The 57,671-nt window shown below is 62.3% G+C and carries 46 protein-coding genes and 3 pseudogenes (1 of these 49 running past the window's edge); 25 read left to right on the top strand and 24 right to left on the bottom strand.

Going from position 1 to position 57,671, the window contains the following annotated elements; all coding sequences use genetic code 11:
- Positions 1–100: 100 nt before the first annotated feature.
- Entirely contained in the window at positions 101–493 is a 393-nt protein-coding gene (locus BLU88_RS09390) for a YciI family protein (RefSeq protein ID WP_092012863.1), read from the top strand.
- Positions 490–1,269, top strand: coding sequence for an RNA polymerase sigma factor (locus BLU88_RS09385; RefSeq protein ID WP_092012860.1), 780 nt, complete (start codon positions 490–492; stop codon positions 1,267–1,269). The genes BLU88_RS09390 and BLU88_RS09385 overlap by 4 nt, the downstream gene beginning before the upstream one ends.
- Positions 1,270–1,274: 5 nt before the next feature.
- Here the strand turns inward: BLU88_RS09385 and BLU88_RS09380 are convergent, their stop codons facing one another.
- Both BLU88_RS09380 and BLU88_RS09375 read right to left on the bottom strand, forming a co-directional pair.
- The gene (locus BLU88_RS09380) at positions 1,275–2,651 is read right to left on the bottom strand and encodes an MFS transporter (protein WP_092012857.1); all 1,377 of its coding nucleotides are present in this window, start codon (positions 2,649–2,651) and stop codon (positions 1,275–1,277) included.
- Positions 2,652–2,658: 7 nt separating this feature from the next.
- Entirely contained in the window at positions 2,659–3,693 is a 1,035-nt protein-coding gene (locus tag BLU88_RS09375; protein ID WP_092012854.1) for an MBL fold metallo-hydrolase, read from the bottom strand.
- Between the two features lie 103 nt (positions 3,694–3,796).
- Between BLU88_RS09375 and BLU88_RS09370 the strand changes: the two genes are divergently transcribed.
- Complete coding sequence (locus BLU88_RS09370; RefSeq protein WP_092012851.1) at positions 3,797–4,756, top strand: LysR family transcriptional regulator; 960 nt, start codon at positions 3,797–3,799, stop codon at positions 4,754–4,756.
- A 69-nt stretch (positions 4,757–4,825) separates the two neighbouring features.
- Here the strand turns inward: BLU88_RS09370 and argH are convergent, their stop codons facing one another.
- From argH to argC, 7 genes and pseudogenes are all read right to left on the bottom strand, one after another.
- A complete protein-coding gene (argH, locus tag BLU88_RS09365) occupies positions 4,826–6,247 on the bottom strand; it encodes an argininosuccinate lyase (protein ID WP_092012848.1) in 1,422 nt (473 codons plus the stop codon).
- 160 nt (positions 6,248–6,407) lie between these two features.
- The gene (locus tag BLU88_RS09360) at positions 6,408–6,938 is read right to left on the bottom strand and encodes an arginine repressor (protein ID WP_092012844.1); all 531 of its coding nucleotides are present in this window, start codon (positions 6,936–6,938) and stop codon (positions 6,408–6,410) included.
- Positions 6,938–7,858, bottom strand: coding sequence for an ornithine carbamoyltransferase (gene argF / locus BLU88_RS09355; RefSeq protein ID WP_092012841.1), 921 nt, complete (start codon positions 7,856–7,858; stop codon positions 6,938–6,940). Before argF ends, BLU88_RS09360 begins: the two co-directional genes overlap by 1 nt.
- Before the next feature lie 30 nt (positions 7,859–7,888).
- Complete coding sequence (locus BLU88_RS09350) at positions 7,889–9,130, bottom strand: acetylornithine transaminase (RefSeq protein ID WP_092012838.1); 1,242 nt, start codon at positions 9,128–9,130, stop codon at positions 7,889–7,891.
- Positions 9,123–10,106, bottom strand: coding sequence for an acetylglutamate kinase (argB, locus tag BLU88_RS09345; RefSeq protein ID WP_092012835.1), 984 nt, complete (start codon positions 10,104–10,106; stop codon positions 9,123–9,125). The genes BLU88_RS09350 and argB overlap by 8 nt, the downstream gene beginning before the upstream one ends.
- Positions 10,103–11,280 (bottom strand): annotated as a pseudogene (gene argJ, locus BLU88_RS09340) (bifunctional glutamate N-acetyltransferase/amino-acid acetyltransferase ArgJ). Before argJ ends, argB begins: the two are co-directional and overlap by 4 nt.
- The gene (gene argC / locus BLU88_RS09335) at positions 11,277–12,386 is read right to left on the bottom strand and encodes an N-acetyl-gamma-glutamyl-phosphate reductase (RefSeq protein WP_092012832.1); all 1,110 of its coding nucleotides are present in this window, start codon (positions 12,384–12,386) and stop codon (positions 11,277–11,279) included. The pseudogene argJ and the gene argC overlap by 4 nt, the downstream one beginning before the upstream one ends.
- A 44-nt stretch (positions 12,387–12,430) precedes the next feature.
- On the opposite strand from argC, the gene BLU88_RS09330 reads away from it, so the two are divergent.
- The 4 genes and pseudogenes from BLU88_RS09330 to BLU88_RS19180 form a co-directional block, all read left to right on the top strand.
- Positions 12,431–13,408, top strand: coding sequence for a quinone oxidoreductase family protein (locus BLU88_RS09330; protein ID WP_092012829.1), 978 nt, complete (start codon positions 12,431–12,433; stop codon positions 13,406–13,408).
- A 177-nt stretch (positions 13,409–13,585) separates the two neighbouring features.
- The gene (locus tag BLU88_RS09325) at positions 13,586–13,903 is read left to right on the top strand and encodes a nucleotide pyrophosphohydrolase (RefSeq protein WP_092012826.1); all 318 of its coding nucleotides are present in this window, start codon (positions 13,586–13,588) and stop codon (positions 13,901–13,903) included.
- Positions 13,890–15,683: a DUF2075 domain-containing protein gene (locus BLU88_RS09320; protein ID WP_092012823.1), complete on the top strand. Its 1,794-nt coding sequence runs from the start codon at positions 13,890–13,892 to the stop codon at positions 15,681–15,683. The genes BLU88_RS09325 and BLU88_RS09320 overlap by 14 nt, the downstream gene beginning before the upstream one ends.
- Before the next feature lie 151 nt (positions 15,684–15,834).
- Positions 15,835–16,506 (top strand): annotated as a pseudogene (locus BLU88_RS19180) (IS1634 family transposase); the annotation flags it as partial.
- Positions 16,507–16,875: 369 nt separating this feature from the next.
- On the opposite strand, the gene BLU88_RS09310 reads toward BLU88_RS19180, so the two are convergent.
- From BLU88_RS09310 to BLU88_RS09295, 5 genes and pseudogenes are all read right to left on the bottom strand, one after another.
- Positions 16,876–18,525 carry a response regulator receiver domain gene (locus tag BLU88_RS09310; RefSeq protein WP_092012820.1) on the bottom strand — a complete coding sequence of 550 codons (1,650 nt, stop codon included), beginning with the start codon at positions 18,523–18,525 and terminating at the stop codon, positions 16,876–16,878.
- 1 nt (position 18,526) lies between these two features.
- Positions 18,527–20,983 (bottom strand): ATP-binding protein, encoded by a 2,457-nt coding sequence (locus BLU88_RS09305; protein WP_231939336.1) that lies wholly within the window; start codon positions 20,981–20,983, stop codon positions 18,527–18,529.
- A 114-nt stretch (positions 20,984–21,097) separates the two neighbouring features.
- Positions 21,098–21,430, bottom strand: a pseudogene (locus BLU88_RS19140) (ATP-binding protein); the annotation flags it as partial.
- 28 nt (positions 21,431–21,458) lie between these two features.
- Entirely contained in the window at positions 21,459–22,562 is a 1,104-nt protein-coding gene (locus tag BLU88_RS09300) for a DNA cytosine methyltransferase (protein WP_197678122.1), read from the bottom strand.
- A gap of 1,042 nt (positions 22,563–23,604) precedes the next feature.
- Entirely contained in the window at positions 23,605–23,982 is a 378-nt protein-coding gene (locus BLU88_RS09295) for a hypothetical protein (protein WP_167356881.1), read from the bottom strand.
- Between the two features lie 121 nt (positions 23,983–24,103).
- On the opposite strand from BLU88_RS09295, the gene BLU88_RS09290 reads away from it, so the two are divergent.
- The gene (locus tag BLU88_RS09290; RefSeq protein ID WP_197678121.1) at positions 24,104–24,883 is read left to right on the top strand and encodes an amidohydrolase family protein; all 780 of its coding nucleotides are present in this window, start codon (positions 24,104–24,106) and stop codon (positions 24,881–24,883) included.
- 108 nt (positions 24,884–24,991) lie between these two features.
- Entirely contained in the window at positions 24,992–25,696 is a 705-nt protein-coding gene (locus BLU88_RS09285; RefSeq protein WP_092012811.1) for a GntR family transcriptional regulator, read from the top strand.
- Between the two features lie 38 nt (positions 25,697–25,734).
- On the opposite strand, the gene BLU88_RS18680 is transcribed toward BLU88_RS09285, so the two are convergent.
- The 6 genes from BLU88_RS18680 to BLU88_RS09255 all read right to left on the bottom strand — a co-directional run bounded on the left by BLU88_RS18680 (position 25,735) and on the right by BLU88_RS09255 (position 31,767).
- Complete coding sequence (locus BLU88_RS18680) at positions 25,735–26,043, bottom strand: hypothetical protein (protein WP_231939335.1); 309 nt, start codon at positions 26,041–26,043, stop codon at positions 25,735–25,737.
- A 386-nt stretch (positions 26,044–26,429) separates the two neighbouring features.
- Entirely contained in the window at positions 26,430–27,323 is an 894-nt protein-coding gene (locus BLU88_RS09275; RefSeq protein WP_157689064.1) for a shikimate dehydrogenase, read from the bottom strand.
- Entirely contained in the window at positions 27,316–28,164 is an 849-nt protein-coding gene (locus BLU88_RS09270) for a sugar phosphate isomerase/epimerase family protein (protein WP_092012805.1), read from the bottom strand. The genes BLU88_RS09275 and BLU88_RS09270 overlap by 8 nt, the downstream gene beginning before the upstream one ends.
- Positions 28,161–29,267 carry a Gfo/Idh/MocA family protein gene (locus BLU88_RS09265; RefSeq protein ID WP_092012802.1) on the bottom strand — a complete coding sequence of 369 codons (1,107 nt, stop codon included), beginning with the start codon at positions 29,265–29,267 and terminating at the stop codon, positions 28,161–28,163. The genes BLU88_RS09270 and BLU88_RS09265 overlap by 4 nt, the downstream gene beginning before the upstream one ends.
- Before the next feature lie 3 nt (positions 29,268–29,270).
- A complete protein-coding gene (locus tag BLU88_RS09260) occupies positions 29,271–30,647 on the bottom strand; it encodes an MFS transporter (protein WP_231939334.1) in 1,377 nt (458 codons plus the stop codon).
- Between the two features lie 205 nt (positions 30,648–30,852).
- On the bottom strand, positions 30,853–31,767 hold the full coding sequence (locus BLU88_RS09255; protein ID WP_092012799.1) for a LysR family transcriptional regulator: 915 nt from the start codon (positions 31,765–31,767) through the stop codon (positions 30,853–30,855).
- 154 nt (positions 31,768–31,921) lie between these two features.
- Here BLU88_RS09255 and BLU88_RS09250 point away from each other — a divergent pair, with 154 nt between their 5' ends.
- From BLU88_RS09250 to BLU88_RS09230, 5 genes are read left to right on the top strand one after another with little or no spacing between them, the layout of a single operon-like run.
- Positions 31,922–32,224 carry a YciI family protein gene (locus BLU88_RS09250; RefSeq protein ID WP_092012796.1) on the top strand — a complete coding sequence of 101 codons (303 nt, stop codon included), beginning with the start codon at positions 31,922–31,924 and terminating at the stop codon, positions 32,222–32,224.
- A 21-nt stretch (positions 32,225–32,245) separates the two neighbouring features.
- Positions 32,246–33,277, top strand: a complete 1,032-nt coding sequence (locus BLU88_RS09245; protein ID WP_231939333.1) for a zinc-dependent alcohol dehydrogenase — start codon at positions 32,246–32,248, stop codon at positions 33,275–33,277.
- Positions 33,274–34,956: an FAD-dependent oxidoreductase gene (locus tag BLU88_RS09240; protein ID WP_092012790.1), complete on the top strand. Its 1,683-nt coding sequence runs from the start codon at positions 33,274–33,276 to the stop codon at positions 34,954–34,956. Before BLU88_RS09245 ends, BLU88_RS09240 begins: the two co-directional genes overlap by 4 nt.
- Before the next feature lie 45 nt (positions 34,957–35,001).
- Positions 35,002–36,768, top strand: coding sequence for an FAD-dependent oxidoreductase (locus tag BLU88_RS09235; RefSeq protein WP_092012787.1), 1,767 nt, complete (start codon positions 35,002–35,004; stop codon positions 36,766–36,768).
- A gap of 55 nt (positions 36,769–36,823) precedes the next feature.
- Complete coding sequence (locus BLU88_RS09230) at positions 36,824–38,626, top strand: FAD-dependent oxidoreductase (protein ID WP_092012784.1); 1,803 nt, start codon at positions 36,824–36,826, stop codon at positions 38,624–38,626.
- A 22-nt stretch (positions 38,627–38,648) separates the two neighbouring features.
- On the opposite strand, the gene BLU88_RS09225 is transcribed toward BLU88_RS09230, so the two are convergent.
- Positions 38,649–39,551, bottom strand: coding sequence for a patatin-like phospholipase family protein (locus tag BLU88_RS09225; RefSeq protein ID WP_092017369.1), 903 nt, complete (start codon positions 39,549–39,551; stop codon positions 38,649–38,651).
- A gap of 270 nt (positions 39,552–39,821) precedes the next feature.
- Between BLU88_RS09225 and BLU88_RS09220 the strand changes: the two genes are divergently transcribed.
- The 8 genes from BLU88_RS09220 to BLU88_RS09185 all read left to right on the top strand — a co-directional run bounded on the left by BLU88_RS09220 (position 39,822) and on the right by BLU88_RS09185 (position 50,042).
- Entirely contained in the window at positions 39,822–41,093 is a 1,272-nt protein-coding gene (locus tag BLU88_RS09220; RefSeq protein WP_092012781.1) for a hydroxyacid-oxoacid transhydrogenase, read from the top strand.
- Entirely contained in the window at positions 41,090–42,460 is a 1,371-nt protein-coding gene (locus BLU88_RS09215; protein ID WP_092012778.1) for an MFS transporter, read from the top strand. The genes BLU88_RS09220 and BLU88_RS09215 overlap by 4 nt, the downstream gene beginning before the upstream one ends.
- A 13-nt stretch (positions 42,461–42,473) precedes the next feature.
- A complete protein-coding gene (locus BLU88_RS09210) occupies positions 42,474–43,256 on the top strand; it encodes an IclR family transcriptional regulator (protein WP_092017367.1) in 783 nt (260 codons plus the stop codon).
- A 121-nt stretch (positions 43,257–43,377) separates the two neighbouring features.
- Complete coding sequence (locus BLU88_RS09205) at positions 43,378–44,271, top strand: universal stress protein (protein WP_092012775.1); 894 nt, start codon at positions 43,378–43,380, stop codon at positions 44,269–44,271.
- 12 nt (positions 44,272–44,283) lie between these two features.
- Positions 44,284–45,792 (top strand): MocR-like pyridoxine biosynthesis transcription factor PdxR, encoded by a 1,509-nt coding sequence (pdxR, locus tag BLU88_RS09200; RefSeq protein ID WP_092012772.1) that lies wholly within the window; start codon positions 44,284–44,286, stop codon positions 45,790–45,792.
- A gap of 157 nt (positions 45,793–45,949) precedes the next feature.
- Positions 45,950–47,341 carry an aspartate aminotransferase family protein gene (locus BLU88_RS09195; RefSeq protein WP_231939332.1) on the top strand — a complete coding sequence of 464 codons (1,392 nt, stop codon included), beginning with the start codon at positions 45,950–45,952 and terminating at the stop codon, positions 47,339–47,341.
- 10 nt (positions 47,342–47,351) lie between these two features.
- On the top strand, positions 47,352–48,455 hold the full coding sequence (locus BLU88_RS09190; RefSeq protein WP_231939331.1) for a phosphotransacetylase: 1,104 nt from the start codon (positions 47,352–47,354) through the stop codon (positions 48,453–48,455).
- Positions 48,456–48,470: 15 nt separating this feature from the next.
- Positions 48,471–50,042 (top strand): APC family permease, encoded by a 1,572-nt coding sequence (locus BLU88_RS09185; RefSeq protein ID WP_092012766.1) that lies wholly within the window; start codon positions 48,471–48,473, stop codon positions 50,040–50,042.
- A gap of 135 nt (positions 50,043–50,177) precedes the next feature.
- On the opposite strand, the gene BLU88_RS09180 is transcribed toward BLU88_RS09185, so the two are convergent.
- The 3 genes from BLU88_RS09180 to BLU88_RS09170 form a co-directional block, all read right to left on the bottom strand.
- Positions 50,178–51,893, bottom strand: coding sequence for a cobaltochelatase CobT-related protein (locus tag BLU88_RS09180; RefSeq protein ID WP_092012763.1), 1,716 nt, complete (start codon positions 51,891–51,893; stop codon positions 50,178–50,180).
- Positions 51,893–52,843, bottom strand: coding sequence for an AAA family ATPase (locus BLU88_RS09175; protein WP_092012760.1), 951 nt, complete (start codon positions 52,841–52,843; stop codon positions 51,893–51,895). Before BLU88_RS09175 ends, BLU88_RS09180 begins: the two co-directional genes overlap by 1 nt.
- A 64-nt stretch (positions 52,844–52,907) precedes the next feature.
- Positions 52,908–53,726: an IclR family transcriptional regulator gene (locus tag BLU88_RS09170; RefSeq protein WP_092012757.1), complete on the bottom strand. Its 819-nt coding sequence runs from the start codon at positions 53,724–53,726 to the stop codon at positions 52,908–52,910.
- Between the two features lie 237 nt (positions 53,727–53,963).
- On the opposite strand from BLU88_RS09170, the gene xsc reads away from it, so the two are divergent.
- The 3 genes from xsc to BLU88_RS09155 all read left to right on the top strand — a co-directional run.
- Positions 53,964–55,784 (top strand): sulfoacetaldehyde acetyltransferase, encoded by a 1,821-nt coding sequence (gene xsc, locus BLU88_RS09165; RefSeq protein WP_092012754.1) that lies wholly within the window; start codon positions 53,964–53,966, stop codon positions 55,782–55,784.
- 155 nt (positions 55,785–55,939) lie between these two features.
- The gene (locus tag BLU88_RS09160) at positions 55,940–57,589 is read left to right on the top strand and encodes an amidohydrolase (protein ID WP_092012751.1); all 1,650 of its coding nucleotides are present in this window, start codon (positions 55,940–55,942) and stop codon (positions 57,587–57,589) included.
- 3 nt (positions 57,590–57,592) lie between these two features.
- Positions 57,593–57,671 carry the 5' end (the start) of a CobW family GTP-binding protein gene (locus tag BLU88_RS09155; protein ID WP_092012748.1) on the top strand. Its footprint extends 938 nt past the window's final position, so only the first 79 of its 1,017 coding nucleotides appear in the window; the start codon lies at positions 57,593–57,595; its stop codon lies beyond the right edge, outside the window.

The following is a 57,671-nucleotide window of genomic DNA, read 5'->3' as shown; positions in this document are numbered from 1 at the left end:
CCTCTTCCAAAAAATCTTTCCTCAGTTGTCGAAATCTTCGCTTCAGCCTCGATGTCACACTGGAAGGGCCGATTGGCGGCCCTCGACGAAAGGCAGAACCATGAAGTACGTCACTCTCATCCACTCGAATCCGCATCCCTGGGGGCACCCCACCGGCGACTACGTTGCCGAGGTTCAGGCCTTGCCGAAGGAAGAACGGGAGAAGCTGGATGCCGACTTCGAGAAACTGCTGGGCGAACTCCAGGAGCGCGGCGAGCTGCTCGGAGGCGAAGCCCTGGGCGACCCTGCAACATCCACGCTCTACCGGTGGAAGGCGGGTGGGCCGACATCGAGCGACGGCCCGTACGCAGAGACGAAGGAACACCTCGCCGGATTCTTCAAGATCGACGTCGAATCGCAGGAACGCGCCGAGGAGATCGCCGCCCGATTCGCCGGCCCCGGAGAGACGGTGGAGCTGCGACCGATCATGGTCTTCGGTGACGACGGCGAATGACGATGACCACCGGTGAGGATGTGTGGCGTCGCGAGACGCCGCACGTCCTCGCTGCCTTGATGAGGCGGTTCGGTGATTTCGCCGCGTGCGAGGACGCCGTTCAGGAGGCGCTGTTCGACGCCTCCCGGCAGTGGCCGTCAACAGGAGTACCCGACAAACCCCGAGGTTGGCTGCTGCGGGTCGCGTCCCGTCGGCTCATCGACACCAAACGTCAGGACGGTGCCCGCCTCGAACGTGAGCGACGGGTATTCGCGCGCGAACGTCCCGATGAGTCATCCATCGCCGAGGCGGCAGTCGAGGACCGCGATGCCTCGTTGGAGGTGCTCGTACTGTGTTGTCATCCGTCGCTCAGTCCCGATGCTCAAGTGACCTTGGCCCTGCGAGCGGTGCACGGTTTGAGTACGGAACAGATCGCCGCCCTGTACTTCATTCCGACTGCCACCGCTGGGCAGCGGATCAGTCGGGCGAAGACCACGATCGACGGCGACGGGCGGCACTTCCCGCGGCCGAGCACGGCGAATGAGCGACTTCCCGCGATGCTCCACGCCCTCTATCTCATGTACACGGCCGGGCACAGCCGACCGAACGGTGATGACCTCTTTGACAGGAACGTCACGTTCGAGGCCATCAGGTTGGCTCGACTGCTTCATGCCGCGCTCCCCGATGAGACCGAGACTGCGGGATTGCTTGCGCTCATGCTGCTCAGCGAGGCGCGCCGACCTGGCCGAAGGACCCAATCCGGCGAGTTGGTGACTCTGCGCAATCAGGAACATTGACGGAGCTATTTGCCGTCCGCATGAGCTAGTGGCTCAGTGTCGGACTCCACGGAAGGTGCCTCGGGCTTCGGGTCACTTTCTGAAAAGGGACGGCTCGCCATTACGGCAATTGCCCCGACCACCGCGAAGAGTGCCCAGACACCTCCAATGAGGTAGGCGCCGACGCCAGGGACCATGATGAGGGCAGACGCGATCATCGGTGATAGTCCCGCTCCAAGCGCTGCCGCAAGCTGATAGCCAACGGATGCACCGGTGTATCGCACTGCTGGTGGGAAGAGTTCGGAGACATAAGCCGCAATAGGCCCATAGCATAGGCCCTGGACGATTCCATTGCCGAGAATGATTGCGGCGGCGTATTGGTTGAGCTCTCCGCTGACGATGAGGAGCACGATCGGAACCGCGAGGACTGCTGCCACCACATGGGCACCGATGAGAGAACGTTTGCGCCCGACCCTGTCGCTGAGACGGGCGACGATGAAGGTGACGATCAGAGTCGTCAACGCTCCGACGGCTTTCCAGTTGAGAACATCGGACTTGTCCTCACCCGCTGCGACTGCGACCGATACGCCCCAGACGGTCGTCAGGCCCTGAGTGACATAGATGGTCATCGTTGCGAAGAGCGCGATAAGCACTTGGCGCTTGTAGTTCTTGAACACGGTCAGCAGCGGGACTTTCCTCTCCTCGCTCTCTTCTTCGAGCTGCTGGAAGGCAGGTGTTTCGCTGACCTTGAGACGAATCACAAGGCCGACGACGATGAGTACGGCCGAGAGCAGGAACGGCAGACGCCAGCCCCACGTCACAAAACTGTCCCCCGTCAGCGTCGCAGTCAGTGACAGAATGAGCGTGGCCAGGATCGCGCCCGCCGGACCACCGGCGTTGGCGAACGCCGCAGCCAGTCCGCGCCGGGCCTTCGGCGCGTGCTCGAGTGCCATGAGCGCAGCACCGCCCCATTCTCCGCCCACGGCGATGCCTTGGATGATCCGAAGGGTGAACAGGGATGCGGGTGCGATCATCCCAATTGACGCAGTCGGCGGCATGAGGCCGATGATCACGGTGACGGCTCCCATCATCACCATGGAAACGATCAGTGCTTTCTTGCGCCCGACCTTGTCGCCGAAGTGGCCGAAGATCACTCCGCCGAGTGGCCTAGCCAGATAGCCGGCCGCCAAAGTGCTGAATGAGGCGAACAGCGACAGTCCCGGCCCGAGTCCTGCAAAGAACAGATTTGCGAACACGATCGAGGACGCCGTTGCGTACAGGATGAAATCGTAGAACTCGATAGCCGAACCGACGAAGCTCGAAGTGAGGATTCGTCGCATCTCCGGCGTCTTCAAGGAGGTTTGGAGACCGTCCTTGTCAACAACGTCTTTGTTGTCATTCATCGTTGCTTCAGCTCCTCATCGCGGCTTGTGCGGCTGTGGTGATGTTGATGGTGTCGAGGTCTTCTGGAACCAGGAATGTTCCATCGAATCCGGTGTGCCCCTTGTGCCAGACGGTGTCATCGGCGGACCCGGGAACAAGGTGGTGCAGGGCCAGTGCACGAGCTTGTGCCGCCGAGGCAATGCGAATAGCCCCATTGACCGAGGTATGTGACTTGTAATGGTGGTCGCGCGAGGCGCTGCCCTCATCGTCGTCACGGTGCGCATACATCTGGTCGACCCAGTCGAAGTCGATCGCTTCGTGGAGAAGCAGATCCGTTCCCTGCGCAAGTCTGACGAGGTTGTCGGTTTCGCAGGTATCGCCCGAAATCGTCACCGAGCCGTGCTCGCTGTCGAACCTGAAGGCGAAGGCGGGTGCCACGGGCGGATGTTCGACGAGGATCGCAGTCACGGTGACAAGATCATCCTGGAAGATGACGAAAGGCTCCATATCCGGAGTCGGAGCCGTGTTCGGGTGATGTCCGATGCCCCCTGGGATCTCGATGTCGCGGGGGTCGAAGAGAGCTTCAGGTGACGGACGCAGCGAATCGAGCACGCGGTCGTTGAGGTCTGTGGCAAACGCTCCGACGATACTTGTGAACATGTCGGCGATGCCAGGGGTGGGGTTCGCAGGTGCCACAGGTCGAGGCGGGACGACTGCCCGCGGAGAGACGGGAGGGAGCGCGCCGCGATCCCCGGGGCCGAGGAGAGGAACCGGATTGTCGACTCTCTGCTGGAGCTCATGCATGCCGAACACCACAAGTGAGGGCAGGTCGATGGTGTGATCCGAATGCAGGTGAGTGATAAAGATTCCGCCGAGGTCGCCGAGCTCGAGGCCGGCCTGACGAATGCGACGCCCGACGCCGTGCCCGGCGTCCACGAGATAGAACCGATCCTCAACGACGATCGCGGTTGAGATACCCGCTCGATCCTTGGAATCGCCCTTCCACCATCGCGGGCCACCTGCGGTTCCCAGGGTGACTGCTTTCATCTTCGAATCGTTCATTACCCGGCACTTTCACGTTGTTGCGTCTTTGACCTCCTCAGTCTTTCCCGTTGACATCAAAAAGAAAAGCAAATTTTTACTGGCTTCAATATAGACTCTGACTATGACTGACTTCACCCTCCGCCAGCTCGAGTATTTTCTCGCCGTTCTCGACCGTGGTTCGGTGAGCGACGCGGCAAAAGATTGCCGAGTATCACAGGCGACGGTCTCTGCGGCTCTCGCCCAACTCGAAAAGCAGCTCAAAGTCACGCTTATTGCGCGTGGGCCGGCTCGGCGCGCCCGTCCGACGAGCGCTGGCAGGGAATTCGGAGTTCGGGCCAGAGAGATCCTCTCTCATGTCTCGGACGCTGTGGAATCTCTCAACGACGAGTCGGCTGCCTTACAGGGGCCTTTGCGCATCGGTTGCATACCGACGGCGGGGCCACGGATGCTTCCAGCTACGGCCGCCCAGTTCGTCAGACACCACCCACAGGTTGACGTCAGCTTTGTCGAAGCCCATCCGTTGACTGTTCAACAGATGGTTCTCAACGGTGAGGTCGATGTTGCTGTCATGTACCGCAAGCAGATCCAGATCGAGGGAATCACCAGGCACGACCTCGCCGAGGTGCAGCTGCACGCCATCGTCTCTGCGGATCATCCTGCAGCAGACCAGGACGGTGTCGATATCGCCGAGCTCATCGACGACCCGCTCATCCTGCTCGATTCTCCGCCGACCGCGGACCTCTTGATCAGTCAGATCCGCGGAATCGGTTTTGAGCCATCTGTACGCTGGTTGATCCCCAATGCTGAGACCATCAGGTCGATGGTGGGTCTAGGGCTCGGCTTCTCCCTGGCCAACGCTGTTCCTCACCCGAACACCCTGACCTTTCAGGGCATGCCAGTGCGATATCTGCCGGTGACCAACCCGGAATTCGCCAACACGATCGTGGGAGTGACGATGGCCGGAGCGCGGTTGTCGAAGAAGCTCACTGCAGCCCTCGACATCCTTCGGAAGACTGCGGCCGAGACAGATCCGCATCGGTGGAACCGCCAGAGCCGAACACCGACGTCGCCTCAGCATTAGGCCAGGAACGCCAGCTTCCGAAAACTTGCAGTCGGCCGACAGGATGCTTCGGTCGCAGGGACGTGAAGCTCACACACTCCGTGCCGACCCTGCGAACGCACGCAGGCGCGCCACTTCGGCCTTGGCGTTGGCGATCTGCGCCTCGACGGCCGAGCGAGCCGTGCCACCCTTGGCGTTGCGCGAATCGATCGATCCGAGCGTCGTGAGCACCTCGCGTACGGCAGGCGTCAGATGTTCGGAGATCCCGGCGAAGTCCTCATCGGAGAGATCCCACAGCTCGACGTCCCGCGACTCAGCCAGCTGCACGCACGCGCCCGAGAGCTCGTGAGCCACACGGAACGGCACACCCTCACGCACGAGCCATTCGGCGATGTCCGTGGCCAGCGCGAATCCGCGCGGAGCCAGGTACGCCATCCGCTCGGTATCGAACTTCAGCGTCGCCACCATCCCGGTGAACGCCGGCAGCAGCAGCTCGAGGGTATCCGTGGCGTCGAAGACCGGCTCCTTGTCCTCCTGCAGATCCCGGTTGTATGCCAACGGCAGCGCCTTGAGCGTCGACAGCAGACCGGTGAGATCACCGATGAGGCGACCCGACTTACCGCGGGTGAGCTCGGCGACGTCGGGGTTCTTCTTCTGCGGCATGATCGACGACCCCGTCGAATACGCATCATGCAGGGTGACGAACGAGAACTCCTTCGTCGCCCACGCGATGACCTCCTCGGACAGACGCGAGAGGTCGATGCCGATCATCGTCGTGATGAAGAGGTACTCGGCGAAGACATCGCGCGAGGCCGTGCCGTCGATGGAGTTCTCCACCGAATCGTTGAACCCGAGGTCCGCGGCCACAGCCTGCGGATCGAGCCCGAGCGACGACCCGGCCAGAGCACCTGAACCATAGGCAGACACTCCCGCCCGCGCATCGAAATCGACGAAACGGGCAACGTCGCGCAGCAGCGGCCACGCATGAGCAAGCAGATGGTGAGCCAACAGCACCGGCTGAGCGTGCTGCAGGTGAGTGCGTCCGGGCATCGGCGCCTCGGGATGCTCTTCTGCCTGAGCGATGAGCACCTCGACGGTGTCAAGCACGAGTCCGGCGATCTCACGAGTATGGTCACGCAGGTACATCCGACCCATCGTCGCGATCTGATCATTGCGGGACCGTCCGGCACGCAGCTTCCCTCCGAGCTCGGGCCCGGCGATCTCGATGAGCCCGCGCTCCAACGACGAATGCACATCCTCGTCGGACTCGGCGGCGACGTATTCGCCGGCGTCCACCCGACGCAGCAGCTCGTCGAGCGCCGAATGCATCCCCGACAGCTCGTCATCGGTGAGCAGTCCCGCGTGGTGGAGGACTTTCGCGTGGGCCTTGGATCCCGCGATGTCGTACTTCGCCAGTCGCCAATCGAAGTCCGTGGACTTGCTCAGCGCGGCCAGGGCATCGGCCGGACCGTCGGAGAATCGTCCGCCCCACAGGCTCAGTCGTTCGCTCACAGATCGTCCTTTCCCACCAGCACAGATGCGCCGGCCCGTTCATTGAAATGATGAAACTCAGTTGTCATTGTTCCAGTATTTTCCTCGCCGAGGCGGCCGCCCGTCCCGTGGAATCCCCACCGAGGAGGCGCGCCCATTTCCAGGTCGAACCGACAGAGGTTCAGCCCTCGGCCAGCCCGCCTGCCGCGTATTCGAGGAAGGTCTCCGCCACGGCCGCTCCCCCGACTGCGGCATCAGCGATGACGAGCACCGTATCATCGCCGGCCAGGGTTCCGAAGATCCCGACCATCGAGGACCGGTCGATCGCCGAAGCCAGGTACTGTGCGGCCCCCGGCGGGGTGCGCAGCACGACCGTGTTGTCCTGGGAGACCGCAGAGACGAGCAGCTCCTCGAGGATCCGCGGCAGCTTCGCATCGAGGCTCTCCCCCGTCGACTGCTGCAGTGACCGGTCCCCGCCCTCACCGGGAACGGCATACACGGACCCCGCTGTGGATCGGATCTTCACAGCCCCCACCTCGGCGAGGTCGCGCGACAGGGTCGCCTGGGTGACGGTGATGCCCTGCGTCGCGAGCGCCTCGGCGAGTTCGATCTGGGACCGCACAGATTGGCGGGTGATGAGATCGATGATCTTCTGCTGTCGGGCGGTCTTCGTCAGCGGTGCACTGTTCGACCCGGAATTCGTCTCGGCCATCATCGCTCCAGGAGGAAGGTCATGAGTGCCTTCTGCGCGTGGAGGCGGTTCTCGGCTTCGTCGAAGACCGCCGAGGCGGGGCCGTCGATGACCTCGGCCGTGACCTCTTTGCCGCGGTAGGCGGGCAGGCAGTGAAGGAAGATCGCGTCGTTGCTTAAGCTCATGAGTTCCTGGTTGACCTGGAACTTCGTGAACGGCGATGCCTCATCATCGCGTCCGGCGGAGTCCTGGCCCATGGATACCCACGTGTCGGTGACGAGGATGTCGGCGCCGTGGGCGGCGGCAACGGGGTCGTCGGTGACGGTCAGCGATCCGCCGGTCTGCGCGGCGAGGGCTTCTGCTTCGGCGATGATCGCGGCATCGGGCTGGTAGCCGGCGGGGGCGGCGATGCGCACGTGCATTCCGGCGTTGACCCCGCCCAGGGCGTAGGAGTTGGCCATATTGTTCGCCCCATCGCCGAAGTACGTCATCGTCTGCCCGGCAACGTCGCCGCGGTGTTCGCGGATGGTGAGCAGGTCGGCGAGGATCTGACAGGGGTGGAAGTCATCGGACAGGGAGTTGATGACGGGCACGGAGGAATGCTCGGCCATCTCTTCGAGACCAGCCTGGGCGTAGGTGCGCCAGATGATGGCCGAGACCATCCGCGATATCACTTTCGCGGTGTCGGCGATCGATTCCTTGTGTCCGAGCTGTGCCTCACCGGGGTTGATGATGAGCGGCTGCCCGCCGAGAGCGGCGATTCCCGCGGCGAACGAGACCCGGGTCCGCGTCGAGGTCTTGTCGAAGATGACCGCGGCGGTCTGCGGGCCGGCCAGCGGGGTCCGCGAGTAGGGGGCGGCCTTGAGTTCGACAGCGAGGTCGAGGACCTCCGCCTGTTCGGCCGGACTGAGGTCCGTGTCCTTGAGGAAATGGCGTGTCATGGTGAGTCCTTTGGAAAGCGTGAGTAGGGATCAGCCGGCGATGAGGCCGGGCAGGGCCGCGACGAACGGGGCCAGTTCCTCTTCCGTGATGGTCAGCGGCGGGGCCAGACGCAGGCGTCCCGGTGCGACGGGGTTGATGATGAACCCGGCCTCGAGTGCGCGAGCCGCGACGGCCTTCGAATCCGGGATCTCGCCTGCGGCATCGGGCAGGAGTTCGATGCCGATGAGCAGTCCCTGACCGGTGATCTCGCCGATGCCGTCAATGGCGGTGAGTTGCGGTGTCAGCCAATCGTTGATGTCGGCGGCATGATCGTGGAGACCCTCGGATTCGATCGTCTCGAGCACCGCCAATGCTGCCGCGCAGGCGATCGGGTTGCCGCCGAAGGTCGTGCCGTGCTGACCGGCTTCGAGCAACTTCGTGTTCGCATCCCCGACGGTGATGGTGGCACCGATGGGCATACCGCCGCCGAGTCCCTTCGCTGAGGTGATGATGTCGGGGGTGATGCCTTCGCCGATCGACCAGTCCTGGTGGGCGAACCAATATCCGGTGCGAGCGATGCCTGACTGCACTTCGTCGAGGACGAGCAGTGCGCCGGCTTTCGTCGTGAGTTCGCGGGCGGCTTTGAGGTAGCCCTGCGGATGGGTGCGCACACCGACCTCGCCCTGGATGGGTTCGATGAATACGGCGGCGGTGTTGTCGTTGATCGCTGCGGCCAGTGCCTCGACGTCACCGTAGGGGACGTGGACGACTCCGGGGACGCCCGGGGCGAAGGGTTCGCGGTAGGCTTCCTTTGCTGTCAGGGCCAGTGATCCCATGGTGCGGCCGTGGAAGGCACCCTCGACGGCGATGATGAAGGGGCGTCCCCCTCCCCCGGCGCGGCGGGCCATCTTGAAGGCCGCCTCGTTGGCTTCGGTGCCGGAGTTCGAGAAGAAAACGGCGGACCCGGACGGTAGGTCGAGGATCTCGTGGATCTTGTTCGCCAGGGCGATCTGGGGCGGCGAGGTGAAGAAGTTCGAGATGTGGCCGAGAGTCGACGCCTGCTCGGTGATGGCCTTGACCCAGGCCGGGTGGCAGTGGCCGAGTGCGTTGACGGCGATGCCGGCGAGCAGGTCGAGGTATTTCTTGCCCGAGGCGTCCCACACGTACGAGCCTTCGCCTTGGACGAGGTCGAGTTGGGGTGAGCCGAAGACCGGGGAGAGGACTCGGGAGAAGTCATCGCGCCAGGTCTGTGCCTGATCCGTTGGGGCTTGCTGGTGCGTGGCTTCACTCATTGTCGTCCTCCCGTGTTCCTTTGTGGCCGTCGCCCAGCGGTGCGGGTGCGACGACGGTGTCTTCGACCATGGTGCCGATGCCCTCGGAGGTGAAGACCTCGAGCAGCAGGGAGTGCGCCATCCGGCCGTCGATGATGTGGGCCTGCTGCACCCCGTGCTCGATGGCCTCGAGGGCGGCGGTCATCTTCGGGATCATCCCCGAGTCGAGGCTCGGCAGGAGTTCGCGCAGCTTGTCCGGGCCGATGCGGGAGATGAGCGAGGATGTGTCCGGCCAGTTCGCGTAGAGGCCGGGCACATCGGTGAGCATGATGAGTTTGTCCGCCTTCAGTGCTTTCGCCACCGCCGAGGCGGCCAGGTCCGCGTTGATGTTGAGCGGCTTTCCCGCTTCTCCCCCGATCTCCGAGGCGATCGAGCAGATGACGGGCACGCGGCCGGCGTCGAGGAGTTCGGTGAGCACGGTGGTGTTGACCTGGGCGATCTCGCCCACCCGGCCGAGGTCGATGACTTCGCCGTCCACCTCGGCGTGGGTCTTGTGCGCGAGCATGAGGTCCGCGTCTTCACCCGACAGACCGATCGCGGCATTGCCGTTCTGGTTAATCCGGGAGACGATGTCGCGGTTGACCTGTCCGGACAGGACCATGCGGATGACCTCGGCGGCTTCCTCGGTGGTCACGCGCTGCCCGGCCTTGAACTCGGATTCGATGCCCAAGCGCTTCAGCATGGCCGATATCTGGGGGCCGCCGCCGTGGACGACGACGGGGCGGATGCCGGCGAAGCGGAGAAACGCGATGTCATCGGCGAAGGACTGCTGCAGCTCCGGGGAGACCATGGCGTTGCCGCCGTATTTGATGACGATCGTGGCGCCGGCGAAGGTCTTGATCCAGGGCAGCGCCTCGGTGAGCGCTTCGGCCTTGACCTGGGCGGCGGCGAGCCGGGCGGCCGTGGATTTCGTGGACATGTCTACGGGGGTGTTCATGAGGAGTAGGCGCTGTTCTCTTCGACGTAGTCGTGGGTGAGGTCCGAGGTCCACACGGTGGCGGTGTCGTCTCCGGCGTGGAGGTCGATGATGACGTCGACGGTGCGGTCGAACGTGACGTTCGCTGGGTCTTCGTCGGGGCCCGAGGCCGTGCACACCTGGACGCCGTTGATGATCACGTCGATCTGTGTGGGATCGAAATCCGCCGAGGTGGTTCCCACCTGAGCGACGACGCGACCCCAGTTCGGGTCCTCCCGAAGATCGCGGCCTTGAACAGGGCCGACCGGGCGACGGAGCGGGAGACGTCGACGGCGTCTTTTTCGCTGGCGGCGCCGCGGGTGGTGATGGCGATGTCGTGGTGAGCACCTTCGGCATCGACGTGGAGTTGGTGCATGAGGTCGAGGCAGAGTTCACGCAGCAGAGTGGTGAACTCGTCGGCGTCGACGGCAGCGTCGTGGGCACCGGAGGACATGAGGATGACGGTGTCATTCGTCGACATACACCCGTCGGTATCGAGGCGGTCGAAGGACTGGTTCGTCGAGGCCCGCAGTGCCTGGTCGAGCACGGTCTGGTCGAGTTTTGCGTCGGTGGTGATGACGACGAGCATCGTCGCCAAACCGGGGGCGAGCATGCCCGCGCCCTTGGCCATCCCTCCGATGGTGAACCCGGTGGAACCGGTGCGGCTAGCGGTCTTCGCGACGGTGTCGGTGGTCATGATCGCTTCGGCAGCAGACTGTCCGGCTTCGACGCTGGTGTCGGCTGCCGCGACGAGCGGGGGGAGGTTGTTGACGATGGAGTCGCGGAAGTCCTGGCCGCCGACGCCGATGAGTCCGGTGGAGCAGACGAGCACGTCTTCGGCCGGGGTGTCGGTGCCGGCGTCGGTGAGGAGCTCGGCGGTGGTATGCGCGGTCAGCGTGGTGGTCTCGTATCCGAAGTCGCCGGTGTAGCAGTTCGCTCCCCCGGAGTTGAGGACGACGGCACGAGCTTGCCCGTTTGCCGAGACTTTCTGGGACCAGAGGACGGGGTTGGCCTTGCACCGGTTGGAGGTGTAGACGGCGGCGACGGCGGTGTCGGGGCCGTTGTTGACCACGAGTGAAAGGTCTTTGGTGCCAGACGGCTTGAGTCCGGCGGTGAGTCCGGCGGCGGTAAAGCCGAGTGGGGCGGTCACGCTCATGGGGCGACTCCTTCGAGGGGAAGTGCGGTGGTCTCGTCGAGGCCGAGGGCCAGGTGGATAGATTGGATGGCTTGTCCGGCCGTGCCGCGTACCAGGTTGTCGAGCGCCACGACGACGAGGACCTTCTCGGCGCGTTCGTCGACGGCGAACTGGATCTGCGCGACGTTCGATCCCGTGGTGGCAGCGGTCTGTGGCCACTGGCCGTCGGGCAGGACGCGGACGAAGGGTTCGTCGGCGTAGGCCTGAGCAAAGGAAGCGGCCAGCTGGTCCTTGAGTGCTGCGGTGTCGAGGAGTCCTTCAGCGGTCCGCGGTGCCGCTTCCCCGGCGTCGACGGTGATGGTCGCGAGGATTCCGCGGGCCATGGGCACGAGCGTGGGGGTGAAGGAGATGCGAGTGGGTCCGTCGGCGGCGTCGGCGCCGAGGACTCCGTTGAGGTTCTGTTCGATCTCGGGCACATGCCGGTGCGTGCCACCGGTGCCGTAGGGCGAAGCATTGCCGAGGATCTCTGAGGCGGTGAGATGCGGCTTGAGCGCCTTGCCAGCCCCGGAGACACCATTGGCGAGCACGGCGTTGAGCCCGGTCGGTGCGGCGAGCCCGGCCTGGATGAGTGGCGCGAGTCCGAGCGTCACCGCGGTGACGTTGCAGCCGGGCACGGCGATGCGTTTCGTGGTCTTCAGGGCCTCGCGTTGTTTCGTGCCGTCGGCGGTGAGGAGTTCGGGCAGACCGTAGGTCCAGGTGCCCTGGTGGTCGGAGCCGTAGAACTTCTTCCAGGCGGCGGCGCTGATGAGGCGGTGGTCGGCGGCGAGGTCGACGATGAGGGTGTCGGGGCTCGTGGATTCGAGTTCGGAGGCGATCTGTCCGGACTGACCGTGCGGGAGCGCAAGGACGACGACATCGTGGCCGGCGAGCACCTCGGCGGTGGACTCCTGGACCACGAGGTCAGAGAATCGGGGAAGATGGGGTTGATGTCGGCCGAGCTTCTCACCCGCGGTGGAATGTCCGCACACCGTCGTGACGTTCAAGTGGGGGTGAGTGCTCAGTAGCCGGAGGACCTCTCCCCCGGCGTATCCGGTGGCACCGGAGACGGCAACCGTAAGATCGTTCATATGTATAACCATACCAGGCAATTAATTTATATGCAGGAGGCGTCATGACCCAGGCAGTTCGTGCGATGCAGGCCGGTGGACCCGAGGTGCTTGAGTTCGGTGAGGTTCCGACCCCGAAGCCGGGTGCCGGAGAGGTGCTCGTCGATGTCGAGGCAGCGGGTGTGAACTTCATCGACACGTATCGTCGTTCGGGCGTGTATCCGATGGAGTACCCGCACATCGTCGGGTCGGAGGGCACGGGTCACATCGCCGAGGTGGGCGAGGGCGTCGAGAGCTGGCAGGTCGGCGACCGCGTCGCCTGGCACGAGGCGCCGGGATCGTATGCGACGCAGGTCGTCGTGAATACGGATAACCTCCTTCGCGTGCCGGAGGGTGTGTCCGCCGAGGTGGCTGCGGCGATGCCGCTGCAAGGCCTGACCGCTCAGTACCTGGCGACGAGCTCACATGAGATCAAGCCGGGCCAGACCGCACTCGTGCACGCCGGTGCCGGTGGTGTCGGGTTGCTGCTCACGCAGATCATCAAGCACTTGGGCGGCAATGTCATCTCGACGGTGAGCACCGACGAGAAGGCCGAGCTGTCTCGGAAGGCCGGCGCCGATGACGTGTTCCTCTACGGTGAGGGCGTCGACATCACGGCGAAGGTCAAGGAGCTCACCGACGGCGAAGGCGTCGATGTGGCGTATGACGGGGTCGGCAAGGACACGTTCGATGCGTCGCTGGCCTCGATCAAGCCGCTGGGTTCGATGGTGCTCTTCGGTGGAGCGTCGGGTCAGGTCCCTCCGTTCGACATCCAGCGTTTGAACTCGTCGGGAGGTATTTTCCTGTCGCGGCCGTCGCTGGCATGGTTCGTCCGGTCTTCGGAGGAGCTGGCGAAGCGTTCGGCGATGCTCTTCAACGGCATCGAGCACGGCTGGCTCAACTTCCGCGTCGGCGCCACGTTCGCACTGGCTGATGCCGCGGATGCGCATCGAGCACTGGAGGGACGCAAGACTACGGGCAAGGTTGTGCTGTTGACCGCCTGATTGACCGACAGTGATTTGAGCCCGGGGTTCCTATTTGAGTTCAGGTAGTCCGGGCTCAAATTGTCGGAACGCGGACCTCAGGCAGTACGGTGTCGGCGCTTCACTCGTTCAGGGCTTAAATCGTTGCGTTTTACACCGTTCTGCCCCATCTCGTTGCGTCGCTGATACCTTGAAGCCATGTACGAAGATTCTGTTCGCGACACAGTCCGTCAGTTCATGGCAGAACGAGATTGGCAGCAGTTCCACACACCCGAGAATCTCGCGAAGAGCGTCTCCATCGAAGCCGCAGAACTACTCGAGTGTTTCCAGTGGGGAGACGCTGACCTCGATTCCGCGAAGGACGAGCTGGCAGATGTGCTGACCTATTGCATGTTGCTCGCGGACAAGCTGGGTCTGGATCCCGACACCATCGTCTTGGACAAACTTGAGAAGACGCGCGAGAAGTATCCCGTAGACAAGGCGCGTGGGCGGAGTGTGAAATATGACCAGCTTTAGAATCGAGCGGTTCCCGTTCAAGTCGGAACAGGTCAAGGCATGGGGCGCAGTCGACCCACGGCACCGAAACTGGCCCGTCGTCTACGTAATGAATAACCAGAGCGAGGTGTACATCGGCGAGTCCCTCAATGTTGAGGGAAGGATGCGACAGCACCTTGAATCTGACTCAAAGCGACGGCTCCAGTCGGTCCGAGTAGTTCTCGACGACACGTTCAACAAGTCGGCGTGCTTGGATCTCGAGTCATTCCTCATTCGGATGGTTCACGGCGACGCGAGTCGACAGGTACTCAACCTCAATGCTGGCATCACCGACGCCGAGTACTACAACCGGGACAAGTACAACCAGACGTTCCATCAGATCTTCGAGGAGCTGAGGACTCAAGAAAACCTCTTCAAACGCACGATTCCGCAGATCATCAACAGCGATCTGTTCAAGCTCTCCCCTTTCAAGGCGCTTAACCATGATCAGGCCATCGCTGTCGACGATATTCTTGAGGGCTTCTTTGACGACTTGAGGAGCGGTGTTGATAACACCGTCGTTGTCGAAGGTAATCCAGGAACGGGCAAGACGGTAGTCGCGATCTATCTGCTCAAGCTGCTGGAAGACATCAGGCGTCACGATTCTGAAGAACCGCTCGATATCGATTCCATCTTCAGTGACTACTTCACTCCTGAGCATGCCGAGCTACTCAATTCCCTTAAGTTCGCAATAGTGGTCCCTCAGCAATCTTTGCGCGACTCAATTGCCAAAGTGTTCAAGCTGACTCCCGGACTAAACAAGGGTATGGTCTTGACGCCATTCCAAGTAGGCGAAAGCACCGACCAGTTCGACCTTCTCGTCGTCGATGAAGCTCACCGACTCAATCAGCGGGCAAATCAGGCGTCTGGCCCTCTCAACAAGAAGTTCATTGAGATCAACAAGAAGCTCTTCGGTTGGGACGACCCGCAGAAGACCCAGCTGGATTGGATTCAGAAGCAGAGTCGGCACTCGATCCTCATGCTTGATGTCGGTCAAACCGTTCGACCTGCGGATCTACCAGCGACCACGACTCGAGCGCTGGCCTCGCGAGCTAGAGCAGCTGGCCGACTTTATCCCCTTCAAACCCAGATGCGCATCTCGGCTGACAAAGACTATGTCGGCTACATTCGACAAGTCCTAAGCGACAATCCGCCGACAACACACGTGGACTTCGAAGACTACGAGCTCCGCTTGTTCACTGACCTCGGCGAGATGAGGCGGGAACTTCAGAGACGCGAAGAAGAGCACAGCCTATCTCGGTTGGTAGCTGGCTACGCATGGCCGTGGAAGAGCAAGAACGACAAGACTGCGTACGACATCGAACTCGACGGTCAGCAGATGCGATGGAATACGACCACGACGGACTGGATCAACTCACCCAAATCCGTCGAAGAAGTCGGCTCGATCCACACCGTTCAGGGCTACGATCTTAACTACGTCGGAGTCATCATCGGCAACGACCTCCGCTACGACCCGGTCGCAGGCAAACTCATCTTTGACCGCGACAACTATCACGATAAGAAGGGCCAGGAAAACAACCCGAAGCTCGGAATCACATATACAGACGAAGATCTACTTCAATACGTAAAGAACATTTATAGCGTACTCCTCACACGAGGAATTCGCGGTACCTACGTATATGTCTGTGATCGGAATTTGCAAGAATTTGTTCAAGACTATTTCTCACCGAACGAGATAGCGTGCAAACTCCCAGAACCTCGAAGACACAGTCAACGTGCCGCCGGAAAGAGTCCCGACTGATCTACGACATTTACTCGCCTACTCAGTGCTTTCCGAACCAGTTGACACTTCAATCTAACCTGGCATGAACAAGACCAAACAGCCGAACACACAAACCAACTCACGAGACCCGCAATAGGCATGACTTCACGACTAGCACGCGAACCTTTAACAGATCATCGACACGATCACTCCGAAAGGTGTGAAGCGACTCGCCCCGGATCGGGTGAAGACCAGACGCGAACCTGTCTGGTCGGTAGAAGAGCATCTGGATGCGTGGCGAGTGGTGTGGCAATACCGGCGCAAACGGGCGATGCGCGATGAGCAGACACTGAACCTGCATCGCAACCGGGCATTGGCAATCATCGACGGGCAGAAGCCGGCGAAGAAGGCCCGGTTTGCGAAGGTCACGGATGAGGAGAAGGCCTTCGATGAGAAGGCTTATGAGCGGGCGATGAAGCTGACAGGGTTCAAAGGCTATGTGACGAACATTCCCGCCCGGACCATGTCGGCTGTCGAGGTGATCGGCAGTTATCACGATTTGTGGCATGTCGAGCAGTCTTTCCGGATGTCGAAGACCGACTTGAGGGCCAGGCCGATCTTTCACCGGACCAGGGATGCGATCGAGGCGCACTTGACGCTCGTGTTCACCGCGTAGGCCGTGTCGAGGTTCATGCAGGACGCGACTGGGGTGTCGTTGAAGAAGATCATCACGAGTTTGCGGCCGTTGCGGGAGTTCACTGGGTGCGTGGGTGGTCAGGACATCACCTTCGCTCCCGAGGTCACTGGTCAGGCGAGGGAAATAGTGGCTGAGCTACTGCCGGGCCGATTTTCGGGGCACTAAAGTTGTGGAACTCAGGCCTAACAGGCATACCTACCGGTACTGGATCATAGCCTCAGGATGTCGCCGACCGCGAAGATCGATGATCAGATCATCCTCGATGGGATCGACTTCAACAATTAGTACATCGTCACCGCCCTCACCGGCTAACATGTTAAAGTCATGCAATGGTGCGGCTGGGAACTGCCCGACTCCATGACTGCACTTATCGAACGCATAACTGCACCCATCAATGGCAGCGGGCCCAGACAACGACAGGGGTCTAGACGGGCTCGACCCCCATACGATTCCGCATGATTCCAGCGTTCATAACAGGCAGATCACACCACGAAATCCTGGGTATACATGATCCCGCTCCTCTTCTGACCCCACTTACCAACCCTGCCTTAACGACTCAGCTTCTTCCAGACCGACTCGCGAGAACTCAGAGGACAAACGCTCGACCATACGCTGAGCATGATCAGCCTTTAAGTCACCTACCCAACGCCAGCTCTTACCCCGGCCTTTGACCTTCACTTCTGAGAAGCGTTCGACCTTCCGATACCGGCGAACTTTCACAGTCCCGGAAGCGCTACTCTCAAAGTCACGCATCAAAATCCGCGATGGCTTGGGCACCAGCCGCAATCGCACATATCCGCCTGAGCTGTTGCTGTCGCGGACAGTCAGGTCACTTGGACTCCGATCACCCTCGTTGACAATTTCAAGAGGCAACAACGGAAACATTCGAGAGCCATTTATCCGGACGCTGTCGCATAGCGGCTGAACACACACTGCGTACAGACCGTCCTGTTCGACGATGGTTCCAAGTTGAAGGACAGGAGAAGGTTTAGCGTACCGGCTTCGAAGAGACATACGCATGGAAAACAACTGGTCAGAGCTTTGCTTCTCCTCCAGCGACTCTACAAACAGGTGTGTGGCCTCCGCCATGAGTTTGCGCTGTCTGCTATTACTTATCCCAGCGTCTTGTAGCTTTGCTTTCATTTCCGAGCTGAAGCCGTCGGCAAGAAGCTGCAGACGAATCTTAGCGTTCATTGACTTGAAGGTAGATATGCCACGCTCTCCAAGCCCTGTTTTGTGATTAAGCCATTGTCTGATTCGCTTTAGACCAACGTGGGAACCAACTTCGTGGTCCTGCACGATAGCTTCAAGTTCCGAAGCGATCAAACCCTCGACTTGACGTTCGACGTCTTCTGGATGGGGTAAGGAAACGCGTTGGCCAAGAACAGCGCCGTCAATCTCCGGCCCCAGTGCTGCAAGCAGTCGATGGGCATCGTTTCGGATTCCAGACAGTGCGGAAAGAGAAGCAGCAGTCACCAAGCCCAGGCTGTGCCGACTGAACTCTTCAACGACGAGAGAAGGCAATTCATGGATCGCCCTTCGACGATCAGCAAGCTCCGTTGAAATACTTCGCACATGCTCCTTCGCGAAGACAGCGACGCGGAGCGGCCCGCGGCTAAAAGCTACGCGGCGACGGTCGTCGTCCCATTTCAGTTCGTCTTCGGGAAGGCTCTCTGTCGTCGCCTTCGAGACACGTTCCGCAATCTGCGTGAGATCGGGCTCGCCCGTATAAATTGTAAGTAGCCGTAACCGTCTTCTTGGCGACTTCGTGTCGTTGCGCAGTACTGCCTTAATCAGTTTCTCGGCGGTCGCACCGTTGTCACCATTGAGGTTCCAATCCAGAATCAACGCGTCCGCGCGTTTGGCGGTAGCAACAAAGGCTGGTCTGAAGTCCTCGTTCTCCTGTAGAGACTGTGGCGACAAGATCGCGCACGCGAGTGCCTCTTCCGCGAAGCTACGAGACACTGCCTGAACATCAAGCTCATCGCCTTCAACCGAAGCACTCGGCGCTACCAACTTGAGTGGCGAGCCAACCGATGCGCCTTCGGATTCGTCCCAATTTTCGTCAGGAGGCAATGTCGTCGCCCCAGTCTCTCTTCGGAACGCCTCATCGTCGATCATCAAGATCGTCTGTAGGAACTCATTTACCTGACGACGCACGTGCCGCTCGAAGCTCGTAGCCATCTCAACCTTCGCTCTCGTCTGGGAGGACTATTTCGAACCTGGCTCCGCGGTCCGCAGCCGGGGCGCTAAGAGAAATATCTGCACCATCTCTCCGCAGGACCTCACGCGCAACGAACAATCCGTACCCCGATCCTGCTGGCTTCTTCGAGAACCCTTGCTCGAAAATGGCTTCTTCGTCGCCCGCACGGATTCCGGGCCCGGAATCCGTGACAGTAATTAGTCCGGGAATTTTGTCGATATAGATCACTCGATCCCCCGCATATCGGCCGAGCCAGTAGATAGCATTGTCGATCATATTAACTATCACCGGGTAAAGGGTCGAAGGGTACATGCGAATACGCATATTTACGAACGAGTCTGAAATCTTTAATGCGACCTCTTGATCGTTCAGCCGCTTATCGAAAACATCGTGAAGATATCGCTGAACGTCTACGCCTCGAATTTCCACAGGCTCACGATAAAGTCGGCGATGGAGTGGCGTGAAGAGTTTTAGATACCCATCGAGATGGTCGAAGGAGGCTCTCAGGTCCGAGTACAAAGGTCGCAACCCGGCATTCTGCTGTGCCCAGGATCGAAGCCGTCGGAGATTATCTCGTACAGACTTGACACTGTTCTCAAACTCGTGAGTTACGATGTTGACAGCCATACCAATCTGCACAAGTTCGAAATCCTGCGCCGCGCGATCGGTAAGTGCTTCGACACGGGCCTCTAGTTGCTCGACTTGGTCGACCAAGGAAACTTCGTCGATCGACTCGTCTTGCGATGACCAGGCTACAGCTTTCAACTGGTCCGAAATCATGGTAAGTTCTTCCGCCTGGGCCGACGCGACGCTGCGGACGCGTCCTTCGAGGGAGTTCCGAAGTAGAGTAAAGGCCTCGTCAGAGATGCCAGAGACATCAGTCTTACTGGCCTCCTGTAGCACGCCAACAGCAACGTCCTCGAGCAGCCGGTGAGCAACTCTTATCGCGTTCTTCGCACGGTCACTAGTGTCGTTCGACTGTTTGCTCAGGTCCTGTCTTACCTCACCCACAAGTGACCGAGCATCTGAGACCGCTTCATCTATAGCCTGGTCAAAACGGAGCCTCCGGTGCAGAGTTGCATCCAAGGCGAGACCTGCCTCGCCTAGGGCCGATTCTATCTTGCGTTCCGCCGACTCAAGGACTGAGGACAATACTTCGGAACGAACAGATTCGTATGCCACCGAACGACGACTCAAGTCGGCGCTTAGTGCCACGCCGCGGGGTCGCTTCACTTGAAAGTCTGAGGCCAGTTCCCGGAGTTTCGACTTCGCGGCCAGCTCGGCCCGAACCAGCTGATCGGCGCCAGTTGAAGGGTCACGGTCGCGTTGCGCCTTGTCGATCGCAGAGTCGATGTCCGCTTGGATCTCGGCCACTCGTGTTTCAGGGACTCGTGCATCAACGGCGTCAAAAAACCGGTCCAACGCGGCGCTGTACTCCGAGCGGCGCGCACGAACCTGCTTGCTTCGTGCGCGTCGCGCCTTCTCCATACGCTCGTTAGCGATGCGTCCTTCTTCGTACATTTCGGCTTGAGCGCCGCCTTCACGGAAGAACTCTGAAGCAACCTGTAGCAAGAAGTTCTGGAGAATGGCGCGGAACTGACGGTACGCCTCGTTGGTAGCGAACCCCTCACGCCCGGCCTTTTCTCGTAAGCGACTATTGTCCTCACGCGATATCTCTACCGCACCAAACATCCGTCTATAGGAGAAGAAGTGGTCCGAAGCCGACTTTGTCCGACGTAGCTCTACGTCGAGCCAGTCGAATCGGCTGTCGCCGTATGGCAGAACTCTGATTCCATCTCGATAAATATAGAGCCCACCGTAGCGATCCAGCTTTTCAGTGATTAGAAAGTAGTCGTTAGGTTCGAGTCGGGATTGTTTGGCACGGCCCTGGATGTAGGCGAGATTCAATTTGAACGGACCACATTTAGTCTTGGTGCCACGAGCAGCGTTCCACGCAAGCGGAAACGCTATCGGTTCACTACCGAAAATTGAGACCGTTCCGGTGAACTGTCCGTACTCGTCAAAATGACCCTGAAAATGGTGGTCAGCGTTCAGGAATTCATCTACCGTGAAGAACTCCTGTTCCTCGATCAGGTCGCTAATGTTGTCTGGAGCCCGATGATCTCGAAAAACTGTGCGCAACTCGGGGGTGTTATGCGCAGGTGTCATGGTGTTTGCAAACCCGATTAGAGTACGCAATAGCGGAGCCGCCTCTTTGGGCGTCGGTGGCTCTAGATCTGCTTCCAGGTCCATCGATGTAGGTAAAATCACGAACGCGGTGCCGGAGTCGAATGATGATAGATCAACTCCAGCCATGCTAGCTAGCTCGACCAGCTCCGTTTCGTCCCAACGCGAGATATCTTGCTCGATTCGTTCGTAAAGGCCTACGTCGTCCTCAGTTATAAGCTCACGGAGGTTAGCGAGAATTCGTTCTCCCATCTTCCGCACTTCGGGGGTCTGACCCTCCGGTAGTTCCTCGACGGGTACAACTAGCTCTTCTAGGCCAGCGTGAGCAAGCTCAAAGACTCCCCAGTGGATCAAAGAAGCAACCCGAGGGTACCCCTCAGCTTTTGTCACAACCAGTGTCTGCGGTCCAATTGCAGCAATCGCTAGACGACCGATTCCCTTTTCACCCAAGATTGCTCTACGGGGGCCAGTGTGACTGCGGGAAGCTGAGCTCTGCGCTGACTTGGAAGAGGTTCCAAGCGTGAGCCACCGGCCTTCGAAATCCGCGCGGGACATTCCATCTCCGTCGTCCCTAATGACAAAGGCATCTTTGAACCGTATGAAATCTGCTTCAGCTCTCGAAGCATAGGCGTCATGAGCATTCTTGAATAGTTCACTGATTGCGCTTGGGATACCAGCAATCTGTTGCCTCCCGAGCATGTCGACAGCGCGCGCGCTCGTTCTGAACTCAGCCATCAATATCAAACCCGGCGTCGCGCAAGTGCTCGATGATATGAGCCCCCATTGCTTTCGCGACAAGCACGGGAACTGCGTTCCCGATCTGCTTTGTAACTGACTTCAAACTACCTAAAAATTTGTATTCCATCGGAAATGTCTGCAACAAAGCTGCTTCGCGAGCGCTAATAGCGCGATGCTGAGTAGGGTGCCCGTACCTACCGTTGGTTATGTCCGTGCATTTCGTCGTAAGGACCGGGGCTGTGTCGTCGTACCGCATTCGGCCGTAGGCATCCTGATGACCCTTGCTGTTCCGATGACACTCGAGCCACAAGTCGTCGGGCCACTCCAACCGGCTTCCTCCTTCTGGGAGCGCCATAATTCTACGCAAGTTCAGCTCTCCGAGTCCTCCAGAACGGTGTAGCGGGTCATCTGCGCATGTCTCGCCTGCTTGAATATCGGGTAGTGATCCAATCCAGTCCCGTACAGATGAGTAGGGCTGTCGATTGCCCCCGTGTGTTGGTGTGGGTAAGTCGATTTCTCCATGCCGCGACGCGAGCAGGACCAAGCGCTTGCGTCTCTGTGGCACACCGTAGTCGCGGCAGTCGACTACTTCCCACCGCGTTGAATATCCGGCACGAGCGAGGTATCGAAGGAACCGATTCCAAGTCGAGCCACCTGGAATCCTCTGTAGCCCTGGAACATTTTCAACGATGAGCACCTCGGGTCTGAGCCGATCCATAAACGGGATGAGCGTGAGAAGCAATGATCGCTCTTGCGGACGGGCTTGTGAATTGGTCGGACGCATCGAACTGTACGGCTGGCACGGAGCACAAGCGGAAAACACCAGCGGTGCATCGTTAAGTACCAAATGGTCGAAGGCATCATGAGCAAGTTTACGAATATCAACTTCGTGGAATTCGGCTCCCGGGAAATTGGCCCGATAGGTTGCGGCCGCAGCGGAATCAAAGTCGACTGCAGCGGCGATTTTCATTCCAGCGTCTCGAAGGCCTGCACTAGTTCCTCCGCAACCGGAAAAGAAATCAATGACGACAGGCATTGGCATGCTTTGCCCGGCGCTCATCGTCTGCTGCGTCTCTGCCAGTTCTGCGCTCACGCGCCCCTCCCTTCTGCCCGCGTTGAATACCAGTTTCGAGTATGCACGAAAGAACATCGGACCGGAAAAGCACCACGCTCTTCCGAGCTTTCCCCTGGCAACGCTTCCGAGTCGGCAAGAGCAAGGACGTTCTTAGTGCTGGCTCGTAGAAGCGTTGCCACCTTGTCGGTAGTCATGACTTCGTATTCTGCCATCTTCCCGCAATCTCTCGCTGACGCCAGCAACGCTAGTCTAGCAACGGAGACGGACACTGCTTCCGAACCCCCGCGCGGGTAGCCACGAGCCACGCCGCAGCATTTCGACCCGTCCCCTACCGCTCAGCGCTCGCCGACGCCTACTGTTGGATCCGCACACCTGGACTGTCGTTCGCCATCCCGTGGTGGATCCAAAACGTGCTGTCGGTATGGAGAAACCTCCGGTGCGGTACCGAGCAACGAATCGAGCAATTCCCTCAGTCGCCATGTCGCCCGGATGAGATTTGATACCAGACCAAACATATTCCCGGGCGGAACCGACTCTAGACGGACACCAGTTGGTCTACTGTCTCGATCATAAGATCTCGTTCACGCGGTCAAGCGCGGTCGACAAAAGCGACGGTGCTCATGTCGAGCAGAAGTAACGGGCTCAAGTCCGCGAACTCGTCGGTTGCCTCCGCTACGACACACCGGCCGACCTGAAGCTACTCAACCAGTTCTGAGAACTCCACCGAGTGATCACGAACTATCTCCTCCCTCAACAAAAGACGATCTTGAGGACCTGCCATAGAACCAAAGTCTCGAAGACCCCACACCAGCGAGCGATCGCACACGAGATCATGCGTCAATGCCAGATCACACGATGAATGCCGGGTTCAACCGGATTAAGCCAGCGGATCTGTGAACTCGGGAGTCTTCCGGAGGTTCTCCAATGAGTCAACGATGTTTCGCACCTGGTGGTATTGCAAGGCGGCTTCAGCCTCCGATTCTGACTCGAAGTTCACAGACATCAGACCTACTCAGGATGCTCGAGCGCAGGGCACGAGACGACGGAAGAATACCCTGCATCAACTGAATTGCCGGCCCGCCTCATAGATCTTGACGCTGCCGTCCGGGGTGCCTCTAAGGAGCAGGTACATGTAGTACTCATCGCCGCTGTCCGTGTCCGGAGTCGTGACGCCGCAGACCGTGTCTCCGGGCCGAATCTCGTCCTCGGCAGATAGGTACTGCATGGTCTTGCCGTTGCCGAAGTAGTACTCCCCACCTCCGTATTCACCATCCTCGTAGGGCTGGATGAGCTCGCAGGTGTCGATTTTCACGCCCTTGGGGAACTGCTCGGAGCGGACCGTCGGCGGGTTCGACGACTGACCGTCGCCAAGGATGTCATCGAGTGAGGACATCATCTCGGGCGTCGCCGATGGAATCGAGAACAATCGTGCCAGCATCGATGCAATGCTTCGCTTCGGTGCGGGCCAGGGACTGTTCAGCAAGAAGCATGCCAACGACCTGTTTGCTCAGGGCGATTACGAAGACCGCTGAGCGGTCAGACAAAAATAGGAGTCAACTATGCCCATCATCGACAGCCATTGCCACATTCTCTCCGACGACCACGACAACTACCCTCGTTCTCCTCTGGGTGGGAAGGAATCCGTCTGGGCGAAGGACCGTCCAGTAACGGCCGAGGGACTACTCGAGCGCATGGACCAGGTCGGAATCGACAAGGCCGTGCTTGTTCAGGCCACTACCGCGTATGGCTACGACAACAGCTACGTGCTCGACTCGGCAAAACGCCACCCTGACCGTTTCACTGCAGTCGGCACTTTCGACCCACTCGCAGAGCACGCCAGCGAGCGATTGATATCTGGCATCGAATCCGGTCTCTCGGGTGTTCGCCTTTTCACGACTGGAAGTACGGTGTCCGAACAGGGTATGTGGTTTGCCGACGAAAGCACCTACGAATTCTGGGAAGCAGCCAGCAGCGCCTCTGTCCCCGTCTGCCTGCAGCTCCGATTGGACGCGACGACGTCTCCTGTCCTCTCGCAGCTCCTCCAGAGATTTCCGAATGCCACTATCTTGCTCGACCACTGCGGCTATCCAGCGGTGCGGGATTCTCTCTCAGACGCCGCTGCGAGCCTGACGGCGCTGGCGGGCAATGCCGGATTGCACCTGAAGCTCACTCACCGCACCTTGGAAGGTCTTGACGAAGCAGGCGAAAAGGCCACCGAGTTTCTCCTCCCTGTCATTGATGCGTTCGGAGCCGACCGAATCGCGTGGGGATCTGTCCTGCAGCGGAGCAACCGCTTAATGAGCTGCTCGGTCTGGCGAACCGTGTTCTCGGTGCTTTGACCTCGGATACTCGTGCCGACATACTTGAGAACACCGCGGCCCGACTCTATCCGGCGTTGGGCTGAACACGATTGAGCCACGTCAGCGTAGTCCGAGGAATACTTACCCATGAGCGATGAAGTCATCACTCCGGCTGAGCCGCCGATTACACCATTCGTTCAGGCTTACCATCACCTCCGCGATCTCATCATTGCCGGCCACTTCGAGCCCAACTTTCGATTGACAGAGGCCGACCTCACGAAGCTGCTCGATGTCTCTCGCGGCACTGTGCGGTCGGTGACAGCCAAGCTGGCTCAAGAGGGGTACCTCACCAGCGAGCCACATCGCGGTGTTCGTACGCGGGATTTTTCGATAGAAGAAGCAATCAGCATCCTCGAGGCGCGCGAGGTCCTTGAATCAGCTCTCGCTGCCAAGGCAGCTGTGTCGGCAACGGATGCGGAACTTGAGGACCTCACCGATATCTGCGAGAAGATGGCCGTCGCCGACAGGGATAAGGCGGCCTCCGACTATTCCCAGTTGAATAGACAGTTTCATCGCCAGGTCCGAAAGTCAGCACAGCAACCCACCTTGGACTCGTTCGTCGATGCACTTCACTACCCTTTGGTGATGCGGCAGTATCGCGATCTGACTACCGTTCACCCGCGACAGAGCTCGCTGAGTGAGCACAGGACGATACTCTATTCCCTGAAGACTCGTAATGCTGATGCTGCATCGGCCGCCATGCGCCACCACGTGGCTGCGGCGCGTCGGGCTCTCTTAATCAACGTTGACGAGAAGAATTCGTCGAGTGGAACAGGGTCGAATACTGGCTGAAATAGGGCTGGCACTCTGCTACCCCATCCCTTCCCACATCATCCGCTGGCGCAGCGCCGACGCCAACACGAGTGCGGCGCCTGGATGCTGCCGGCCAGCAGCATCCAGGCGCCGAAATAGGTGAAGAGTTTGAGCTCAGGAGCCAGAGCTGGTCCGAAGTCGGCGGCCATGAGGATGACTCCGCCGAGGATGAGCGCCGTTGACACGATCACCTGGATGAACTGCTCGACTGTGGAGACCAGGAGGTTCTTGATCGTCGAGATGTTCAGTCCACTCGTGCCGACGTCGAGAGTGCCGTCCTGGAGATGACCGGCGATACGCGAGAGCTGTCCGGGCAGCTCGGCCATCTGTGGGGCGGTTGCGGCTGCGTAGAGGGCAAGCTCATGGCGGTCGATGCCCAGTCCCCGACCTCGCGCAGCAGCATCTTCCCGTTCTGGGTGACCAGTGACAGCAGATTGAGTCCGGGGACGAGACGCGTGATCGATCCTACGAAGGTACTGATCGCCCGGAAGGCTGTTGCCACCGAGGCCGGCATCGGGAACCCGAAGTCGACGACGAAATCAATGAGCAGCAGAGCGATGGCACGACGGTCGCGTTTGTCGATGCGGCCGACGGCTCCGAAGTCGACAAGACCGACTCGGCCCGCTTTCGAAATGACGACGGGGGGTCCGGTAGGGATAGGTAAGAGACTGATCAGGGAGAGCTGAATGCGATCTGGACGAGCGAGTCCCCGTCACGTTCCTTCGAAAGTCGCAAGCATCGCCTCGTGATCGGCAGCCCGGCCAGTAAAGAGTTCGAACGAGGCGGCGGCCTGACCGACGGCCATACGGGCACCGCCGAAAGCCGGGGCGCCTACTGCCTCGGCAGCTTCGACCAGCTGTGTCCGTCGCGGTCGGTAGATGACGTCGCCGACCCACAGCCCGGGGCGCAGCAGATCGAGGTCGATCGGGCTGGCACCGGAGACACCGACCATTCCGATCGGGGTCGCGTTGACCAACCCGACAGCCTCACGGATCACCCCGGGTGTTTTCTCCGGTGCCAGCACGCGCATGCGCGAGGCGTCGAATGCCGCCGACATGCGACCGACGAGTGACTGCGCACTCACGGGGTCAATATCGGTGATCGACAGTCTCGGCACTCCTGCGCTCAGCAGAGCATAGGCCGCTGCCGCTCCCGCACCTCCGGCACCAACCTGGACTACTTCGCCCTGCTTCGGGTCCACGGCGATCGCGGCCAGAGCCTCGGTGAACCCACGGTGGTCGGTGTTACGTCCGATCAGCCGACCGTGTGTCATCGTGATCGTATTGACCGCCCCGAGCAGTTCGGCGTCCTCATCGAGTTCGTCGAGCGCGGGGATCACTCCGCGTTTCGCCGGGTGAGTGACGTTGAACCCCGAATACCCGAAGTCGACAGCCCGTTCCACCACCGTCGGCCAGTCCGGCTCTCCGGCTTGATCGACTATCGGGCTGCCCATCATTGACGGATCGATGGGACGGTAGACAAGCGAGAGACCTTGACGGAGACTTTCGGCCTCGTGCATCGGCGGGGTGAGCGATCCGGCGACGTTGGTACCGATGAGGCCGAGCAGGAACGAACGCTGTGCCGTCGAACTCGTGGATTCAGCCATTGTCGACTCCAGCCAGAACCGCCTCGGCGGAGGCCCTGAGCCGTCGTGCATAGCCGAGGTCCCCGAGGCGGGAGACCAATCCGGCGTTGGGCACTTCGAGGCTGACAGGCGTGCCGCGAGTGACCGCGCACAGCAGATCATGCAACGGGAACTCGCCATCACCCGGAACAAGTCGAAGTGCCCGGGATTCGACCTTGCGGGATTCCCCATCGGCGGTCATTCCCCTCGGCAGGGGCTCGGTGATCTCGATCCGGTCTGGCAGTTCTGCCGGACCGTCGCATAGCTGAATGGCCGGAAGGAGGGACGGGTCGAGCGCGGCCACTTCGGCCAGGGTACTTCCGCCTCTCTGCAGGTGCAGAGGGTCGAGCATCACATGGCAGCCAGCGGCCAAGGCGAGTTCTCGCGCCTGCTCCACTGTGCTCACGGCGTTGTAGCTGATCGGTTCGAGAGCTGGCGTGATCCCGTAAGGTGCAGCCTCAGCAGCGAGTGCAGCCAGGGTGTCGCCGAGTCGATCGAGATCGGAATCCTGACCGGCGAGGGTGAGCGTTGTCGCACCGAGCGCCGCGCCGGCCTCGAGCATCGGCATCCACTCCTCGCGCCCAGTGGTTCCGTCGAGTGAGAGGAACTCGATGTCGCGGACCTGCACTCCCGTGTCCTGCAGGCGTGCGATCGTCGCTCGTGACATGACAGATCCGGGAGATTGGTCGGGAATATCCTCGGCCGGGGTCGCTCCCCTGACTCGCAGCCCGACGAAGTCGAAGCCCGCCTCGGCAGTGACATGAACGAGCTCATCGGGTTCGAGGTGGAGCAGGCTGAGGTGGGCGATGCCGATCTGGGTCATCGGGATGTCCTTTCGGTGTGGAGTGGCTGCAGGTCACCGGGGCGTTCGGGACGACCCGAGCTCATGGAGCGATACATCGCGCTCATCGTCCGCAGCGACCGCAGCGCATCGTCCCCCGTCACTGCGGGCGCTGTCCCTGCGCGTACTGCGGCGACGAAGTCGGTGATCTGCTCGGCGTGGAAGGGAGCCAGCGCCGAATTGATGCGGTCGAGGCTGCGGTCAGCGAGGATCTCGGAGGGGTAGGAGTACGCAGCTTGTCCGGGAACGGCCCACACGTCGTTGACCGCCTCGGTGCCTTCGGGGTACTCGAACAGACCGACGGTGCAACCGGCTGCCCCGGTGATCGCGATCCGCTGTCCCAGCCCTGGGGTGAGCGCGGTCGACGCGGTGAACTGAGCGATGGCGCCGCTGCTCATCCGCATCGTGGTCGCCAGGGTGTCCTCGACCTCGATGTGGTCACCGTGTGTGAACGTATCGGCCGCGGTCATCACCCACTCGACGTCGCCTAAGTACCACTGAAGAAGGTCAACATAGTGGATCGCCTGTGTCATGAGCACACCTCCCCCGTCGGTGGCCCAGGTTCCGCGCCAGGGTGTGGCCGTGTAGTAGCTGGAGTCACGATGCAGGAGGACCTCGATGCGGGCGAGGATCGGCTCACCGATCCGACCGTCTTCGATGGCTGCGCGTATCCGCTTCGCCGAAGGCCACAACCGCCGCTGGAAGACACAGCCGAAAGTGATTCCCGCCAGCTCACAGGCTTCGACCATCCGCTCGGCAGAGGCCACGTCGATGGTGATCGGCTTCTCACACAGGACGTGGACTCCCCGCTCGGCGGCAGCAATGACGACTGCTTCATGAGTGGGATGCGGCGTGCACACGCTGATCACGTCGACGCCGAGGTCGAAGAGCTCATCGAGGGAACTCACCGGCTGAGTGATTGCGTGTTCAGCCGCGAAGGTTCGCGCCCGGTCCTCGTCGATGTCGATGCAGGCGACGACCTCGACGCCGTCGACGCCTCGATAGGCGCTCACATGGTTGCCCGCGATGGCCCCGCAGCCGACGATCCCGGCTCTCAGCGGCCCGACGTCTCCTGCAGTGCGCATCGATCAGGCCTGCCCTGCGGTCCCGGACGACCCGGCCTTAAGACCGAGCTTCTCCGTCGCGGTGCGGAAAGTCTCTGGGCTCAGCAGTGCGCAGACCCCGGAGATCGCGACGCAGACGCCGGAGAACGCCGCCACGGCGATCCAGTTGTGTTCTGCGCCGGAGAGCGACTCAGCGATAGCGGGGGTGAAGCCGGCAAGCAGCAGCCCGATCATCAGGCAGATCGCCATACCGCTGTAGCGGACGTTGGCGGGGAACTGCTCGGGGAAATATGCCGGGTAGACGCTGTTCGACATCGAATATCCGCCGGCGACGAGCAGAATTCCGAGGATCCAGACCACTACCGTATTCTTCGGATCGCCATTGGCCAACGCACCGAGGAAGGCGAAGATGAGGACGATCTGGACGACGACGCCGGCAACGAAGAGGGGCTTGCGACCGATCTTGTCCGACAGATGCGCCCAGGCCGGCAGCGCAAACACGGCGATGAGGTTCGCGACGCTGATGAAGGTCAGCATTTCGCTGCGGGGAATGCCCGAGACCTCGGTGCCGTAGGAGAGGGTGAAGACGTTCACCATTGTGTTGACCATGGTGAACAAGCTCATCCCGGTCACCAGCACCAGTGTCTTCGGGTGGCTCTTGATGAGTTCGAACACCGGCACCTTGACGACCTCGTCCTTCTCCTTCGTCTCGGAGAAGACCTCGGGCTCGTCGAGAGTCCTGCGCAGGATCAGCGCTACCACCGTGACGACGGCGCTGAGCAGGAACGGAATCCGCCAACCCCAACTCACAATCGCCTCATCAGGCAGCAGCTGAATGGGAATGAACACCGCCGAGGAGATGACGATGCCGAAGGTGATTCCGGCCATTGTCCAACTGGTGAAGAATCCTCTTCGATGGTCGGGAGCATGCTCCATCGACAGTGCCGACGACCCCGGTGATTCTCCGCCGGCGGACAGTCCCTGCGCCAGACGAAGGACGACGATGATGATCGGGGCCCAGATGCCGATCTGTGCATAGGTGGGGACAAGCCCGATGACGAACGTCGCCGCGCCCATCAGGACGAGCACGGCGATGAGCACCTTCTTCCGACCGATGACATCACCGAGGTGGCCCCACAGAACAGCGCCCAAAGGTCGAGTGATGTAGGCGACGCCGATCGTGGCCAGCGAGAACAGCTGACCGCTGGCTCCCGCACCGGGGAAGAACAAGTCCTGGAGGTAAAGAGCGGCCGCAGTCGCGAAGATGAAGAAGTCATAGTATTCGAGAGCGCTTCCGGCGAATCCGGAGATCGCTGCGTTGCGAGCATTCCTACGGCGCCGCTCGGGAGTCAGTTGCGAGCTGCTCTCAGGGCCAGCGGCCGGTGGTTTGGTCATGGTCATTGGACTTCCTTTGCATGGACCGGATCAGCACCCCGTTGTGTGCTCCGCCGGCAATGGTGTTCTCAACTGTCGTCCAGTCGTGCTGGATATCCGACGAGTCCGGGACGGTTCGCGCCCTTGTGGTCCTCGCCACGAATTCGAGTCTGTGGCACCGATTGTTGAAAGTCCAGGATGTAATTCATCTGAGACTATGTGCGACGCACACTTAATCCCCTTGGTCGTCCTCAGCTGGCGCGGGGAACACATCGTCGAGGATGCTCAGCAGTGCGGTCAGCGCGACCGATTCGTTGTCCCTTGACCACACGAGCCCGTGCCGGAACGTGTGGGGCCGGCCCTTGATCTCGACCCACGTGGTGGCCTCGGGAAGCACCGGGATGACCTCGGATGACACCAACGACACCCCCACCCCGGCGGCGACCATACTGAGGATGAGGAATGGGTCGCTGACGGTCTGTGCGACCTCAGGGTTGAACCCTGCCTCTTGGCAGATCTGATGAGCCACGATCGTCAGCGACGAATTCCCATCGACGGGCCCCATAACGAACGGCTCCTGCCGCAGCTCGGTGATTTCGAGTGCAGTTCGCTCTACGAGCCGATGATCGGCGGGGAGGACCACTCCGATGCGCTGCCGGGAGATCTCCCGCGACTGCAACGGCGCGTCGAAATTGCCCACAAGACCCACAAATGCCGCGTCAAGTGACCCGTTGCGCACCCGGCGCATCCCGTCGAGGGTCCGCACTCCTCCGACGAGATTGAGCTCGACTCCGGGGAACCGGCGGCGCAGCGAGCGCGTGATGTGAGGAAGGGTGTGGTGATTGTGCATTCCCGAGAAGCCGAGAGTGAGCGTTCCCGTCGGCATACCTTCGGCGCTGCGAGTGGCTTCGACTGCACTGCCGAGCGTCTGGATGACGCGGTGGGCGTAGGGCAACAGCGCCTCTCCCGAGGAAGTAAGACTGACCGACCGCGTACTGCGCTCAAAGAGCGTGACTCCCAGCTCGCGTTCGAGCCGACGGATCACCTGGCTCAGAGGCGACTGCGCCATGTGCAGACGTGCAGCGGCGCGGCCGAAATGCATCTCTTCTGCCACAGCGACGAACGCCTCAAGCCAGCGGATCTCCACGATCCTCCCCCTCCATCCGAGCAGTGATTTTTATGTAGTTGATCATACATAGTCTCGGATGAATAGAGAATCAATCGCACAGAACGCTTGCTGTTCAGTTCGGCCGCGAGAAGTATCTGAGGCACACAGACATCGACTCAAAGGAGATTCACTCATGGCACTTTTCGCCGTCACCTATGCCTACGCCGAGAACTCGGAGACCGGCCGCGACGAGCATCGTCCGAAGCACCTCGAATTCCTGCAGGGCCTATTCGATTCGGGCCGCCTCGTCGTCAGCGGGCCCACCGACGCGGCCGGCGACGACCCGGGCGCCCTGCTCATCATCCGCGGCGAAACCGCCGAAGACGTGGAAGCAACGATGTCTGCCGATCCTTTCGCGCAGCGCGGCTACGTCGAACGAACGGTGAAGACCTGGGACCCGAAGTTCGGTGCCGACCGCCTCGGCGAAAAGAACTGAGGAGGTCAGACAGTGTTGACTGTGCGCACCGTTTCCGCCAGATCCCTCGAATACGTTGAGACCGACCGGCCCGAACCCGGGATCGACGAAGTCCTCGTGCAGGTCGAACATGTGACTTTGTGCGGGACCGACCTCCACATCTGGGAGGACGACTACACTTCGGAGCTCCCCCTGGTCCAAGGACATGAGATCGCCGGCACGGTCGTCGCCCTGGGACCTCAGGCAGCAGGTGTCGAAGTCGGCCAGCGCGTCGTCATCGACCCGCTCATCAGCTGTGGTGAGTGCCGGGCCTGTCGACGGGGGCGCAGCAACGTGTGCCCGAATCTCGTCGTCCTCGGCTGCTATTGCGATGGAGGGTTCACCGAGTACCTCAGCGTGGCCGCAAAGCGACTGCATCCGCTGCCGGCCGACCTGCCTACCGAACTCGGTCCTGTGGCCGAACCGGCCGCGATCTCACTAGAAGCCGTCACGAGGGGACAAGCAAGCGCCGATGACACGGTGCTCGTGCTCGGCGCCGGGCCTATCGGCCTGCTGGCAACGCTGGCGCTCAACGACCTCGGCGCGACGGTCATCACCGCCGACACCGTCCCCGACCGCCTGTCAATGGCCACGGACATGGGCAGCGACGGAACTCTCCTCATCGACCCGAACGCTGAATTCCCCACTGCGGAACTCGATCGGCTCATCGGGAAATCGGCACCCGACGGTCCCGACCTCGTCATCGAAGCTACCGGGGTGCCCGCCTCGCTCGAGAACGCCCTGCGGGCCGTCGCCCCGGCCGGACGCGTCGTCCAGGTCGGAATCTCGGCCCATCCCACCAGCTTCCCCCTCAACATCGTGCCCTTCAAGGAGATCGACCTTCTCGGCAGCCGCAACAGTCAGGGACTCATGCCTGAGGCGCTGACTCTCATCGACCGCCACACCGAACAGGTCCGCAGCCTGATTACGCACCGCTTCGACATCGCCGATCTCGATGCGGCCTTCGCGACGATGTCCGATCGCAGTCAGCGAGTGGGCAAGATCCTCATCGATCTGCCGAGGAGGACTGCATGATCACTACAGACCTCGACCACCTGCCGACCGACGTCGATGTCGCCGTCATCGGTTCGGGAGCGGCGGGGCTCACGGCCGCCACCCGTGCTGCCGACGCCCATGCTCGAGTAGTCGTCCTTGAGAAGGCGGCACAGCTGGGCGGGACGACTGCCGTCGGCGGAGGTGTGATCTGGGCACCCGCGAATCCGCTCGCCGCGGATGCCGGTTTCGCCGATTCTCGACAGGAAGCCCTCGACTACCTCAACGCCGCCACGGAGGGAGCGCTGACCGAGGCCGAAGCGCAGTGGTTCGTCGACAGTGCCTCCGCTGCAGTGGACTACCTCACCCGCGAAACCAGGGTCAGCCTGACCCCATTGGCACGACCGGACTACCGGCTCGAATTTCCGGGAGCTACCCAGGGCGGGCGCAGCCTCGACAATTCGGCCTTCGACGTCGGCTCCATACCGGGACTCGCCGAGGCGCTCCGACCGTCGAGCTACTTCCCATTGCTGACGATGGCCGAACGCGATGACCTCAACGGTGCCGCCGCCGATCCCGAATTGCTCAAGACGCGCACCGAGACCGGGGTGCGCACCATGGGAGGTGCGCTGGCGGCGAGCCTGCTCATGTCCGCTATCGACCGCGGCGTCAAGGTCGCGGTCAATGCCGCTGTTGGCTCTCTCGACCGCACCGACGACTGCCGGTGGCAACTGAGACTGCGCGAGGGGAGAACGCTCCTCGCCGATACCGTCGTCATCGCCTCAGGCGGGTTCGAATGGAATCCGCGTTTGCAGGCGTCGTTCCTGCCCCACCGGATCACTCCGATCTCCGCACCCTCGAACGAAGGTGACGGACTCGAACTCGGGCTGCGCCTCGGCGGGGCCGTATCCGATATGACGACGTTCTGGGGAGTTCCGGTCATCACCACCCCGGACCAGATCTACGACGGCAAGCAATCAGGACGAATGGGCAATGTCGAGATGACGCTCCCCGGCTCGATCACCGTCGGCGCCGATGGCAAGCGCTTCGTCAACGAAGCGCTGAACTACCACGACGTCTCCCGGGTCTTCGGTGCCACCGATGCCGCAAGGCTGGCCCCAAAGGGCGACCCCGCCTGGCTCGTCTTCGACCGGCAATACCTCAACTCGTACCCCGTCGCCGGTTCCACGCCCGGCAGCCCTGCAGATTGGATGATCGAGGCCGAGACGATCGAGGCCCTCGCCGAGGCGATCGGGGTCGACCCGGTGGGACTGATCGACCAGGTTGCCAAGTTCAACGCCGATGCCGAGTCCGGCGTCGACACCGAATTCGGTCGCGGCAATTCTCCGGAAGACCGGTTTCTCGGTGATTCCTCCGTGACCCCGAATCCCTGCCTGCGTCCATTGACCGTCGGCCCGTTCTACGCCGTGCCCGTCCACTGTGGTGCGTTGGGCACCAGCGGCGGGCTGAGTGCCGACGAACACGGACGAGTCGTCGACTTCTCCGGAGCCCCCATCGATGGCCTCTACACGGCCGGCAACGTCTCCGCTTCAGTCTTCCACGGAGCTTATCCGGGCGGAGGCGCTACTCTCGGTTCCGCCGTTGTGCGCGCCTTCGTCGCCGGCCGTCACATCGCCGGTCGCGGCATTGCCGATGATGAGCAAGCTCAAGAAGAAGATCATGCACGCTCTGGCGAGCACGTACACAGCATCCGTCGCTGACGGACCAATCAGCACAGAGCCGCAGCCGCAATGAATGGAGCAAAGATGCCCGAAACGAATCGGAAGCAGAACTATGACGTCGTCGTCATCGGTGCGGGCGCAGGAGGACTCTCGACAGCGGTCACCGCCGCCTATCACGGGTTGAGCGTCCTCGTCCTCGAACGCGACCGCCGATGCGGAGGTGCGACTTCCCGGTCGGGCGGATGGATGTGGACACCGCGCAGCGAATTCGCCCACGCCGACGGAGTAGATGAATCGATCGACGACATCAAAACCTACCTCAAGGCCGCGGTCGGCGACGACTACGACGAAGAGCGTACTGATGCCTTCCTCCGAAACGCCCCGGAAATGGTGTCGTTCTTCGAACACGAGACCGCATTACAATTCGTGCCAGGCACGAAGATCTGCGATATCTACGGCCAGCTCCCCCACGCCGGGACCGGACACCGCTCGGTCGGACCGAAACCCGTCGATGGACGGACTTTCTCACGCAGCCTGCGCAAGATCATGGCGCCGCAGTACTGGGAGACATCGTTCCTCGGGATGGGCATCATGGCTGGTCCCGACTTGCAGGGATTCCTCGCCGCCGCCAAGTTCAAACCACACGGCTGGTGGCACTCGGCCAAGCGCGTGCTCGGCTATGCCTTCGATCTCGCCACGACCGGTCAGGGCATGCATTTCGTCAACGGTGTCGCCCTCACCGGGCGACTCATGCAGTCGGCGGTCGACCTCGGCGTCGATATCCGCGTCGAACACCGCGTCGATGATCTCATCCAGGACAGCACGGGACGAGTCGCGGCTGTCGTCGCCGAGACTCCACAGGGCCGACGCACGTTCAAGGCCGCGCGCGGTGTCGTCCTCGCCGCCGGCGGGTTCTCTGCGAATCCGAGCATGCGAACCGAGCATTTTCCTCATAACCGAAGCGCCGATGACCACTGGACCCTGGCGCCGGAGACCGCGGATGGCATGGGCATCGATCTCGGCCGTTCGGTCGGAGGCGTCCTCGACATCAGCGGTGCCTCCCCGGCTGCGTGGTGCCCGGTGTCGCTGTTCCCTTATCGCAATGGCCGCACCGGCATCTTTCCCCACATCATGGACCGGGCCAAGCCCGGATCGATCAGCGTCACCCGCAGCGGACGACGCTTCGTCAACGAAGCGAACGGCTATTGGGACTACGTCACCGGCCTCAACGCCGCCACTGCCGAAGGAGAGGTCGCCGAAGCCTGGCAGATCGGCGACTCCCGAGCTGTGGCCCGCTATCCTTTCGGCTTCGCCATGCCCCGCCCGGTGCCGAAGTTCCCGTTCCTGCGCTCCGGGTACCTCGTAAAGGCGGCGACCCTGGATGAACTCGCCGACAAGTGCGGCATCGACGCCGAGGCGCTCAGGACCACGGTCGAGGAATTCAATCGGCATGCCCGCGAAGGCCGTGACCCCGCGTTCGACCGCGGACAGACCCCGTTCAATCGCTACGGCGGTGACCCGGATGTGACGCCGAATCCTTCATTGGCCCCCATCGATCGCGGACCGTTCTATGCGGTACGGGTGCGACAGGGTTCGTTCGGCACCTTCGGTGGTCTTCGCGCCGATGCGAAGGCGCGGCTGCTCGATTCCCACGGCAGCCCGGTTCACGGAGTCCACGTCGTCGGCGTCGATCAGAAGAACCTCTTCGGCGGTCACTACCCGGCAGGGGGAGTCAACCTCGGCCCAGCAATGACATTTGGCTACATCACCGGCCGGGAGCTCGCCGGGGTCGGCAATGCGCCCACCGCCGACTCCACTCGTGCGGCCACGACGTCGACCTCCCCCGTCTAGTCGCATGCCCCGACCGCAGAGCATCCTCAACTGAATTCCCGAAAGAAGAGACACCATGACCACACCTCCTGCGACAACGATCCCGACTGCAGATGGAGACGCCCCCGCAGCATTGAACACGGGAGACGAACTCGATGTCCTCGTCGTCGGGGCCGGCGGAGCGGGACTGTCAGCGGCAGTCTTCGCCGCGATCGCCGGTCTGCGGACCGCCGTCATCGAACGCACCGAACGCGTGGGAGGAACCACCGCGTTCACCGCAGGAACCACGTGGGTACCGGGAACCCACCACGCGGAGGAAGTCGGAGCCGAGGACTCGCGCGCCCAGGTTCGGGCCTTCCTCGATGCCGCCGTCGGTGCGCACTCGCCCGCCGGCCTGCGGGAGAGATTCCTCGAGCTCGGACCTGAGGCGGTGGCGGTCATGGAGGCTGGTTCGCATGTGAGTTACCGCGCCCGAGCGATGCATCCGGACTATCTCACCGAACTACCGGGCGCCCGGCTGTTCGGACGCGCCCTCGAACCGTACCCCTTCGATGGCACCCTCCTGGGCCGACGTCTGACGCTCGTGCGCAACCCGCTGCCAGAGTTCACGGTGTTCGACGGGATGTCACTCGAACGCGATGACATCGGGCACCTCCTCGGTGCGCACCCGCAGGACGAATCGCGGTCTCATCTGCTCGCGCTGCGCCGCGCGTATCGAGACGCAATCGACGAATACGGCGCTGATACGCGCCGGACGATGGGCAATGCGCTCATAGCCGGACTCCTCCACACCCTCGATGAGGCAAGGGTTCCGGTTCTCACTCACAGCGAAGTCACCTCGGTGACGTCTGAGGACGATGAAGCTGGGCATCAGGTCGTCATCAGCGAAAACGGTCATGAGTTCACTGTCAGAGCGCGTAATCTCGTCTTCGCCAGCGGCGGGTTCAACCGCAGTCCCGAGCGTCGGGCCAAGATGCTCCCCAACCACGACCTCGACTGGTGCCCGGGGGCGCCGGGGCATACGGGGCAGGCGCACGACCTCGTCGACAGCCTCGGAGGACGATACGGCACCAGCGCACTTGCACATACCTACTACGCGCCCGTCTCAAGACGCCGCCGGTCAGACGGGTCGTGGGCCGTCTTCCCACACTTCGTCATGGACCGGGCCAAGCCGCACATGGTCGTGGTCGACCAGAACGGATACCGCTACCTCAACGAGTCGACGAGCTACCATCTCTTCGGCTTGCGCATGGTCCAGCACGACCACGAGAATCCCGGCAGATCCATTCCGTCGTTTCTCATCACCGATGCCGAGGGAATGCGCCGCTACGGGTTGGGGATGATCCATCCGTTCCAGAGCGAACGCAAGCTCGCGGCGCATGTTGAATCCGGCTATCTGCTGAGGGGAGATTCGATCACCGAACTCGCCCAGGCGCTCGGGGTTCCGGCCGACGAGCTGAGCCGGACCATCGAACGCACCAACGGTCCGGCCGCACGTGGAGAAGATCCGGACTTCCACCGCGGAGCCAATGACTATGAGCGGTTCAACGGCGATTCCGGTTCCGAGACCGGCCACCCCAACGTCGCCCCTGTCGACGGAGCACCCTATTATGCGGTGCGGCTGTTCCCCGGAGACATCGGAGCCGCAACGGGATACCTCACCGACGAGTCTGCGACGGTCCTCGACCAGTCTGGTCTACGGATGCGGGGCGTCTACGCCGTAGGCAATGATATGCAGTCAGTGATGGGCGGGGTCTACCCTGCCCCCGGTATCACGATAGGTCCCGGACTTGTCTTCGCTTACGCCGCCGTACGGGACATCCTTGGTCGTCCCCTGCCCGGCGCTGAGGGCACACGCACCGTGGCCGGGTGGGAGTAACAGGAGTCTGTGCGCCGGTCGATCACATCAATTGGACGTCAACGAATTCTCGAAGCGCCGGAAGTTCGCGACGCGCCTGCGAAAGCCCTCTCCGATGAGCGGCAGCCAGACGCGAGAGATCGCGAGTGCTGTTGTCGACCGGCATGCGATCAGGGACGAAGACGTGCGCTTTCCCCTCCGCTTCGAGTTCGAAGATGCGTTCACGGGTCTCGTTGTATCGCCTCCACCGAGTCAACAACGCGTCGGCAAGTGCAGGATACTTCCGGAAGATGCCACGGAAGACTGCAGGGAATCGCTGTGGTTCTTTCTTGTATCCACGTTCCTGAGTGAGCACGATGACGAACTTTTCGAAGCCTTCGCGCTGGGCCTGGCTCAGGGCGATCCCGCCGTCCTCCCCCATCGCACCATCGACGTACACGTGCCCGTCGAGATGCACTGGCGGCATGACAATCGGCATCGTTGATGACGCCTGCACCCGGATCATCAAATCGTCGATGTTCGGGGTGTCCTTCTTCGACCACACCGCCTCTTCGCCGGTCTCGGCGTCGAACGCGATGATCCGCATGTCACCAGTGCTTGCCTCGTAGGTGTCCCAGTCGAACGGCAAAGCCTCATCTGGCGCGCCCGCTCGTTGGTAGATGTACTCGCCGTGGAACATTCCCTTGCCACGGGCGAAATACCGCCACCCGCCGAATTCTTCTTCTTTGGCGAACTCGACGAAGGACCGGCGGGCACGCCACTTGTCGCCTGACAAGTAGTTCACTGCGGTGGATGCTCCGGCACTGATTCCAGCGACCCAGTCAAACGACAGCCGTTCACTCAGCAAGACGACCGCCATCGCACTGGTGAGTGAGGCTCGCATTCCACCGCCTTCGAAGATGAGTGCGGTATCGCTGATTCGCGTCGCTGTCGAAGGTTCCGTCATGCCCGCCATCTTAACGACGTTCGTTCAATCGCATCCATCGGGCCTCGCAGCGAGGCACTGTGCCGCCATCGAGATACCCCTCCGTCTTCCCGTTCTCCACCTGTGAACATCTCTGCTGGTCAGAAAGCCACAGGAGCCGCTCGCTCTTTCTCGCCCTCATGACGTGAGCACATTTTTTCTGTGAAGTGCTTCACATTTGTACTCTCAGCTTTTAAGGTCGGAACACAATGTGGGGAACCTTCCCACATATGAATGCAAAGGAGCATCAGCATGGGCACATCTCTGCAGAACGAATCCGTATTCACCTGGGCCGCACCGCCATTGAAATTCGGAAACGGATCTCTCAGCGAGCTCTACTCAGACATCAAGGCATTCGGCGCGCAGTCTTGCCTCATCATCACGGACACTCACGTCCGCGCCACAGGCATACCCGATGACGTTCTCCACGAACTCCAGAACGAAGACATCTCGACCGACATCTTCGACGAAGTGGGAATCGAACCGACCAACGAAAGCATCGACTACGCCGTGCAGTGGGCGCGGCAGAAGGACTGGGACTGCTACGTTGCCATCGGCGGTGGCTCCGTGATTGACACAGCGAAAGCCGTCAATCTGCTCACAACCCACCCTGGCGAACTCCTCGACTACGTGACGCCGCCCATCGGCGAAGGCACTGCTCCCTGGCTGCCGCTGAAGCCCCTCATCGCCGTACCGACCACTGCAGGCACCGGCTCCGAATCGACGACGATCTGCGTCATCGATTTTCTGGACATGCACCTCAAAGCCGCGATCAGTCACGCCCGGCTTCGCCCGTCCATGGCCATCGTCGATCCGCTGACCACAGTTTCCCTCCCCTCCCAGGTCACTGCTGCGAGCGGAATGGACGTCCTGTCACATGCGCTCGAAAGCTACACCAGCGTTGCCTTCGATGCGAAGCCGGCCCCGGACGATCCGACGAAACGTCCAGCCTTCTGCGGGTCCAACCCCATCAGCGACATCTGGTGCGAACAGGCACTTAAGCTCGTGGGCCGCAACCTGCGCAAGGCCGTGATGAATGGCCGCGATATCGATGCGAGAAGTCAGATGGCCCTGGCTTCGGCATCTGCCGGAACCGGGTTCGGCAACGCCGGCACCCACCTCCCCCACGCAAACGCCTACCCGATCGCCGGCGCGGTTGAGAACTACCAGGCCGAAGGCTATCCGGAGATGGTCATGGTCCCGCACGGCCAAGCCGTCTCCTCAACCGCTCCCGCCGTCTTCCGCTGGACCTACCCGGCCGACCCTGACCGCCACCTCCGCGCCGCAGAGCTGCTGAGCGGTCAGACATTCACCCGCACCGACGGCGCCGAGGCGCTGGCCCATGTGCTCACGGAGCTGATGCACGACATCGATATGCCGACGGGACTGCGCAGCTTCGGCTACACCGAAGACAACATCGACGAACTCGTCGATGGGACCCTCAAACAGACCCGACAGATGGCCGTCGTGCCCCGCCCGGTCACACGCGAGGCACTGACAGGAATCTTCCGGGAGTCATTATGAACTCGAACCCTCAGCCAACCGACGTCAGCTCGTTTACGAAGAAGGACATCCGCGTCGTCATGATGTCCTGCATCGTCGGGACCACCGTCGAATGGTACGACTTCTTCCTCTACGGAATGGCCGCCGGGCTCGTGTTCAACAAGCTCTACTTCCCCAGTGACGACCCCCTCATCGGCACCATTCTCGCCTTCGCCAGTTTCGCCGTGGGATTCGTTGCGCGGCCCGTCGGCGGACTGGTCTTCGGTCATATCGGTGATCGAGTCGGACGGAAGAAGACTCTGGTCACCACCATGATGATCATGGGTATCGCCACCTTCCTCATCGGCGTCATCCCCACCCACGCGATGATCGGCTTCGCCGCTCCCCTCCTCCTCGTCATCTGCCGAATCGCTCAAGGCGTCGCCGTCGGCGGCGAATGGGGCGGAGCCGTGCTGATGGCGGTCGAGTACGCGTCCAAAGGCAAGCGCGGCCTCTACGGCAGCTTCCCTCAGATCGGCCTCGCGGTCGGTCTGGTCCTCGGCACAGGTGTCTTCGCGTTCCTCGGCGGGGTGATGTCCGATGCTTCATTCCTCAGCTGGGGTTGGCGAGTCGCCTTCATGTTCAGTGCTGTGCTCGTCGGCGTCGGCCTCTTCATCAGGCTGAAGGTGATGGAGACACCGGCCTTCGCCAAGCTCGAGAAGGCAGAAGCTCGCGCGGTCATCCCCGCCGTGGAACTGGCCAAGGACAGGCAGAGTCGACGCAACATCATTCTGGGAATGGGCGCGCGCTGGGCCGAAGGCGTCGCGTTCAACCTCTGGGCCGTATTCATCATCACCTATGCCGCGACGAGCCTGGACGTCAGCCAGGGAACGATCCTGACCGCGGTCATGGTCGGTGCGATCATCATGGTCGGAGTCATCCCGCTCATGGGTCGGCTGTCCGATCACTTCGACCGACGGCGCATGTACGCTCTCGGCGTCGTCGCTCTGGGCATCCTCACCTACCCGACGCTGCTGCTCATCGGCACCGGAAATCCGCTGTTGATCTTCATCAGCATCGGTATCGTACTCGGTGTCGTCTACCCGGTCGTCTATGCCCCGGAAGCCTCGCTCTTCGCCGAGCTGTTCCCCACGTGGACCCGATACAGCGGAATCTCGGTCGTCTACCAGATCTCTGGAATCGTCGCCTCCGGGATGACGCCGCTCATCCTCTCCTATCTTCTCCGAGAGGGTGACGGACATATCGGGTCGATCGTGGCCTATGTCCTCGCCGTTACGGTGATCAGCGGGGTGTCGGCTCTGCTGATCCGACGCACAGACATGTTCACCGAAGATACGGAAGACGACAAGCACCGTGAGCGGTCTCACAAGGCGCCTGTCGGCCCCTGATAAGCTCACCACCATGGCGAATGGGCATCCAGCAGGCACTCAGGCCGTCGGTCGTGCGCTGAACATCCTCAAGCTTCTGGCCGGCACCGAGGCGGATCTGCCCCTCTCCTCCATCGCTGAGGAGTTGGGGCTGTCCTCCGGAACCGTCTACCGCATTGCGAAGGCGCTTCTTGCTGAGGGCCTCATCGCCCAGAACCCGTGGAACGACGAGTACTACCTGGGCAGCGGGGCGGTGCTCCTCGGCCAGGCGGCGCAGCGGAGCTTCGGTATCGATAAGATGATCCCGTTCTTGGAACGGCTCAACGAGATGACCGAAGAATCAGTCAATCTCGCCATCCGCGATGGCGGCGAATCGGTCGTCATGACTCGTGTCCAGTCCACCCTCCCCCTGCGCTTCGTGCAAAGAGTCGGTGCACGATTCCCTCTGTACGCCACGGCCTCGGGCAAAGTGATCCTTGCGTTCTCGGACAATGCAGACGAGTACTTCGACTCGCTTCCCGATCGGCTCGAACCGGTCACAGCGAACACTCTGGGCACTCGCGACGATGCCCGGTCCGCCGTGCGTGCCACACGCGAACGAGGATTCAGCATCGACGATCAGGAGAACGTGGACGGAGTTCGCTGTGTCGGAGCGCCGGTCCTCGATGCGACTGGCCAAGCGCAGGCCGCCATCGTCATCCAGGGACCGACAGTGAGGATGGACGACGCCCGCCTCATCACATTGGGTGCCGATGCAGTCCGAGCGGCGCAGGAGGTCTCTCGGTTCTTGCCCGTCGACCATCCGCTCTCCATGTGAGGAAGACTCCTCAGTCGACTGACCTGCGCTTTGTCGACGGTCAGAGGCCTCACCTATAGTCGACTTGGGGCACCGCAGAGCGCCCGCCTTAGTTACAGAGCACCAGGTCAAAGGAGACTCAATGCGTTACGTCGTCGGAATCACTTTGGACAGACGCGACAGAGATGCCGTCTCTTTGGCCCTCACTCTGGCACGCTCCGTCGTTGCCCCGCACAGTGTCGCCATCGAACTCGTCCATGTTATTCGCGGGCCGCAGCCCGACCATGCTCAGTCAGCTCAGGAACGCGAGTTCCAACAGCTGCGCAAGGACTCAGCGCTGGAGGGTCTCGCCAAGGTCAGCGACCTCATTCCCAAGTCGATCAGGTCCACTGTCACCGTCCACTTCGCTGAATCAATGGCTGAAGGTCTGCTCGAAATCGCGTCCACCGGGCCTTGTGACCTCATCATCGTCGGCGCAGCCAGCCGCGGCCCGTTCCGCCGGTTCACGGTGGGGTCCGTCGCCAATGCCCTGCTCCATTCGGCCTCCGTGCCGGTGGCCCTCGCACCTTCGGGTTACCTCCCTCCGAGCAGACTGACACGACTCACCTGTGCGATGGGAACACGAGTCGGTGCCGACGCAGTCCTCGACGTATCCATCAGCTCATCGGTCCGACACGACGTCCCGCTGCGACTCATCTCACTCATCGGCTTGGACTCGTCCCCGAACACACCGGACGGACGGTCTCCCGCCGACCACGCGCGAGCGCTGCTGCTGAGCGCGTCCCAGCAGGTCGACGACGCGGTCGAAGTCATGGTCGATGTCGCCCACGGGCGGTCCGTCGACTCCGCGGTCGAAAGGCTGAGCTGGGACGACAGCGAGATCGTCATCATCGGTTCCAGCCGGCTGGCACAACCGAAGTCGCTGTTCCTCGGCGCCACGGCCAACAAAATGCTGCGCAGCCTCCCGGTCCCCATGGTCGTCGTCCCTCGCTACCCCGCTCCCGACATCGCTCCCGACAAAGACCTCTCCGTCTGAACCGACACAGATATGATCTCCCGCGACCACAGCGCCGAACCCGCCCTCGGCTACCCCGCCCGATCACCGATCGAGATCTCTCCGGCTTCGAAGGAACCGCTCTACCGGCAGCTGCGCAGAGCGCTCGAACACCAGATCCTCTCCGGTGCCTACAGCCCAGATGTGGCACTGCCCTCGTCACGAGACCTGGCACATGAACTCGGGCTCTCGCGCAACACCGTCAATGCCGCGATCCAGGAACTCGTCGCCACCGGACTCATCGAAGCCCGTCCACGCAGCGGTCACTTCGTCAACAGCCGGCTGCTCGCCGAGCGCCGCCATGAGGAGGAGGGATCCGAACCTGCCGCCGGTTCTATCGACTGGGAGCAGAAGATCAGGCCCGTCCGCGACATCCACCTGCCGGAGATCACGAAGACGAAGAACTGGCAGAACTACCCTTACCCATTCGTCGCCGGCCAAGTCGACCCCGACGAATTCCCCCGACTTGCGTGGGCCAAGGCCCTGCGCACCGCCATGGAACCCGAGCATCTGCCGTTCTCCGTCCGCGACGCCATAGACGAAGACGATCCGCTGCTGGTCAAACTGCTGTGCCAGCGAGTTCTGCCGAGCCGCGGCATCCATGTCGATACAGAGAATGTACTCGTCACAGCAGGATCCCAACAGGGACTCGACCTCCTGGCACAGCTGCTCGTCGGGCCGGACACCACCGTCGGCGTCGAAGATCCCGGATACGTCGACGCCAAACATGCCTTCGCCCGAGTCGGCGGCCAACTGTTTCCGTTGAAGGTCGACGATCGGGGCATGATCCCACCGCCGAGCCGGCTCGACCTCGTCTACGTCACCCCCAGCCACCACAGCCCCACAAACGTCACCCTCGATTCCTCGCGTCGAACGCAGCTGCTGACTCACATGCGTGATTCGGACTCGCTCATCATCGAAGACGACTACGATTCGGAGTTCCGATACCGAGGCAAACCCACCCCCGCGCTCAAGGCCCTGCCCAGTTCCGAGCACGTGATCTATCTGGGCTCATTCTCCAAATTCCTCGCCCCCGGCCTGCGACTGGGTTACATCGTTGCGGAACCCGAACTCATCAGGCGCATGCGCAGGCACAGACGCTATTCCATCCGCCACGTCCCGGGACACACCCAACGAGCCATGGCGCTGCTCATCGAATCCGGCCAATACCACCGAACGATTTCGCGCCGCCGCACCCAGCTGCGTAAGAAATGGGAGACCCTGACAGCCGCACTCGACCATCACCTGCCGTGGACCGTGCCCTTCCCCGCCGGAGGGGTCAGCGTGTGGATCGAAGCCCCTGCGCATCTCGATGCGAGACTCCTCGCCGAAGAATGCCTGCGCCGAGGCGTCGTGATCGAACGCGGCGATCCGTTCTTCCTCTCCCCCGACGCCCACCGCAACAACTTCCGACTCGGCTTCGCGGCCATCGACCTCGAATCCATCGAACCCGGTGTGCGGATCCTCGCCGAGGCGATCGACGCCGTCATCGGGGACCGCTGACCTTCCATCGACAACTGGCACCAAAGAACTCATATCGGACTGGGTCTTCATTGGGAACCAGATCTCCACGAGAGTGATGTCAAGCACACCAACGAAGGAGTGCCGGAGTCGGAACGCCTCGACGTACCGACCCAGACAGTTCGAATGGAGGGTTCGCGTGACGATCTCGGATTATGCAAATCGTGCCCAGCAGCATCTTTTTCCCCACTTCACCACCGGCAAAGTGTGGAATGACGACGATCTTCCGATCATCGTCGAAGGGCACGGAAGTTACCTCACCGACGAACGAGGAGACCAGTACCTCGACGGTCTGGCCGGCCTGTTCTGTGCAAACATCGGCCACGGACGCCAGGACATCCCTCAGGCGGCCTACGAGCAGATGAGCAAGCTCGCGTACTGGACGAACTGGGGTTCGGCCCATCCCGCAGCCGTGGATGCAGCCACTCGCATCGCCGGCCACGCCCCGGGTGACCTCGACACCGTCTTCTTCGTGAATTCCGGATCCGAGGCCGTTGAGTCCGCTGTGAAGTTCGCTCGCCAATACCACCGGTCGCAGGGACAGCCCGAACGCACGAAGATCATCGCCAGGGACATGGCCTACCACGGCACCACCCTCGGTGCCCTCGCCGTTACGGGCATCCCCGCCTACAAGGAGCCTTTCGGCGAACTCATGCCCGGAGTCTTCCACGTGCCGAACACTTTGGGAGAAGAGGTCCCGACCGGGGGCACCGCCGCCGACCTGCCCTCGATCCAGGCCATCAGAGAACTCATCGAACGGGAAGGCGGAGACACCTTCGCCGCACTGTTCGCGGAGCCCGTCCAGAACTCGCGAGGAGCACTCGTACCGCCGGAGGGCTACTGGCAGGAGCTGCGGAAGATCTGCGACGAACACGGAATCCTCCTCGTCGCCGACGAAGTGATCACCGGGTTCGGGCGACTGGGCGAATGGTTCGGTTCGATCAAATTCGACGTCGTGCCCGACCTCATCACCTTCGCCAAGGGTTCGACCTCGGGCTACATGCCCCTCGGCGGAGTCATCATCCGCAAGCCGCTCGCAGAGGCCCTGCTCGACTCGCCCGATGCCGGGACTTTCACCCACGGAGCCACCTGGGGTGGTCATCCGGTGGCCACCGCGGTCGCCACCGCCAACCTCATCGCGCTGGAAGAGGAGAATGTCCCCGGCAATGTCCGCAGCCTCGCACCCTACTTCCAGAACGGCCTCGACCGAATCACCGACTCCTACCGGTGCATCAAGGAGTACCGTGGCACCGGATTCTTCTACGCCATCGAGATGATGGCTGACCGAGACACCGGTGCCGAACTCACCCCAGATGCGTCGAAGCAGGTGCTCACCGAAGTCATCCCGAAGTCGATGAAGGAGGTCGGACTCATCACTCGACCCGACAACCGCGGTGCCACGATGCTCGTGCTCTCGCCGCCGCTGGTCGCGGACCAGGCCGTCCTCGACGATCTGCTCGACAAGGTCGACCACGTCATGGGATCCGTCGACAAGCACCTCGGCGTCTCCACGCTGTCGGCCGCGGTCTGAGGTTCGGACCATGTTGAAGACGCCGGCAGCGCGCGACCGCACCCCCACCGTCGAAGCCGAGCTCGAGTCCGTCTCGATCGACCCGATGCTCCTCGACCGGGTGCTCGACCTGTGTGGAGAGGGACCACGGCCGAGGATCGTCCTCGCCGAGTCTCACGACGAACGTGTCCTTCGCGCTGCCGGCGCCCTCGCCGAGGCGGGCGTCCACCCAGTCCTGATCGGCGATGCCCATGAGGTTCGCCACCGTGCGAAATGGCTGGGCATCGCCGCTGCCGACGGATGGTCCGTCGAAGACCCCAGGAACCTCGCGGCCGGTCCAGCCGGCGAAAGAATCCGATCCAGTGCGCAGAGGAAGCATCCTGAACTGGCCGCGCAATGGCTGACCGACCCCGTCTTCCTCGCCGCTGCAGCCGTCAGAGAAGGATTGGCCGAAGCCGCCGTCGCCGGCGCGGATCGGCCCACTGCCGATGTCATCCGGGCGGGATTGGCCGTCGTCGGTCTCGCTCCGGATGCGCCCCTGCTCAGCTCCTCGTTCCTCATGCGTCTGCGCGACGGAAGTTACCTGGGATTCGGCGATTGCGCGGTCATCCCGGTCCCCGATGACCAGCAGCTCTCAGCGATCGCTGTCGCCACAGCACACACGTTCACAGCGATCACCGGCCTGGCGCCCTCCGTGGCGATGCTGTCGTTCTCAACAGCGGGATCGGCTCAGCACTCCGACATCGATCGGGTCAGAGCAGCCACCGAGCACATCCGCCGCAGCCACCCCGGCCTCGATGTCGACGGCGAACTCCAGTTCGACGCGGCCATCGTCGAATCCGTGGCGAAGTCGAAATGCCCCGAATCCTCGGTCGCCGGCCACGCGAACGTGCTCGTCTTCCCGAACCTCGCCGCGGGCAACATCGGATACAAGATCGCCGAACGCCTCGGCGGAGCACACGCCTACGGCCCGCTGCTCCAAGGACTCGCGGCCCCGATCAACGACCTCTCCCGTGGGGCGAGCGTATCCGACATCATCAACGTCGGCCTCATCACGTGCCTGCAGGCGCTCACCCCCGCGGCGAGCGCCCAGCATCCGACGAAATCCACTGCCCATACCTTCACAGAGAAGTGACGAAAGTAAGGTGCCATGTCGAAATCGATAGAGAACCCACCTCAGAATGTCACCTCCGAGCCACCGGCGGCCGGAGACGGACAGCAGCCAGAGAGGATGGCCAAGACGCTCAAACCGCGCTGGGTCTTCGCCATCGCGCTCGGCTCGGCGGTCGGGTGGGGTGCGTTCATCCTTCCCACCGACTGGCTGGCTATGGGCGGCCCCTTGGGCACCCTCGTCGGCTTTGCCCTCGGCGCCGGTCTCATGCTCATCATCGCCGTCAGCTACGGGTTCCTCATCCGCACTTTCCCCGTCTCCGGAGGCGAGTTGGCCTACGCCCTCATCGGCTACGGACGCGTCCACGCCTTCTTCGCCGGCTGGTTCCTCACTCTCGGCTACGTCTGCATCGTCGCGCTCAACGCGTCGGCATTAGCTCTGCTGTTCCGCAAGATCATGCCTTCGGTCATGGAGCAGGGGTATCTGTACACCGTCGCCGGCTGGGATGTCTATCTGCCGGAGATCGGCGTCTCGATCACCGCGCTCGTCGTCTTCGCCGTCCTCAATATCCGCGGCACCGCACTGTCGGGTCGGGTCCAATACTGGGCCTGCGTACTCATGATCATCGCAGTCTGTGCGATCATCATCTCCGTTATCGCGAGCCCGACGACCCATCTCTCCAATATGTCGCCGGCACTGCCCGATGGTGTCAGTCCGGTGGCCGCGATCATCGCCATCGTCGCCATCGCCCCGTGGGCATTCATCGGCTTCGACAATGTTCCCCAGGCCGCTGAGGAGTTCGACTTCTCTCCGGCCAAGGCGCTGCGCCTCATCGTGCTCGCCATCGTCACAGCTGCCGCCCTCTACATGGCGATGATCGTCTCGGTCTCCATGGCCGAACCGTGGCAGGCACTGGCAACTTCCGGTTCCGCGTGGGGAACGGCTGAAGCGGTCACCGGCGTCATCGGCGGTTCGGGCCTCCTGCTGCTGGCAATCGCCATCACGATGGGTGTGAGCACCGGCCTCAACGGTTTCTACGTCTCGGCCAGCCGCGTGCTCATGGCCATGGGCCGCGCGCAGATGATTCCGCCGATCTTCGCCCGCTTGCATTCGAAGCACAAGACACCGCACATCGGGATCATCGCCGTCCTCATCGTCTGCCTCATCAGCCCCTGGTTCGGCAGGGCAGCTCTGACCTGGGTCGTCGACATGTCCTCGATCGGTGTCACCATCGCCTACCTCTACACCTGCCTGTGCGCCTTCCGGATCTTCCGCCCCACTCGTGAGGCTCAGGACCCAGAGGCTCTCCCGGGAATGTACTCGACGACGAAGAAGGTCCTGTCCGGTGTCGGAGCGGTCATTGCGATCATCTTCATGCTGCTCCTGCTCATCCCGGGCTCACCCGGAGCGCTGGGACCGCAGTCGCTCATCGCCCTGGCCGTCTGGATCGTCATCGGTGTCGTGTTCTTCCTCTCCCGCATCCGGCACAACAGGAAGCTCACGGACCTGCAGGTCGATCGTCTCGTCCTCGGCGACGAGCGTCCCGCCGTCACTCGGTTCAGCGAACGCGCTCAGCTGCGCCGCGAAGGACGACTGGCCACGGACCGCTGAGACGATTCCGGGGCCCGCAACAGCACAGCGGTCGGCCCGCTGCCAGGTTTCACCGGCAGCGGGCCGACCGCTTTCATCGGTTCGACCGCCGAGGTGGGTAAGAGTCCCGTTCGTCTCGTCCGGCTCGCGGTGGACTCAGCGAGCGAGGACGGTGCGGAGTCCGTCGACGATCGCTCTCACCGAGGCCCGATCCCCCAGAGATTCGGCATCGAGTTCGACGCTGGCGGGGTAGATGAGGCCGGGGTCGGTGCCGATGCCGACGCCGAGTATCCCGATGTCACAGGCCCGTCGCAGACCGGCCACCGTGGTCTCGAGGTCACGAGCAAGATAGTCCTCGTCATTGGCGACAGCGGTGGCGGAGTCGGCCGGCAGTCCATCGCTGATGACGACCACGGCCGCCTTCGCTGCCTGCTGGCGGTACAGCCTGCCGACCGCCCAGCGCAGGGCCTCGGCATCGATACCCTCACGGAACAGTGAGGTCTTGAGCAGACCGCCGAGGTGGGCGCGCGTCCGCCTCCACGAGGACGTCCCGGACTTGATCACGAGGTGGTGGAGTTCGTTGAGCCGTCCCGGCCGCTCGGGCGAACCGGCCCTCTTCCACTCGCTGCGCACCCGTCCGCCGTTCCACGCATTGGTGGTGAACCCGAGGATCTCCGTGGTCACATCCAACCGGTCGAGGGCGGTGACGAGCACGTCGAGGAGGGCTCCGAGTCCGAGCGCATATGGTTTCATCGACCCTGAAAGGTCGAGCAGGAAGGTCACCGCGCAATCCGTCTCGGCCCGCTGCGATCGTCCGCGGAAGACGCGCGGATCACCAGGAGAGGTGACCAACCGTGTCAGCCGAGAGGGATCGAGGATCCCGTCCTCGGAGTCGACGAGCTCGTGGGCGTCCTTCGCCGCCTCGACGACACCGTGCAGACGGGAGACGACGGGCGCCAACGGCACCGACCGACGTGCCGTTTCCGCGGCGATGGCGGTTCGGCCGTTTCGAAGACTTTCCGTCCGGACCACCTCGGCGATGGTCGATTCCCGGTCGAATCGCGTCGTCCACACTCGGTAGCCGCGGGCGAGGTGGAGCTGCCCACCGGCTTCCTCGGCGGCGGGAGCGAACAGGTCCTCGGCGATGTCGAAGACCAGCGGCAGAGTCGGGGCAGCGCGACGTTCGCGCGCTCCGGCCCGCGTGCCTTCTCGCTCTTCGACGGCGACGATCCGGCCGGCGAGCGTGTGCGCTAGTTCGCGAGCCACCTCGGCGAAGGTCTGTTGATCGTCTCGGGCATTGCGCAGCGGGATGAGGAAGGGGCCGAGTTCGGATGAGAGTTCGAACCGGGATTCCTCGAGCAGGTCGGAGTCCGATCGACCGATCGGCTCTCCGGTCAGGACCGACCGGGTGACGAGGATGACCGTATACAGCAACATGCCCAAGTGGGTCTCGTGCAGGCGGCTGCGCAGGTACTCGCTGCACCAGTGCGCGTACCGCCGGGACAGGTTGGAGCGGACTCCCGCCTGCCGGGCCAGCGACTCGCACCGGAACTGTTCGAGGATCTCAACGATGAGGCGCTCTTCGCGGGCCTGCGGCAGCGCCCGACGATGAAGATCGGGATCACTCCACTTCCGGCGCATGGCCATGGCGTCTATGGCTCCGCGCAGAGACGTCAGGTCGGATCGGGAGGGATCGGGGTAGAGATGGGGCGCGTTCATCGGCAGCAGACCGTTCGCATCGGCAGGCCGGTGCGCCCACAGGTCGACGTCCGCGTCCTGGCCCAGTGCCCGGAACACAGCGGCCAAGCGCCGTTCGAGGACGAGTTGCTCCCGGTCGGAACGCTGTATCGACTGCGGACCATGCGCGGTCATCAGCTTGCCGTCGCCGCTCGGTCGAGGTCGAGCTCACCACCGAAGCAGCGCTGGTAGTACTCCGCGACGAGCGGATGCTCGGTGGAGTCGCAGCGGTTGAGGAACGAGAACCTGAAAGCCAGTTCGACGTCGCCGAAGATCACTGAATTCTCGGCCCAGGAGATGACCGTGCGCGGGGACATGAGCGCGGAGACATCGCCCGCGGCGAATCCGCTGCGCGTCAGCTGTGCGACCTCGATCATCGTCGCTACCGTCTCCTCTCCCAGGCGGGTGGCCGCCTCGGGCACCTGCCCGGTGACGACGAGGAGCTCTTCGGCCGGGTCGAGGTAGTCGAGTGAGGCGATGATGTTCCACCGATCGAGCTGGGCCTGGTTGAGCCGGTTGACTCCGTGATAGAGGCCGTTGACGTTGCCCAGTCCGACCGTGTTCGCCGTGGCGAAGAGTCGGAAGTGCGGGTGGGGGCGGATCACCCGGTTCTGCTCGGTGAGGGTGAACAGGCCATCGCGTTCGAGCAGACGCTGGATGATGAACATGACCTCCGGGCGGCCGGCATCGTATTCGTCGAAGACCAAAGCCATCGGCCTCGTCAAGGCGTAGGGGATCACGCCTTCCTCGAAGGCCGTGCGGGGCTGGCCGTCCTCGATGACGACCTGGTCCTTGCCGACGAGATCGGACCGGGAGATCTGTCCGTCCAGATTGACGCGCATGAGCGGCCAGTTGAGGCGAGCGGCGATCTGCTCGATGTGCGTGGACTTCCCCGTCCCGTGGAGGCCCTGCACGAGCACACGGGATCCGTGGGAGAACCCGGCGAGCACCGCCCTGGTCACCTCAGGGTCGAAGCGGTAGTTCTCATCGATGCGCGGGACCAGATCACTGTCGCCCTCGAGCATCGGCACGGGCATGTCGGCATCGATGCCGAACAGTTCTCGCATTGTTGCAACGTCGGCCATGAGCGCCGTCCTTTCCTGGTCGTGGTTCAGTCTCGCCGTGGCGGCAGGTCCGCCGGGTCGCGGTTCAGGCGGAGTTGTCCTCGGCGCGGTCGATCTCGTCGAGAACGGCCATGCGCTGGGCGGCTTCCTGGACCACCGGCAGCAGTTCGACGAGGTCGTCGATCGATTTCCGGATCACCGGGGCCTGGATCGCGAGGGCCTGATTCGATCGACCGATATCGGTGGGGATGAGCACCGCGAGGCAGACGAGGCCATCGAGGTACTCCTGCCGGTCCAGGGCATAGCCGCAGCTTCGGGCCGAATCGAGTTCGGCCTCGAGTTCTGCGGGATCGGTGAGCGTGTGCGGTGTGAATTCTCTCAAGGTCGAACTGCTCAGCAGCCTGCGCCGCGGCGTCTCGCCGTACTGAGAGGCGATCATCTTCCCGCTGGCCGAAGCGTGGATCGGCACGCGGCTGCCGGCTTCGAGATGCACCCGCAGCGGGTGCGCGGTCTCCACGCGATCGAGGTAGATGACCTCATCGCCGGAGACGGCGGTGAGATTGCAGCTCTCACCGATCTTCTCGGACAGCTGAGACAGGATCATCCGCCTAGCCCCCTGTCTCGAGTCATTGAGCAGAACGTCCTCGGCCATCCGCCGCAGCCTGGCTCCGGTGCCGTAGTGGCGGCCGTCGCTGTGCCGAGTGAGCAGTCCTGCGCCCTCGAGCTGCTGGAGCATCCGGTGGAGGGTGGGTTTGGGCAGTCCCGTCTGGACGACGAGGGATTGGAGGGTGAAGATCTGGTCGCGGGTGGAGATGAACTCCAACAGCGACACCATCCTCAGCGCGGGTGTCTCACCTGCCAGGGAGGCCCGTTCGTCGAATTGCGGCTCCGTCAGGTCATCCATTCCCACTACCTCCTCGGCCCCCTTCGGCCTTGTTCTACAGTTGCTCCCGCTCCTCAGCCACGGCGCCTGCGTGATTGGATCGTCTCGAAATATCGTACCAAACGAATTCTTTTTCGGAACTCTATTGACACCAATGAAGCCCGGACCCTACATTCGAGGTGTTCCGCTTTTCGGAGTGAAATGAACACAAAACCGAGACCACATGGATGTGGTCCCCGACGAACAGGAGACGTTACGATGACGGAACTGGCCGATCGAACCGAAAAGGCGACACTGAGTGAAGCCGTGAAGACCCAGAAGATCACATCGTCCGAAGCCTTCGTCGAAACGATGGTTGCCAACGGCGTCACCGACATCTTCGGCATCATGGGTTCGGCGTTCATGGACGCCATGGACATCTTCGCCCCCGCGGGCATCGATTTCATCCCCGTGGTCCACGAGCAGGGCGCTGCACACATGGCCGACGGCTATGCCCGCGCCTCGGGTCGTCACGGTGTTGTCACAGGTCAGAACGGTCCAGGAATCTCGAACTGCGTCACCGCGATTGCGGCCGCCTATTGGGCCCATTCCCCCGTCGTCATCGTCACCCCGGAGGCCGGCACGAACTCGATCGGCCTCGGCGGATTCCAGGAAGCCAATCAGCTGCCGATGTTCCAGGAGTTCACGAAGTACCAGGGGCACGTCAGCAACCCGACCCGCATGGCCGAGTTCACCGCCCGCTGCTTCGATCGCGCGAAGTCGGAGATGGGACCGACGCAGCTGAATATTCCCCGTGACTACTTCTACGGTGAATGTGCACCGGAGATCCCCCAGCCGCAGAAGATCGATCGCGGACCCGGTGGAGCCGAAAGCCTCGAAGAGGCCGCCGCACTGCTCGCCTCCGCGAAGAACCCCGTCATCGTCTCCGGAGGCGGAGTCGTCATGGCCGATGGCGTCGATGAGTGCATCGCACTGGCCGAGCGCCTCGGTTCGCCGGTGGTCAACAGCTACCAGCACAACGACTCCTTCCCCGCCAGCCACCCGCTGTGGGCAGGCCCCCTCGGCTACCAGGGTTCGAAAGCTGGAATGACCCTGATCAACCAGGCCGATGTGGTGTTGGCACTCGGCACTCGCCTCGGCCCCTTCGGCACGCTGCCGCAGTACGAATTCGACTACTGGCCCACCAACGCAAAGATCATCCAGGTCGATGCCGACCAGAAGATGCTCGGCCTGGTCAAGAAGATCGACGTCGGCATCTGCGGCGATGCCAAGGCCGTCGCCGAGGATCTCCTCGCCCGCCTCAACGATCGCAAGGTCGCCTGTGATGCCACGAAGGACCAGCGTGCCGAACTCATCAAAGCAGAGAAGGACGCGTGGGAGGCCGAGCTCGATTCCTGGACCCATGAGAAGGACGAGTTCTCTCTCGACGCCATCGACGAGGCGGAGAAGGAGGACGGCAACTGGCTGCACCCGCGCCAGGTGCTGCGCGAACTCGAGAAGGCGATGCCGGCCGACGTCATGGTCTCCACCGACATCGGCAACATCAACTCCGTCGCCCACAGCTACCTGCGCTTCGAACGTCCCCGCAGCTTCTTCGCTCCGATGAGCTTCGGCAACTGCGGATATGCGCTGCCGACGATCATCGGCGCCAAGCGCGCAGCCCCTGAGCGTCCGGCCATCGCCTACGCCGGTGACGGCGCCTGGGCGATGAGCATGGTCGAGGTGCTCACCGCCGTCCGGCACGACATTCCGGTCACCGCAGTCGTCTTCCGCAACCGGCAGTGGGGTGCGGAGAAGAAGAACCAGGTGGAGTTCTACGGTCACCGCTTCATCGCCGGTGAGCTCGACAACGGTGAGAGCTTCGCAGCCATGGCCGAATCGATGGGAGCCGACGGCATCGTCGTCGACGACCTCGACGAGGTCGGCCCCGCGCTGCAGAAGGCCGTGAACGCGCAGATGAACGAGGGCAGGACCACGGTCATCGAGGTCATGTGCACGAAGGAGCTCGGCGATCCATTCCGCCGCGATGCGCTGCGCAAGCCGGTTCGGACACTGGACAAGTACAAGGACTACGTGTGAGTCCTCAATACTGGTGAGCGCCGGTCGCCGGAGGTGGTGGTCGGGTCGGACTCGACCACCACCTCCGGCGCTTCCGGTGCCGCCCATCACGCACGACACAATCGAACAGCGGCCCGTCGACGACGACACTGCCGCAGAAAGCTGGCGCTCAAGCGATGAATTCGCCCGAACAGATCATCTACCCAGCCCGTACCGTGCGGACCCTTCATCCCGCACGACCCACCGCCGAGGCGGTCATGGTCCGCGGAGCGCGGATCCGAGCCGTCGGTTCCCTCGACGAACTCAAGGCCTACGGTCCTTCCCGCATCGACGACCGCTACGCCGATGCCGTGATCTTCCCCGGGATGGTCGAAGCTCACGCACATGCCGGCAGCGGCGGGATGTGGGCGAACACCTATGTCGGCTTCTATCCGCGCAAGGATCCCGACGGCACGATCTGGCCGGGCTGCACGAACATCGACGAGGTGCTCGACCGTCTGCGGGAAGCCGACGCCCGCCTCGGCGACGGCGAGCTCCTCGTCGCCTGGGGACTCGACCCGATCTTCTTTCCCGGCGAGCGCCTCGACAAACGCCACCTCGACTCGGTGTCGACGACCCGGCCGATCTTCGTCAGCCACCAGAGCGGGCACCTGGCCACCGTGAATTCGGCGATGTTGGCGCTTGAGGGCATCGACCGCGACTGCCCGGTCGAAGGCGTCGTCCGCGGCCCTGACGGCGAACCCAACGGCGAACTGCGGGAGCCTCCGGCGATCGCGCTGATCTCCAGCGCCTCCTCCCTCCTCGGCGGTCCGTTCGATCCGGATGCTCTGCGCGGTTTCGCCGCCGACGCCCGCAACCATGGGGTGACCACCTCGGCGGATCTCGGCAATCCCTACATCATGACCGATGCTCTCAGCGAGCATCGCCGAATCATCGACGCCGAGGACTTCCCGCTCCGGCTCTCGCTGTTCCACCTCGGCGGAGGCATGGGCGCCGGCGGCGATCCGGACACGGCGTCGCGGACCCTGGCGGATCTGGCGGAGACCGGAAGCGAGAAGATGCACCTCGGCGGGGTCAAACTCTTCCTCGACGGGTCCATCCAGGGCTTCACCGCCCGGCTTCAGGCCCCCGGTTATCTGTCAGAGGACGGCAACGGCCTCTGGCTGTCATCACCGGAGGAGTTCTATCGGGCCTTCCGCGCCTACCATTCGGCCGGGTCGGTCATCCATGTCCACTGCAACGGCGACGAAGCCACGGAGCTCTTCCTCGACACCATCGAGCGGGTGCTGGCCGAGGTTCCGCGCTGGGACCACCGGCATACGGTCACGCACAGTCAGCTGACCACTCCGGCGCAGTACCGGAGGATGAAGGCTCTGGGCGTGTGTGCGAACATCTTCTCCAACCACATCTGGTATTGGGGCGACCAGCACCGGGACCTCATCCTCGGGCCCGATCGCGCCGAGCGCATGAACGCCGCCGCCACCGCCTTGCGAATCGGGGTGCCGATCTCGCTGCACTGCGATACTCCCGTCACTCCTCTCGATGCGCTGGCCACGGCCTCCTATGCGGCCGAACGAGCCACACCGAGCGGCCGCGTGCTCGGAGTCCACGAGAGGATCAGCGTGGCCCAGGCTCTCGACGCCGTCACTTTGGGAGCGGCCTATATGCTCAAGCTCGACCACCTCGTCGGGTCGTTGGAGGCGGGCAAGTTCGCCGACTTCGCGATCCTCGATCGGGATCCCTACGACTGCGAGCCGGCCGAACTGCGCGAGATCACCGTCCACGGGACCGTCGTCGCCGGTCGACATTTCCGGGCGGCTGGCTGAGCGATGATCGAGTTGACTGTGATCGGCGGCTACCTCGGGGCGGGCAAGACCACGCTGCTCAACGAGATCCTCGATCGGACCG

Source organism: Brevibacterium siliguriense, assembly GCF_900105315.1.
GTDB lineage: Bacteria > Actinomycetota > Actinomycetes > Actinomycetales > Brevibacteriaceae > Brevibacterium > Brevibacterium siliguriense.
This window is presented reverse-complemented; position numbering and strand designations above follow the sequence as displayed.

Coding starts and splice junctions, on each gene's coding strand:
- argB (WP_092012835.1), bottom strand. CDS start 10,106: ATGAACACCCCCGTAGACATGTCCACGAAATCCACGGCCGCCCGGCTC.
- BLU88_RS09235 (WP_092012787.1), top strand. CDS start 35,002: ATGCCCGAAACGAATCGGAAGCAGAACTATGACGTCGTCGTCATCGGT.
- xsc (WP_092012754.1), top strand. CDS start 53,964: ATGACGGAACTGGCCGATCGAACCGAAAAGGCGACACTGAGTGAAGCC.
- BLU88_RS09265 (WP_092012802.1), bottom strand. CDS start 29,267: ATGCGCACTGCAGGAGACGTCGGGCCGCTGAGAGCCGGGATCGTCGGC.
- BLU88_RS09350 (WP_092012838.1), bottom strand. CDS start 9,130: ATGAGTGAAGCCACGCACCAGCAAGCCCCAACGGATCAGGCACAGACC.
- BLU88_RS09250 (WP_092012796.1), top strand. CDS start 31,922: ATGGCACTTTTCGCCGTCACCTATGCCTACGCCGAGAACTCGGAGACC.
- argC (WP_092012832.1), bottom strand. CDS start 12,386: ATGAACGATCTTACGGTTGCCGTCTCCGGTGCCACCGGATACGCCGGG.
- BLU88_RS09170 (WP_092012757.1), bottom strand. CDS start 53,726: ATGGATGACCTGACGGAGCCGCAATTCGACGAACGGGCCTCCCTGGCA.
- BLU88_RS09260 (WP_231939334.1), bottom strand. CDS start 30,647: ATGACCATGACCAAACCACCGGCCGCTGGCCCTGAGAGCAGCTCGCAA.
- BLU88_RS09205 (WP_092012775.1), top strand. CDS start 43,378: ATGCGTTACGTCGTCGGAATCACTTTGGACAGACGCGACAGAGATGCC.
- BLU88_RS09185 (WP_092012766.1), top strand. CDS start 48,471: ATGTCGAAATCGATAGAGAACCCACCTCAGAATGTCACCTCCGAGCCA.
- BLU88_RS09360 (WP_092012844.1), bottom strand. CDS start 6,938: ATGGCCGAGACGAATTCCGGGTCGAACAGTGCACCGCTGACGAAGACC.
- argF (WP_092012841.1), bottom strand. CDS start 7,858: ATGACACGCCATTTCCTCAAGGACACGGACCTCAGTCCGGCCGAACAG.
- BLU88_RS09240 (WP_092012790.1), top strand. CDS start 33,274: ATGATCACTACAGACCTCGACCACCTGCCGACCGACGTCGATGTCGCC.
- BLU88_RS09210 (WP_092017367.1), top strand. CDS start 42,474: ATGGCGAATGGGCATCCAGCAGGCACTCAGGCCGTCGGTCGTGCGCTG.
- BLU88_RS09275 (WP_157689064.1), bottom strand. CDS start 27,323: ATGGCTGAATCCACGAGTTCGACGGCACAGCGTTCGTTCCTGCTCGGC.
- BLU88_RS09310 (WP_092012820.1), bottom strand. CDS start 18,525: ATGGCTACGAGCTTCGAGCGGCACGTGCGTCGTCAGGTAAATGAGTTC.
- BLU88_RS09390 (WP_092012863.1), top strand. CDS start 101: ATGAAGTACGTCACTCTCATCCACTCGAATCCGCATCCCTGGGGGCAC.
- BLU88_RS09175 (WP_092012760.1), bottom strand. CDS start 52,843: ATGGCCGACGTTGCAACAATGCGAGAACTGTTCGGCATCGATGCCGAC.
- BLU88_RS09375 (WP_092012854.1), bottom strand. CDS start 3,693: ATGAACGATTCGAAGATGAAAGCAGTCACCCTGGGAACCGCAGGTGGC.
- BLU88_RS09325 (WP_092012826.1), top strand. CDS start 13,586: ATGTACGAAGATTCTGTTCGCGACACAGTCCGTCAGTTCATGGCAGAA.
- BLU88_RS09160 (WP_092012751.1), top strand. CDS start 55,940: ATGAATTCGCCCGAACAGATCATCTACCCAGCCCGTACCGTGCGGACC.
- BLU88_RS09370 (WP_092012851.1), top strand. CDS start 3,797: ATGACTGACTTCACCCTCCGCCAGCTCGAGTATTTTCTCGCCGTTCTC.
- BLU88_RS09215 (WP_092012778.1), top strand. CDS start 41,090: ATGAACTCGAACCCTCAGCCAACCGACGTCAGCTCGTTTACGAAGAAG.
- BLU88_RS09220 (WP_092012781.1), top strand. CDS start 39,822: ATGGGCACATCTCTGCAGAACGAATCCGTATTCACCTGGGCCGCACCG.
- BLU88_RS09320 (WP_092012823.1), top strand. CDS start 13,890: ATGACCAGCTTTAGAATCGAGCGGTTCCCGTTCAAGTCGGAACAGGTC.
- BLU88_RS09385 (WP_092012860.1), top strand. CDS start 490: ATGACGATGACCACCGGTGAGGATGTGTGGCGTCGCGAGACGCCGCAC.
- BLU88_RS09230 (WP_092012784.1), top strand. CDS start 36,824: ATGACCACACCTCCTGCGACAACGATCCCGACTGCAGATGGAGACGCC.
- pdxR (WP_092012772.1), top strand. CDS start 44,284: ATGATCTCCCGCGACCACAGCGCCGAACCCGCCCTCGGCTACCCCGCC.
- BLU88_RS09180 (WP_092012763.1), bottom strand. CDS start 51,893: ATGACCGCGCATGGTCCGCAGTCGATACAGCGTTCCGACCGGGAGCAA.
- BLU88_RS09380 (WP_092012857.1), bottom strand. CDS start 2,651: ATGAATGACAACAAAGACGTTGTTGACAAGGACGGTCTCCAAACCTCC.
- BLU88_RS18680 (WP_231939335.1), bottom strand. CDS start 26,043: ATGGCCGAGCTGCCCGGACAGCTCTCGCGTATCGCCGGTCATCTCCAG.
- BLU88_RS09190 (WP_231939331.1), top strand. CDS start 47,352: ATGTTGAAGACGCCGGCAGCGCGCGACCGCACCCCCACCGTCGAAGCC.
- BLU88_RS09305 (WP_231939336.1), bottom strand. CDS start 20,983: ATGGGAGAACGAATTCTCGCTAACCTCCGTGAGCTTATAACTGAGGAC.
- BLU88_RS09270 (WP_092012805.1), bottom strand. CDS start 28,164: ATGACCCAGATCGGCATCGCCCACCTCAGCCTGCTCCACCTCGAACCC.
- BLU88_RS09225 (WP_092017369.1), bottom strand. CDS start 39,551: ATGACGGAACCTTCGACAGCGACGCGAATCAGCGATACCGCACTCATC.
- BLU88_RS09295 (WP_167356881.1), bottom strand. CDS start 23,982: ATGCTGGCACGATTGTTCTCGATTCCATCGGCGACGCCCGAGATGATG.
- BLU88_RS09285 (WP_092012811.1), top strand. CDS start 24,992: ATGAGCGATGAAGTCATCACTCCGGCTGAGCCGCCGATTACACCATTC.
- BLU88_RS09330 (WP_092012829.1), top strand. CDS start 12,431: ATGACCCAGGCAGTTCGTGCGATGCAGGCCGGTGGACCCGAGGTGCTT.
- BLU88_RS09290 (WP_197678121.1), top strand. CDS start 24,104: ATGCCCATCATCGACAGCCATTGCCACATTCTCTCCGACGACCACGAC.